Source organism: Microvirga sesbaniae (assembly GCF_025460805.1).
In the GTDB taxonomy this organism is placed as follows: domain Bacteria; phylum Pseudomonadota; class Alphaproteobacteria; order Rhizobiales; family Beijerinckiaceae; genus Microvirga; species Microvirga sesbaniae.
Genome location: NZ_JAMXFJ010000028.1, coordinates 1 through 53,739, shown reverse-complemented (window position 1 = coordinate 53,739; position 53,739 = coordinate 1). Strand labels below are relative to the sequence as shown.

Annotated in this window: 52 protein-coding genes; 25 read left to right on the top strand and 27 right to left on the bottom strand. The window is 60.3% G+C overall.

The window, feature by feature from the left end; all coding sequences use genetic code 11:
* The 3 genes from OCW50_RS25635 to OCW50_RS25625 all read right to left on the bottom strand — a co-directional run.
* The coding region (locus OCW50_RS25635) for an ATP-dependent metallopeptidase FtsH/Yme1/Tma family protein (protein WP_262299498.1) at nucleotides 1-548 on the bottom strand (548 nt) is incomplete at its 3' end.
* Between the two features lie 69 nt (nucleotides 549-617).
* Nucleotides 618-1,025 carry a DUF4112 domain-containing protein gene (locus OCW50_RS25630; protein ID WP_262299497.1) on the bottom strand — a complete coding sequence of 136 codons (408 nt, stop codon included), beginning with the start codon at nucleotides 1,023-1,025 and terminating at the stop codon, nucleotides 618-620.
* Between the two features lie 141 nt (nucleotides 1,026-1,166).
* Nucleotides 1,167-1,460 carry a hypothetical protein gene (locus OCW50_RS25625; protein ID WP_262299496.1) on the bottom strand — a complete coding sequence of 98 codons (294 nt, stop codon included), beginning with the start codon at nucleotides 1,458-1,460 and terminating at the stop codon, nucleotides 1,167-1,169.
* A 482-nt stretch (nucleotides 1,461-1,942) separates the two neighbouring features.
* Between OCW50_RS25625 and OCW50_RS25620 the strand changes: the two genes are divergently transcribed.
* Nucleotides 1,943-2,089: a hypothetical protein gene (locus OCW50_RS25620; RefSeq protein WP_262299495.1), complete on the top strand. Its 147-nt coding sequence runs from the start codon at nucleotides 1,943-1,945 to the stop codon at nucleotides 2,087-2,089.
* Between the two features lie 399 nt (nucleotides 2,090-2,488).
* Here OCW50_RS25620 and OCW50_RS25615 read toward each other — a convergent pair whose 3' ends face one another.
* Both OCW50_RS25615 and OCW50_RS25610 read right to left on the bottom strand, forming a co-directional pair.
* Nucleotides 2,489-2,785 (bottom strand): GAS domain-containing protein, encoded by a 297-nt coding sequence (locus tag OCW50_RS25615; protein WP_262299494.1) that lies wholly within the window; start codon nucleotides 2,783-2,785, stop codon nucleotides 2,489-2,491.
* A 216-nt stretch (nucleotides 2,786-3,001) separates the two neighbouring features.
* Nucleotides 3,002-3,460: a translation initiation factor 2 gene (locus OCW50_RS25610; RefSeq protein WP_262299493.1), complete on the bottom strand. Its 459-nt coding sequence runs from the start codon at nucleotides 3,458-3,460 to the stop codon at nucleotides 3,002-3,004.
* A gap of 461 nt (nucleotides 3,461-3,921) precedes the next feature.
* On the opposite strand from OCW50_RS25610, the gene OCW50_RS25605 reads away from it, so the two are divergent.
* The gene (locus OCW50_RS25605) at nucleotides 3,922-4,566 is read left to right on the top strand and encodes a hypothetical protein (RefSeq protein ID WP_262299492.1); all 645 of its coding nucleotides are present in this window, start codon (nucleotides 3,922-3,924) and stop codon (nucleotides 4,564-4,566) included.
* A gap of 540 nt (nucleotides 4,567-5,106) precedes the next feature.
* Here the strand turns inward: OCW50_RS25605 and OCW50_RS25600 are convergent.
* On the bottom strand, nucleotides 5,107-6,333 hold the full coding sequence (locus OCW50_RS25600) for a replication-associated recombination protein A (protein ID WP_262299502.1): 1,227 nt from the start codon (nucleotides 6,331-6,333) through the stop codon (nucleotides 5,107-5,109).
* 3 nt (nucleotides 6,334-6,336) lie between these two features.
* On the opposite strand from OCW50_RS25600, the gene OCW50_RS25595 reads away from it, so the two are divergent.
* Nucleotides 6,337-6,462, top strand: a complete 126-nt coding sequence (locus tag OCW50_RS25595; protein ID WP_262299503.1) for a hypothetical protein — start codon at nucleotides 6,337-6,339, stop codon at nucleotides 6,460-6,462.
* A gap of 244 nt (nucleotides 6,463-6,706) precedes the next feature.
* Here OCW50_RS25595 and OCW50_RS25590 read toward each other — a convergent pair whose 3' ends face one another.
* Both OCW50_RS25590 and OCW50_RS25585 read right to left on the bottom strand, forming a co-directional pair.
* Entirely contained in the window at nucleotides 6,707-6,865 is a 159-nt protein-coding gene (locus OCW50_RS25590) for a DUF1127 domain-containing protein (RefSeq protein ID WP_262299491.1), read from the bottom strand.
* A 623-nt stretch (nucleotides 6,866-7,488) separates the two neighbouring features.
* On the bottom strand, nucleotides 7,489-8,484 hold the full coding sequence (locus OCW50_RS25585; protein ID WP_262299490.1) for a tyrosine recombinase: 996 nt from the start codon (nucleotides 8,482-8,484) through the stop codon (nucleotides 7,489-7,491).
* A gap of 182 nt (nucleotides 8,485-8,666) precedes the next feature.
* Between OCW50_RS25585 and OCW50_RS25580 the strand changes: the two genes are divergently transcribed.
* The gene (locus OCW50_RS25580; RefSeq protein WP_373371510.1) at nucleotides 8,667-10,043 is read left to right on the top strand and encodes an ISNCY family transposase; all 1,377 of its coding nucleotides are present in this window, start codon (nucleotides 8,667-8,669) and stop codon (nucleotides 10,041-10,043) included.
* Between the two features lie 184 nt (nucleotides 10,044-10,227).
* Here OCW50_RS25580 and OCW50_RS25575 read toward each other — a convergent pair whose 3' ends face one another.
* The gene (locus OCW50_RS25575) at nucleotides 10,228-11,226 is read right to left on the bottom strand and encodes a LacI family DNA-binding transcriptional regulator (RefSeq protein WP_262299489.1); all 999 of its coding nucleotides are present in this window, start codon (nucleotides 11,224-11,226) and stop codon (nucleotides 10,228-10,230) included.
* A 281-nt stretch (nucleotides 11,227-11,507) separates the two neighbouring features.
* Here OCW50_RS25575 and OCW50_RS25570 point away from each other — a divergent pair, with 281 nt between their 5' ends.
* The 9 genes from OCW50_RS25570 (at nucleotide 11,508) to OCW50_RS25530 (ending at nucleotide 21,467) form a co-directional block, all read left to right on the top strand.
* A complete protein-coding gene (locus tag OCW50_RS25570) occupies nucleotides 11,508-12,212 on the top strand; it encodes a 6-phosphogluconolactonase (RefSeq protein ID WP_262299501.1) in 705 nt (234 codons plus the stop codon).
* Nucleotides 12,199-12,978 carry a sugar isomerase domain-containing protein gene (locus tag OCW50_RS25565; protein WP_262299488.1) on the top strand — a complete coding sequence of 260 codons (780 nt, stop codon included), beginning with the start codon at nucleotides 12,199-12,201 and terminating at the stop codon, nucleotides 12,976-12,978. Before OCW50_RS25570 ends, OCW50_RS25565 begins: the two co-directional genes overlap by 14 nt.
* The gene (locus OCW50_RS25560) at nucleotides 12,975-14,126 is read left to right on the top strand and encodes an N-acetylglucosamine-6-phosphate deacetylase (RefSeq protein ID WP_262299487.1); all 1,152 of its coding nucleotides are present in this window, start codon (nucleotides 12,975-12,977) and stop codon (nucleotides 14,124-14,126) included. Before OCW50_RS25565 ends, OCW50_RS25560 begins: the two co-directional genes overlap by 4 nt.
* Before the next feature lie 20 nt (nucleotides 14,127-14,146).
* The gene (locus OCW50_RS25555) at nucleotides 14,147-15,376 is read left to right on the top strand and encodes an alkaline ceramidase (protein ID WP_262299486.1); all 1,230 of its coding nucleotides are present in this window, start codon (nucleotides 14,147-14,149) and stop codon (nucleotides 15,374-15,376) included.
* 118 nt (nucleotides 15,377-15,494) lie between these two features.
* Entirely contained in the window at nucleotides 15,495-16,811 is a 1,317-nt protein-coding gene (locus OCW50_RS25550; protein WP_262299485.1) for an ABC transporter substrate-binding protein, read from the top strand.
* Between the two features lie 86 nt (nucleotides 16,812-16,897).
* Entirely contained in the window at nucleotides 16,898-17,764 is an 867-nt protein-coding gene (locus OCW50_RS25545; RefSeq protein ID WP_210806176.1) for a carbohydrate ABC transporter permease, read from the top strand.
* A gap of 32 nt (nucleotides 17,765-17,796) precedes the next feature.
* Nucleotides 17,797-18,633 carry a carbohydrate ABC transporter permease gene (locus OCW50_RS25540; RefSeq protein ID WP_210806178.1) on the top strand — a complete coding sequence of 279 codons (837 nt, stop codon included), beginning with the start codon at nucleotides 17,797-17,799 and terminating at the stop codon, nucleotides 18,631-18,633.
* On the top strand, nucleotides 18,630-19,853 hold the full coding sequence (locus OCW50_RS25535) for an AGE family epimerase/isomerase (protein WP_262299484.1): 1,224 nt from the start codon (nucleotides 18,630-18,632) through the stop codon (nucleotides 19,851-19,853). The genes OCW50_RS25540 and OCW50_RS25535 overlap by 4 nt, the downstream gene beginning before the upstream one ends.
* Before the next feature lie 180 nt (nucleotides 19,854-20,033).
* Nucleotides 20,034-21,467 (top strand): DUF6880 family protein, encoded by a 1,434-nt coding sequence (locus OCW50_RS25530; RefSeq protein WP_262299483.1) that lies wholly within the window; start codon nucleotides 20,034-20,036, stop codon nucleotides 21,465-21,467.
* A 43-nt stretch (nucleotides 21,468-21,510) separates the two neighbouring features.
* Here OCW50_RS25530 and OCW50_RS25525 read toward each other — a convergent pair whose 3' ends face one another.
* Nucleotides 21,511-22,191: an RES family NAD+ phosphorylase gene (locus OCW50_RS25525; RefSeq protein ID WP_262299482.1), complete on the bottom strand. Its 681-nt coding sequence runs from the start codon at nucleotides 22,189-22,191 to the stop codon at nucleotides 21,511-21,513.
* Between the two features lie 2 nt (nucleotides 22,192-22,193).
* Nucleotides 22,194-22,586, bottom strand: coding sequence for an MbcA/ParS/Xre antitoxin family protein (locus OCW50_RS25520; protein ID WP_262299481.1), 393 nt, complete (start codon nucleotides 22,584-22,586; stop codon nucleotides 22,194-22,196).
* Nucleotides 22,587-22,803: 217 nt separating this feature from the next.
* Here OCW50_RS25520 and OCW50_RS25515 point away from each other — a divergent pair, with 217 nt between their 5' ends.
* Together OCW50_RS25515 and OCW50_RS25510 are read left to right on the top strand one after the other, a co-directional pair.
* Nucleotides 22,804-22,950 carry a hypothetical protein gene (locus tag OCW50_RS25515; RefSeq protein WP_262299480.1) on the top strand — a complete coding sequence of 49 codons (147 nt, stop codon included), beginning with the start codon at nucleotides 22,804-22,806 and terminating at the stop codon, nucleotides 22,948-22,950.
* A gap of 29 nt (nucleotides 22,951-22,979) precedes the next feature.
* Nucleotides 22,980-23,444 (top strand): hypothetical protein, encoded by a 465-nt coding sequence (locus OCW50_RS25510; protein WP_262299479.1) that lies wholly within the window; start codon nucleotides 22,980-22,982, stop codon nucleotides 23,442-23,444.
* A 40-nt stretch (nucleotides 23,445-23,484) separates the two neighbouring features.
* On the opposite strand, the gene OCW50_RS25505 is transcribed toward OCW50_RS25510, so the two are convergent.
* Nucleotides 23,485-26,340, bottom strand: coding sequence for a DNA translocase FtsK (locus OCW50_RS25505; protein WP_262299478.1), 2,856 nt, complete (start codon nucleotides 26,338-26,340; stop codon nucleotides 23,485-23,487).
* Nucleotides 26,341-27,002: 662 nt separating this feature from the next.
* Here OCW50_RS25505 and OCW50_RS25500 point away from each other — a divergent pair.
* Entirely contained in the window at nucleotides 27,003-27,617 is a 615-nt protein-coding gene (locus tag OCW50_RS25500; RefSeq protein WP_262299477.1) for a peptidoglycan-binding domain-containing protein, read from the top strand.
* Between the two features lie 140 nt (nucleotides 27,618-27,757).
* Here the strand turns inward: OCW50_RS25500 and OCW50_RS25495 are convergent, their stop codons facing one another.
* Nucleotides 27,758-28,117, bottom strand: a complete 360-nt coding sequence (locus OCW50_RS25495) for a hypothetical protein (protein WP_262299476.1) — start codon at nucleotides 28,115-28,117, stop codon at nucleotides 27,758-27,760.
* 300 nt (nucleotides 28,118-28,417) lie between these two features.
* On the opposite strand from OCW50_RS25495, the gene OCW50_RS25490 reads away from it, so the two are divergent.
* Entirely contained in the window at nucleotides 28,418-29,626 is a 1,209-nt protein-coding gene (locus tag OCW50_RS25490; RefSeq protein ID WP_262299475.1) for a hypothetical protein, read from the top strand.
* 2,297 nt (nucleotides 29,627-31,923) lie between these two features.
* The gene (locus OCW50_RS25485; RefSeq protein ID WP_262299474.1) at nucleotides 31,924-33,270 is read left to right on the top strand and encodes a hypothetical protein; all 1,347 of its coding nucleotides are present in this window, start codon (nucleotides 31,924-31,926) and stop codon (nucleotides 33,268-33,270) included.
* A gap of 135 nt (nucleotides 33,271-33,405) precedes the next feature.
* Here OCW50_RS25485 and OCW50_RS25480 read toward each other — a convergent pair whose 3' ends face one another.
* The 7 genes from OCW50_RS25480 to OCW50_RS25455 form a co-directional block, all read right to left on the bottom strand.
* Nucleotides 33,406-33,873: a hypothetical protein gene (locus OCW50_RS25480; protein WP_262299473.1), complete on the bottom strand. Its 468-nt coding sequence runs from the start codon at nucleotides 33,871-33,873 to the stop codon at nucleotides 33,406-33,408.
* A gap of 39 nt (nucleotides 33,874-33,912) precedes the next feature.
* Nucleotides 33,913-34,425 carry a hypothetical protein gene (locus OCW50_RS25475; protein ID WP_262299472.1) on the bottom strand — a complete coding sequence of 171 codons (513 nt, stop codon included), beginning with the start codon at nucleotides 34,423-34,425 and terminating at the stop codon, nucleotides 33,913-33,915.
* On the bottom strand, nucleotides 34,418-35,386 hold the full coding sequence (locus OCW50_RS25470) for a P-loop NTPase family protein (RefSeq protein WP_262299471.1): 969 nt from the start codon (nucleotides 35,384-35,386) through the stop codon (nucleotides 34,418-34,420). Before OCW50_RS25470 ends, OCW50_RS25475 begins: the two co-directional genes overlap by 8 nt.
* A gap of 864 nt (nucleotides 35,387-36,250) precedes the next feature.
* Entirely contained in the window at nucleotides 36,251-36,466 is a 216-nt protein-coding gene (locus tag OCW50_RS25465) for a phage tail protein (RefSeq protein WP_262299470.1), read from the bottom strand.
* Nucleotides 36,466-36,780 (bottom strand): DUF433 domain-containing protein, encoded by a 315-nt coding sequence (locus OCW50_RS33465; protein ID WP_373371509.1) that lies wholly within the window; start codon nucleotides 36,778-36,780, stop codon nucleotides 36,466-36,468. Before OCW50_RS33465 ends, OCW50_RS25465 begins: the two co-directional genes overlap by 1 nt.
* Before the next feature lies 1 nt (nucleotide 36,781).
* Entirely contained in the window at nucleotides 36,782-37,738 is a 957-nt protein-coding gene (locus OCW50_RS25460) for an antitoxin Xre/MbcA/ParS-like domain-containing protein (protein ID WP_262299469.1), read from the bottom strand.
* Nucleotides 37,739-37,875: 137 nt separating this feature from the next.
* Complete coding sequence (locus tag OCW50_RS25455; RefSeq protein ID WP_262299468.1) at nucleotides 37,876-38,181, bottom strand: hypothetical protein; 306 nt, start codon at nucleotides 38,179-38,181, stop codon at nucleotides 37,876-37,878.
* Between the two features lie 204 nt (nucleotides 38,182-38,385).
* On the opposite strand from OCW50_RS25455, the gene OCW50_RS25450 reads away from it, so the two are divergent.
* The 5 genes from OCW50_RS25450 to OCW50_RS25430 all read left to right on the top strand — a co-directional run bounded on the left by OCW50_RS25450 (nucleotide 38,386) and on the right by OCW50_RS25430 (nucleotide 41,232).
* Nucleotides 38,386-38,733 (top strand): hypothetical protein, encoded by a 348-nt coding sequence (locus OCW50_RS25450; protein ID WP_262299467.1) that lies wholly within the window; start codon nucleotides 38,386-38,388, stop codon nucleotides 38,731-38,733.
* Nucleotides 38,734-38,831: 98 nt separating this feature from the next.
* A complete protein-coding gene (locus OCW50_RS25445) occupies nucleotides 38,832-39,800 on the top strand; it encodes a tyrosine recombinase (RefSeq protein ID WP_262299466.1) in 969 nt (322 codons plus the stop codon).
* An 81-nt stretch (nucleotides 39,801-39,881) separates the two neighbouring features.
* Nucleotides 39,882-40,400 (top strand): flavodoxin family protein, encoded by a 519-nt coding sequence (locus OCW50_RS25440; RefSeq protein WP_262299465.1) that lies wholly within the window; start codon nucleotides 39,882-39,884, stop codon nucleotides 40,398-40,400.
* A 215-nt stretch (nucleotides 40,401-40,615) separates the two neighbouring features.
* A complete protein-coding gene (locus tag OCW50_RS25435; RefSeq protein ID WP_262299500.1) occupies nucleotides 40,616-40,891 on the top strand; it encodes a type II toxin-antitoxin system Phd/YefM family antitoxin in 276 nt (91 codons plus the stop codon).
* Complete coding sequence (locus OCW50_RS25430; RefSeq protein WP_262299464.1) at nucleotides 40,891-41,232, top strand: type II toxin-antitoxin system RelE/ParE family toxin; 342 nt, start codon at nucleotides 40,891-40,893, stop codon at nucleotides 41,230-41,232. Before OCW50_RS25435 ends, OCW50_RS25430 begins: the two co-directional genes overlap by 1 nt.
* A gap of 226 nt (nucleotides 41,233-41,458) precedes the next feature.
* Here the strand turns inward: OCW50_RS25430 and OCW50_RS25425 are convergent, their stop codons facing one another.
* The 3 genes from OCW50_RS25425 to dinB form a co-directional block, all read right to left on the bottom strand.
* Complete coding sequence (locus OCW50_RS25425) at nucleotides 41,459-41,791, bottom strand: HU family DNA-binding protein (protein WP_315974478.1); 333 nt, start codon at nucleotides 41,789-41,791, stop codon at nucleotides 41,459-41,461.
* 520 nt (nucleotides 41,792-42,311) lie between these two features.
* A complete protein-coding gene (gene ligD / locus OCW50_RS25420; protein ID WP_262299463.1) occupies nucleotides 42,312-43,250 on the bottom strand; it encodes a non-homologous end-joining DNA ligase in 939 nt (312 codons plus the stop codon).
* 144 nt (nucleotides 43,251-43,394) lie between these two features.
* Nucleotides 43,395-44,498: a DNA polymerase IV gene (dinB, locus tag OCW50_RS25415; protein WP_373371511.1), complete on the bottom strand. Its 1,104-nt coding sequence runs from the start codon at nucleotides 44,496-44,498 to the stop codon at nucleotides 43,395-43,397.
* Nucleotides 44,499-44,866: 368 nt separating this feature from the next.
* Between dinB and OCW50_RS25410 the strand changes: the two genes are divergently transcribed.
* Nucleotides 44,867-46,648: a Rieske (2Fe-2S) protein gene (locus OCW50_RS25410; RefSeq protein ID WP_262299461.1), complete on the top strand. Its 1,782-nt coding sequence runs from the start codon at nucleotides 44,867-44,869 to the stop codon at nucleotides 46,646-46,648.
* Between the two features lie 40 nt (nucleotides 46,649-46,688).
* Here the strand turns inward: OCW50_RS25410 and OCW50_RS25405 are convergent, their stop codons facing one another.
* The 4 genes from OCW50_RS25405 to OCW50_RS25390 form a co-directional block, all read right to left on the bottom strand.
* Nucleotides 46,689-48,422 carry a DNA polymerase/3'-5' exonuclease PolX gene (locus OCW50_RS25405; protein ID WP_262299460.1) on the bottom strand — a complete coding sequence of 578 codons (1,734 nt, stop codon included), beginning with the start codon at nucleotides 48,420-48,422 and terminating at the stop codon, nucleotides 46,689-46,691.
* 839 nt (nucleotides 48,423-49,261) lie between these two features.
* Nucleotides 49,262-49,513: a WGR domain-containing protein gene (locus OCW50_RS25400; RefSeq protein ID WP_262299459.1), complete on the bottom strand. Its 252-nt coding sequence runs from the start codon at nucleotides 49,511-49,513 to the stop codon at nucleotides 49,262-49,264.
* 311 nt (nucleotides 49,514-49,824) lie between these two features.
* Nucleotides 49,825-50,979 (bottom strand): plasmid replication protein RepC, encoded by a 1,155-nt coding sequence (gene repC, locus OCW50_RS25395; protein WP_262299458.1) that lies wholly within the window; start codon nucleotides 50,977-50,979, stop codon nucleotides 49,825-49,827.
* A 177-nt stretch (nucleotides 50,980-51,156) separates the two neighbouring features.
* Nucleotides 51,157-51,369, bottom strand: a complete 213-nt coding sequence (locus tag OCW50_RS25390; RefSeq protein ID WP_247654099.1) for a ribbon-helix-helix domain-containing protein — start codon at nucleotides 51,367-51,369, stop codon at nucleotides 51,157-51,159.
* 488 nt (nucleotides 51,370-51,857) lie between these two features.
* On the opposite strand from OCW50_RS25390, the gene OCW50_RS25385 reads away from it, so the two are divergent.
* Complete coding sequence (locus OCW50_RS25385) at nucleotides 51,858-53,303, top strand: NAD-dependent succinate-semialdehyde dehydrogenase (RefSeq protein WP_262299457.1); 1,446 nt, start codon at nucleotides 51,858-51,860, stop codon at nucleotides 53,301-53,303.
* Nucleotides 53,304-53,739: the final 436 nt, after the last annotated feature.

Below are 53,739 nucleotides of genomic sequence, written 5' to 3'. Positions count from 1 at the left end.
TTCTGCGGGTCGCGCAGGAACTCCACCACCTCCTGCAGGTCTTCCTTGGCCTCGTCGATGCCCGCCACGTCGTCGAAGGTGACGCGGCCATGCGCCTCGGTCAGGAGCTTCGCCTTGGACTTGCCGATTGACATCATGCCGCCCCCGCCTTGCTGACCCATGGCCTTGCGCGACATCCAGACCACGATGCCGATCATCAACGCGAATGGCAGCAGCGACAGCAGCAGACTGCCAAGAAGGCTTGGTTGACGCGGCGGCTCGGCTTTGATGACAACACCCTTCAACTGGAGCTGGGCGATCAGATCGGCACCCTGCGGAACGTAGGTTGTGACACGGCTGCCTGCCGAGCGCTCGGCGATCACCTCCTGACCCTGGATGGTGGCCGAACGGATTTCACCCTGGTCGACGGCTGTAACGAAGGCAGAGTAGGGAAGTTGCTCAGACTGAGGTGCCGACGGGTTCTGGAAGTAGAACAGCGACAGCAGCGCCATGACCACGGCCACAATCACGAGAGTGCGAAAGTTGGGTGCGGTGTTCGGATTGTTCATCTCTAAGCTCTCTCAACAATAATGAACCAGGCGGCGAACCGCCGGACATGTTTCGCTTGGCGAGCGTTATCAGCGCTGGAAGCGGGTGGGCGCTGGATGTGCCTTGTCCAAGTGTGTGCGGAGAAGGTCCACGTTGCGCAGGTTCGAGCGGTAGAACACGTCGCCTACCCAGCCCACGAGCGGAATGGCGCTGATCATGAAGTCGACACCGACATTGCCCATCATGCGCAGGAGCGTCGACATGGGCACGCCCAGGCGGCCCGCCTCCCAGATCAGGTAAGCCGACATGCCCTTGGATGTCAGGGTACCCACGCCGGGAATGAGGTTCAGGAGCGCGTCTGCGCCGAAGCGGATGTTGGTTCCCGGCACACGAACTGCGCTGTCGAGAAGCCGCGCCAGCGCGTCGAGCCGCGCGCGTGTTTCTGCCGCATGGAGCGAGGTGTCGGTGAAGGGGGAGGTATATGAGTAAGACGTCACAGTCGTCTCCCAGATGCGGAGCAGCGTCAAGTGCTCCTCAGGTGAGAGAGTCCGACATCGCAGCCTGGGAAAGACTGCCAGAGGGGCCCGGACCCCGGTAAACATGAGGTGGGGGTGGAAGGACCTGGATTCAAGATTGGGCTACCACCCTTTGGAGCCTGGGATAGAGCATCGTTCCTGGTGGACGATGAGCGTGTAATCGGCATCGATGACACTACCCTTCAACCGATGCTGCGCCTGGCGCAGCCTGCGGCGACGAAAAAAGGACAAGGCGATGGCGCTGGCGATCACCAGAGGCAGGACGACAAACAATCCAACGAGCGTGATGGCGAGAAGAGCCAGCGCAGCCGTAATCAACACGGCAAGTCGGAGCATCGCGCTCCATGTCCAGCGCGTGCCAGCCCTGTCGGAGTGCGACGCGTAGACTATTCGCATGATTGTCCCCGTTACAACACAACGCTGCCCGAGCGGCTTTCGATTGGTTTCACGTCTGGTATACGAAGTAACTCGGTAGTTTAATCCAGGTCATTGTTTAGAAAGGGAGCGTTCAGCCTGATGCAACTGGGAGTAGTAAGTTAAGCTGAAGCGTGTGACATCCGAGGGGTGCGGGCGAAACTGTCAGAGGGCGTCTAAGTGCTTTAGCAGACCGGCGGACATTTCAATCTGGCAGCCACACTTGTGTAGGTACTCCCGCAAGGGCCCTCACGGGACGAAGGTCCTGCTCATTCCCCATTCCGGGTGGTGAAGAGGCCTTCTTTATGTCCAAGGCGGTCACTAAGTATGGGCCCCACTCTCAAGATTATTAGGATTTTGTCTCACCCAAATGCCCCGAAGGTTACGCTGAAACTGATCGGGACTGGTCCAGTTAGTTTTTTAACATAGGACATCAACGGCTGAGCTCGAAGGATCGTCCACAGTTGCCGAGATCCCTGGCATCCTTCATCGGCCAGACGCTCGGTGGCCACTATCAGGACACTATTCTAGCCCCGCTGAACGACGAATTGAAAATGCTCGTTGATGCTCTCGATGAAGCAAAGGGGGATGAGAAGGCTGCTGATGCTTAGGGGGAGTCCGACGAGGAGCCCGGGAGGGCAGTACATCCGTGCGCATCCCGGGGCTCGCCGACAGCTGTCGCTGCAAGGCAGCTGGAATGACCTTGAGCTGATTTGCTTGAAGGGACAAGGGGCGCGAAGGAGGCATGACGCCTCGCCACAACCGGGCTTCGTCTAGGCTGTATCAGGTGCTCGCAGGCATTCACGCCGCGGTTGATGCTCTTCCCATTCTCGTCCTTCCACTCATTGAAGGAGACATCCTGCTCCTGCTTGGACATTGTTAGGACCATGCGACCCTTAGTCTCTGTCCACCACTCCTTCGATCCGGCGCTGAGGGGTTGGCCGTGTGAGCCCAGAGATAATGGTTGTCTCGCTCTGGGAACTGCGTGCTCTGAACATACTGCTCAACGGCTAAGGGCGTATTGCGTCGATCTCCCCGCTCACCCGGCCCCGAAGGTACTCCAAGTGCTTGAGCTCCTCGGTAGCGGAAGCGATCCGCCTTTCGACATGCTGCAGATCCTGATGTGCCGCTTTGAAGCGTCCCAGCTCCGCGGCAAGTGCATCATGGTCAGCCTCGGCCTGTTGGAGTGCTTGGGTCAGGCGAGCGATTCTGGTCTGAGTATCAGCCCCGAGAATACCGGAGTTTAGAATGAAGAGCCCGCAGAGCCCCCATCCTGCAACGGCCAAAACTGCCGGAAGCCGGTTCATCACAGTCCATCCTAGTCATAGTCCGTTCCTGATTATCTCCGATATGGGCTGCTGTGGGAGTGGCATGAAGAGGTAGAGGCGGTTCGCGCCGCCGTTGCAACCGCTTGGGTGCCGGTGAGCGCAGCGGGCGTACGAGGAAGGCCAAACGAGGGGTTGGCGGCAGACATAAAGAAAACCCCGGCCTTGGCCGAGGTTCTACATTCGTTCATCCGACAGTTATGAGGTCGGCGGGACAGCCTCTTTCACTGGCCCGCGGGGAGCAGGGCGCTTGTGACCACGGTACTTCGAGGAGACGGCGAGCGGAGCCAGGCTCGCGTTTACAGGATTCGGATAGTGCTCCAGTGTCGCGCCGGTTGCAGCATCGACGCCCATGCCAACGAGGCCGCCGATCAGGACGTTACCGGCAAATCCGGCCGCACCGCTGCCCGCCACGCGAGTTTGGACCATGATGTCTTGGCTCTCGTACCCATCCTTGGAGAAAGTTGCGACGAACTCGGCTTTTCTGTCCACTTGAAGCGTGCAGGGTGTTGTCGGGCAGGTCAGGCCCGTCGAAGTCCGCATGGCTGCGGGAGGTTCAGAGTCGAAAGTAATCTGTTCAGTCGTGCCACGAGTGACCGTTGCGCAGGCGCCCAACGAAAGGCTGCCCGCGAGGATCGCGAGTAGAGAAATACGCATTGTTGCCCCCAAAGAAGCGGCTTCCGCTCGGGCACGGTGGGCCCAACGGAAACTCGCCACCGACATTCGTATGTGGCTGCGCAATGCTCAGGCACTAACATAGATTAGTGGGCGAAGCTCCACGATCGGAGTGTGCTTTTGAGGAGACACCCGCTCGCACCTAGGAACGGTTAGAAGGGGCAGCCTGCGATGGTTAAGTAGGCCTATCTGGCGACGGGGTTGCATGAAGGCCGCTACAATCTGCAAGTCTAGCTCTATCAGACCGCCGGCTATGCCCGCTGGCTAGCTTGGTACGGGGTCATGCTCACGCGACGCCCGGAAGAAACAATAGCGCTGAAGCTGTTCTCAAGTCATTCGAAGGCACGACGATTCTAATGGAAGATGACGTGGTCTCCTGGTATTGACGCCGTACAAGTGAGATCTTAGGTCACTAGCTTTCCTCGTTTATAATCAGCAAAGAAATGAAGCGGAACACCAAGCCTTTTTCGATCGAGATCAAGAAGTCCCGCATTCCAGGTCAGCTCCATCACCTCCCGCCTAGGAGCCTGTTCGTGCCAATTCCGGTTGAGCCCTCCAAAATCGTCCAGAAAGAAGAGCCTCAGGCAGCTGCTGAGACCTCTCCTGTCCCACGCATCCTGCCGAGCATCGTCGAACATCCATGGGGCAACTCTGAGCCCGCTGACCCGGTCCGACGCGAGGACCCGGCAGCGGAGGCTCGTCGGGAACAGATGGAGTTTGATCTGACAACGAGCGCCTTCGAGGACGTGAAGGCAACACAATCCGATGTGCCGGTGATCACCGAAGCTGTGCCACAGGTTGACATGGCGACTGAACCAGAGGCTCTGTCGGCTCATGATGGTCAGCCAGTGCAGGTTGCAATAGCGAATGCCAGGGCAAGGAAGCCGACAAGGAAGGCTTCTGCAGTTGTTGAGCCACTGGAATATCCCCAGCGAGCGTTTGATCTTGAGCAACCACCAGAGGCCGAGTTGACTTTGCCATCAGCGCCGAAAGCGGTGAAGCGCAGGCTGACCAAGCGCCAGGCCGCCACCATTCAACTGCCACGGCATGAACGTTGGAAGCGGCGCCTTCATCCCGCAATCTGGTAAGTTCGTTACTCCTTCGGAGTTGTAGATCCATCTCGCAACGCCACCACGACGTCCGCCGGCGGTACGCCGCGATGCCACAGGACGTAGACAGTGCGATAACGCGGTGGTGCAAGGCCGCCGGCGCGGCACGCCGCGACAGCCTGATCATGCGCCCTGCGAATGCTACCAAACGGCGCCGCATCGCCCTGCCTCTAAGCGTCGGGGCGGCAGCTCAGGATAGCGCGCCAGATGATGACCAGTTTCAGGTGCGGGAAACTGCGGCCTTTCCGCGTGGTCTTTGGTCTGGAGGCCCGCTCTGGCCCATGCGTGGCGCGTTCTCGAGCCAAAGCGAAGCGACGCTGGAGGGCGCGATGGTAGAGATCTTGACCGTCATCATCTGGGTCTGCGCCACGCTGCTCCGCATCGCGCAAGGCCGTCCTCAACCGTGCGATCCGCCAAGCTGGAATGGTTTCGAAAGGTTCAGCGCTCATCGTGCTTCGCCACTGGATTGCGTCTCTCCTACCATGCGGGTGCGGGTGCGGCCCTATCCCAGGTTTCTCATCAACTGCTGCCGGACTCTTCCTGCCATTGCCGTGGTTGCGGCTGGCCGGTGACACGCTCCCACCAGGCATCGGCTCGCGCCTCGAACGTCTGACCGCCCCGACCATCGCTCTTATAGAACTGACCGGGTTGGATCCCAGGAGAGTAAGTCTGCTCAACCCAGCCACGCGGATCATCATGCGGGAACCGGTAGCCCACGTGGCCCAGTTTGGCCGCTCCGGCATAGTGCCCGTCCCGCAGGTGCGGAGGAACCGGGATCATCGGCTGGGATTTGACGTAAGCCATCGCCATACCGATGCCGCGGCAAGCTGAGTTTGACTTCGGGGCCCGGGCGATATGCAAGGCTGCATGGGCGAGCACGATCTGGGCTTCAGGGTAGCCAACGTGCTGGACGGCCGTGAGAGCCGCCGCCGCAGTCTGCAGGGCGGTATTATCGGCAAGGCCTACATCCTCCGAAGCGTGGATGAGAATGCGGCGGGCAATGAAGCGGGGATCCTCTCCGGAATGGATCAGGCGGGCCAGCCAATAGAGGGTGGCGTCCGGATCAGATCCGCGCATCGATTTGATGAAGGCCGAGATCGTGTCGTAGTGATAGTCGCCTTTACGATCGAAGGGCAGGGGAGAGGCTTGATAGACCTCGTTCACCATGGCTCCGGTGATTGGGACGGTTGAGCCGGGGGAAGATCCGAGCACCAAGGTCTCAAGGGCGTTCAACACGCGACGGGCGTCACCTCCGGCCCGGCCCGTGAGCTGCTTCATGGCATCCTCATCAAGGTGGACGTTCAGATCCTTGTGGCTCATGAGAAAGGCGACCCCGCGCTCCACGACTTGGCGTAGGTCCTCCAGCGAGTGCAGCTCCAGCTGGAAAATGGATGCGCGGGAGACAAGCGCCGGGGTGAGGACGTGATACGGATTGCCGGTGGTGGCAGCTATCAGGTCGAAGGTGCCGGTCTCGGTCAGATCGAGGAGATAATCCTGCTGCGCGCTGCTGAAGCGATGGATCTCGTCGATGAACACCAAGATGTCCTTGGCCTGAGCCTCTTGAGCCACAGCCTTGATGTCGGCAACGTTGCTGCTGGCGGGATGAAGAGAACGGAACTCCTTCTGCATCTCCTGGCCGATCGCGCGGGCGATCGTGGTCTTGCCAACGCCTGGCGGGCCGAAGAGGATAACCGTGCCTAGACGCCCGGCCTGGACACGCCGCCGCAAGGGCCCGCCTGGTCCCAGAACATGCTGCTGCCCGATGAGCTCATCGAGCGTTTGCGGGCGGATCTCGGCGGCAAGCGGTTTGGGGCGCTGCTCCTGAGCGTTGGAGAAGAGGTCAGCTTTCATCGTAAAATTCGAAGCTTTGAATGATCCGGGGCTTGGAGGCTTGAGCGGAGAGGGGCTCAGAGGAGCCCGAATGAGCGATTCTGGGCCTCTTTAGCACACGACGACCAGTGGACGACAAGCGAGAGTTGATCAAAGCGGAGTCCACGACGTGCTCAGAAATAATTTTGCAGGTGCAGGGCTTTAGGGCTTTAACCCCCCTCCGCGAGTTCTAGAACCGCCAAAGCCCGCCGGAGGGCGGGCTAAGCATTTTCTGCGACCCTGAAACGGGTTAGGCTGCAGCAGCCGAAGTGCGCGCAACGGCGTGAATGTCGTACCGGACGATGCCAAGATCGCTGAGCTCACGATCACCAAGCTGCGACAGTTCACGAACTGTCTCGCGATAACGTAGATACGCGCGGATTTGGGAGAGGATATAAGTTACGAACATGCCATGCCTTTAGGTGCTAACTGCCTCGACTGTCGAGGAATTTCTGATTGTCTGTGATAGAGCTTATATGGGTTCGGAATACCCAATCTGGGAGTGATGATAGGGTAAGTAGGTTATGCTTTATGAGCATGCCGACCATAGCCGTATTCCTATGGGCCAGCTGCCAAACAACCTCGCTCTGGCCAACAGTCAGAGTGACCGCAGAGGCGCACAGATCTGCTTGGATGCGATGAATTACCAAGGCTTGTGTTGGTCTTGGATCATTGCCGCGATCTCCGGTCTATTGTCGGCCAGCCAGTGCATCGCGTCAGACTGGTTGATGCTGCAATCGAGCGCTGCCCAGGTGGGATCCTCGAGCGATTCCTCCCGCAGCCGGGTAGCGGCATAGCTGACGAGTTGATGGAGACCCTCATAGCCCGGACGGGTCTCAAGGGCGTCGGCAACCCAGGTGCTGGACCAGCCCTGCCCGGCCAGGTGCAGAAGGCTCTGCCAGTCAGCCTCGACAAACCATTGCGTCGCGTCAAACTCGAGGGCTAGGCATTGTCGGCGGTATGGCAGGAAGCTCGGATCATCGCGCGCCTCTCAGATTGCCGGTCCCGCACCTATTCTACCACACGCCGGCGTCAGGACTGTACTGGCACAGCTGTGTTCCCAAGCAGAGTTGGATGCTCATCCTGCTCCTGCCCCTCATTGAGCGGGTGGAGGTCTCGGACCATGTGGTGGAGGCGGGAGGTGTCGAGGTGAGTGTAGATCTGGGTGGTCTCGATGCCGGCATGTCCCAGCAGCTCCTGCAGCACGCGCAGGTCGGTACCGCCGGCATGCATGTGGGTGGCAAAGGCATGGCGCAGCACGTGCGGGGAGACCCGCTCGGGGCTCGACAGCCCTGCCGCCAGCGCCGCCTCCTTGATCTCCAGCAGGGCCGCCTGGCGCGTGAGCGCCTTAGCGCCATGGCGCACCGGGTGGAACAGCCAGGGGGAGGGCGCTCCGCCGGCATAGGCCGCAGCCAGCCGCTGCCAGAGGGCGATGGCCTCAATCGCCCGCCCATGCAGCGGCACCAGGCGCTGCTTGTCGCCCTTGCCGCGCACCAGCAGCATGCGGGTGCCCGCGGGCGCGGCATCGGCGGGCAGGGACAAAGCTTCACTGATGCGCATGCCCGAGGCATAGAGCGTCTCGAACAGGGCCGCGCGTCGGGCATAGCCGGCCTGCCGGTAGAGCCCCACCGAGGGATCCGCCGCAAGGGCATGGGCAGTCTTGAGCAGGGCCTCCGTCTCGGCGATGGAGAGGACGAACGGCAGCTTGCGCGACCGCTTCATGGCAGTGAGATGGGCGGTGGGATCGCGCGAGCCGAGCTCCTCGGCGATCAGGAACTTGTGCAAGCCGCGCGCCACGGTGATCCTGCGGGCGATGGTCGAGCCGGCGTAGCCGCGCCCACCGAGACCGGCGATGTAGTCCCGGATCTGCTCCAGGCCGACCTCGTCCAGGCCGAGGTGGTGTTCCTCCAGCCAGGTGAGATAGCAGGTGAGATCATCGGTGTAGGTGGCGATGGTGCCGGCCGAGGCCCCGAGTTCGGTGGCCAGGGCGTCGAGCCAGAGCTGGGCCAGCCGCTGGTTGGTGCGCATAGGATCCTCCTGCGGGAGCACCCTGCCACGGCACCGGTTACCGACTTCTTGTCAAAATGCTTATTATGCGAATTTCGTGTGTAGCTGCCATATACAGATGTCAGTGCCCTGCCATTTAGAGATGTCAGCCTTGGGATCGTTCCCACGATCCACGAGGCGGCTGGGCGATGACGGTCATTTGTATGAGCCAAGCAGAATTGAACCGGTTAACGGTGGTCATGGATTTCGCTGAAGGCCGCCTCACCGCTCGTCAGGCCGCGCAGATGCTGCGTCTGACCGAGCGCCAGGCATGGCGGCTCCTGAGGCGGTTCCGACAGCACGGAGCGCCGGGTCTTGTCTCGCGCAAGCGTGGTCGCCCCAGCAACCGGCGCCATCATCCGGCCCTGCAAGAGACGGTCGTGGCTTTGGTGCGGACGCACTATCAGGATTTCGGCCCGACCCTTGCTTGTGAGAAGCTGGCCGAGCGCCACGATCTGCATGTCGGGCGTGAGACCCTGCGCAAATGGATGATGGCGGCCGGGCTCTGGAAGGATCGCAAGCAGCGCTACAAGCCCATTCATCAGCCTCGCACCCGGCGCGAATGCCTGGGCGAACTGATCCAGATCGACGGCTCCGATCACCACTGGTTTGAGAACCGCGGCCCTCGCTGCACCTTGCTGGTCTTTATCGACGATGCCACGAGCCGGCTGATGCACCTCCGGTTTGTCGCCAGCGAGTCGACCTTTGACTACTTCCATGCCACGCGCCAGTACCTTGAGAGGCATGGCAAACCCGTCGCCTTCTATTCGGACAAGCATGCGGTCTTCCGGGTCAGTCACACGGACGCTCGTGGGGGTGACGGCATGACCCAGTTCGGACGGGCCCTGCATGAGCTCAACATTGATATTCTGTGCGCCAACACGAGCCAGGCGAAGGGCCGGGTGGAGCGGGCCAACCAGACGCTGCAGGATCGTCTGATCAAGGAGATGCGCCTGGAGGGGATTTCAACGATTGACGCCGCCAACGCGTTTGTGCCGAGGTTTATGGAGGATCACAACGCGCGCTTTGCCTGCGCACCCTCTGATCCGAGGAACCTCCATCGGCCGCTGGCGCCCCATGACAATCTCGATGATGCCTTTGCCTGGAAGGAGGAGCGCAAGGTCACCCACAACCTGACGCTCCAGTACGACAAGGTGCTGTTCATACTCGAGCCGAACGAGATCACCCGTCCCCTCGCCCGCCAGCGGGTTACAGTGTTCGATTACCCTGATGGACGACTGGCCATCCGCCACAAAGGCCTTGATCTGCCCTACCGCACCTACGACAAGCTGCGGCGGGTCACCCAGGCGGCCATTGTGGAGAACAAACGCTTGAGTACGGCGCTGGCCTATGTGGCGCAAATCCAGCAGGAGCGAGATGAGAAGCGTTCCGCCAAGGCCCCCCGGCGGCGTGGCCAAGGTGATCGGCACATGTTTAAGGCTCATGAGCGGACGGCTGATGCGGCTCCGCCCGGCCAGAATTCAATGGTCTTTTCCAGCTCCACCCATCGGGTTCATTGTAATATCTGGAATGGGATCTGATCCTTGCCCAGCAACCCTGGCCAGCTGGGCAAGGATCAGATCCCAGCTTGTACCCCATAGCTCCAGCTAGACTTCACTGACATTTCTATTTGGCACAAACAACGACATTTCTACCTTGCAATCACAGTTGTTACGTTATAATCGAGACCTTCCCTCGCACCTGTCGAGTAGCAGAGCCTTTCCGTCACTCTTTGTGGCCAACAGTTGTGTTACGGACCACCAAGTGAGTATCCAGCACATAGCGAATGTCACGGGGTGATTGGCTTTGCAGCAACTCGAGGAGGAGGGACAGCGCTGCCTTTCCAGCCTCCACGGACCGGTTCGAAACGGTTGTCAGAGACGGATAGGTGGCGGCGCCGAGTACATCGTCACACCCGACAACGCCGAACTGGCCAGGGACACTGATATTTCGATCCGCCAGTCCAGCGAGAATTCCCTGCGCCGTCAGATCATCGAATGCAATCGCAGCCGTAGCTCCTGTAGCTGTGATCGCCGCTACAGCCTCACGCCCAGCATCGTAGCTTGGTACGATGGCGGCTACTATGTCGACTTTCAGCCCTAGGCGCTCAGCCGACTTACGCGCGGCGAACCGGCGCTGCTTGTTCGACCATGATGTTGCCGGTCCCGCGACATAGACGATATGCTGATGGCCGAGTTCCGCCAGATGGGCCACCGCCTCGCGCACACCAGAGCCGCTATCGATCAGAACACGAGGAATACCATCGACATCCCTATTGATCAGAACTAAGGGCCGCTGAGCAGCATGGGCTCGGATGCGTTCGTCTGACAAGCGCGATGAGGCGAGGATGAGCCCCTCGACTTGGCCTACGAAGCGGCCCACGAGTTTGTCCTCCTGCTTTGGATCTTCATCCGAATTGCCGAGGAACACACAAAAATTCGACCGATCAGCCTCCATTTGGGCCGCCCGGATCAGTGGCGGGAAGAACGGATTGGCAATGTCAGGAACAATCAGCGCAACGTTCCCATGGCGCCCTGTACTCAGGGCGCGGGCCGTCTGGTTGGGCACATAGCCAAGCTGTTCGGCAGCATCCAGGACGCGCCTGACCGTTTCAGGGCTGAGCATCTCTGGGCGGGTAAAGGCACGCGAGACGCTGGAGCGAGCAACGCCCGCTGCCTCCGCGACCTGTTTGATGGTTAGCTTCTGTTTCTGCTCACTCACCATGGCCCCTCTATCACCAACCGCCAGTACCGGCCGCCTTCTTCGAGCACAATTCTTACATCTGCCCTAAGGATGTGGTGGCCTAATCGGCCCATTGACATGCAACCGGTTGCAGGCTTTAGTTCATGCCATTGTCGGAGTCAGAGTACAAGAGCCCACCTCATAAACTGGCACGCCGCATTCAAGAGGCTACCGTGACGGACACTGATACCCAGTCCCCTGCGCCAGCGAGCCATCGCACCGTTGACCGGCTTCGTATCGAGAGCTACTGCACGCGGGTAGAGATGGGAGCCGCCAGCGCCAGCGCGATTGCGACCGAACTCCGAGAGCGGCTAAGCCGCCAATCGGAAGTGAGAATGATTTTTGCCGCCGCACCGAGCCAAGCTGAAGCCCTCTGCCGCCTTCGGGAGGAGCCGGAGATTGATTGGGACCGAGTAACGGCCTTCCACATGGATGAATACATCGGTCTTGCAGCCGATGCGCCACAGCGTTTCGCGCGTTGGCTTGACGACGCCCTCTTTGCTCATCTCCCTTTCGCGGCGGTGAATCACATCGTCCCCGAACCGGATCCTGCTGCGGCGGCCGAGGCTTACGCGGCTCGCCTCGCCGAGGCACCAATCGACATCGTCTGCCTCGGCATTGGCGTAAACGGCCATATTGCTTTCAATGACCCTCCCGTAGCCGACTTCCATGACCAGCTTGACGTCAAGATTGTCGCTCTTGATGAGACCTGCCGCCAGCAGCAGGTCGATGATCAATGCTTCGCGCGTTACGACGAAGTTCCTGAACAAGCATTGACGCTAACGATACCGCGCCTCTTGCAAGCTGATCGCCTGTTCTGCATCGTCCCGGGATCTGCCAAGCGGGATGCCGTTCGTCGGAGCCTCTATGGGCCCGTAGCGACTAGCTGCCCGGCCAGCATCCTGCGTCAGCAGGCCCACTGCACGCTTTATCTTGATGCGGAGTCCGACCCCGATGCTGAACGGTGAGCTCATCGACGCCGATGCCCTCTGTGCCTCCTATCTCGGGCTCACAACGGATCTGATGCAGCGCATCTTGACGGAGGAGCGCACCACGACAGACATGGCCGCCGCTCGTCTCGCGGATCAGATTGCATCTGATCGCCTGATTCATATCTTCGGCCCGGGTGGACATTCGAACCTCGCTGCGCAGGAAGTGTTCTTCCGCGCGGGAGGCCTGATGCATGTCAGCGCCGTTCTTGACGAAGGAACACTACTCTCCAATGGGGCTTTGCGCTCCATGGCGATCGAGCGTACGCCCGGATACGGCAAGATCGTGATTGCGAACCAGCGTCTCGGCCAAGGTGATCTTCTCATTTTGGTCAACGCTTATGGGATCAACGCGGCTCTCATCGATGCCGCCATGGAAGCCAAGGCGCGCGGCGTGTTTCTCATTGGCATCAGTTCCCGCGAGCACGCCAGCAACACCTCACCCGAGCATCCAGCCCGGCATCCCACCCGTCAGAACTTGCACGACCTGGTGGACATCGCCGTTGATACCAAGATCCCCATTGGTGATGCAGTCGTGCGCGTTCCCGGCATGAGCCAGGACATTGCGGCAATTTCGACCTTTGCCAATGCTTTCGCACTCAACTGCTTGGTAATTCGCACCGTATCGAAGCTCATCGAGCGCGGTATCGAACCGCCTGTGTGGCGCAGCGGCAACGCCCCAGGCGGCGATGAAGCCAATGCGCGCTTCATCGCAAACTTCCACAATCGGGTCAGAGCTCTGTGAACTCGTCCTGCAACATTGTCGGGCGAGATCCCGCAAATGGTAAGGCCATTGCTATTGCGATCGAGGATGGCGTCATCGCTGCGATTGAGACTGTGGATGGCGCAAATCATGAATATGTTGCACCAGGCCTGATCGATCTGCAGGTGAACGGCTTTGCGGGCCTTGATCTGAATGACGGCCACCTAACGCCAGAGCGGGTAAGGGCGCTGGCAGACCATATGCTCACGGTAGGCGTCACGACCTTTCTGCCAACCCTGATCACCGCGCCGGAGGCCGACCTCATCCATGCGCTGACAGTCATCGCAGAGGCCCGCCGCCGCTTTCCAATTGTGGCCAGGATGGTTCCTTTCGTTCATGTCGAGGGTCCTTCGATCTCGGCGCTTGACGGGCCACGCGGCGCTCATCCCGCCACCTATGTGAGAGCGCCCTCCCTTGACGAGTTCGAGCGCTGGCAGGCGGCGAGCTCGAATCTCGTCGGGCTTGTGACGCTGGCCCCTGAACTGCCCGGAGCGATCACTTATATCTCGGCTCTCGTGCAGCGCGGCGTCCACGTTGCTCTCGGCCACACGGCCGCCTCGCCTGAGGAGATCCATGAGGCGGCCGCCGCGGGAGCGAGCTTGTCCACACATCTTGGCAACGGCGCCGCGGCCACCCTGCCCCGCCACCCCAACTTTTTATGGAGCCAGCTTGCGGACGATCGGCTGACGGCAACCTTCATCGCGGACGGTCATCATCTCCCGGCTGACACATTCAAGGCAATGGTTCGCGCAAAGGGCCTTGAGAAAGCCATCCTGGTTTCGGACGCGGTCGCACTCGCTGGCATGCCACCTGGCCTTTACGAGCAGCCTGTTGGCGGCACTGTCGAGGTCAAAGCTGATGGTCGTGTTGGCATCGCGGGCACGCCATATCTCGCCGGCGCTGGGCTGCCGCTCTGCGCCAATGTAGCCCTAGCCGCTTACATGGCTGGGCTGACCCTCAACGAAAGCCTAAGGCTCGCAACGGAGAACCCTGGTCGTCTCATCGACAACCGAGGCCGTCTCGCCGTTGGTGCTCCGGCCGATCTGATGCAGTTCTCTTGGCAGGAGGGACAACGCTGCCTCGCGGTCTCGGGCGTCTGGCTGCGAGGTGAAAAGGTGTTCTCGCGATGATCCGCGCTGGAACAGCCCTGATGGACATCACGCCGCTCGCAGGCCTCGCTCTCTCCGGGTTCGCAGCCCGCAGTGAGCCTGCGCTCGGCGCGCATGATCCTCTGACCGTTCGCGCCGTCGCTGTCGAGAACACCGCCCTCGTGGTAGCCGACGTGATCGGCTTTCATGGCGACATGGTGCGTCGCATTCGCGAACGGTGCGTGTTGCCCGCCGACAATGTGGTCGTGGCGGCGTTGCATACGCATGGTGGCCCTGTCTCCATGGTGGGCCGCCTAAGTCAGCGGGCCGATATGGCCTATCTCGATCGGCTGGAAACTGCATGTGTCCACGCAATCGACAAGGCAGTGTCCTGCGCGCGGCCCGCCCATATGGTGGCGGGATGGGGCGCAGATCCTGGAGTGGCCAGAAATCGCCGGCATGCCGACGGCTTGGTCGATACTGCCTTGCCGGTCCTGCACGTCCGAGACGCGGTTGGTGATCTTATGGCGGTCATTGCATCCTATGCCTGCCACCCGGTGGTGCTCGGCGCCGACAATCGGCTGTGGACGGCCGATTACCCGCACTATGCGCGCGAGCGCCTTGAGGCCGCCAATCCAGGTGCCATGGCATTGTTTCTCACCGGATGCGCGGGAGACGCCAATACAGGTCACTCGGCACACGCTTCCATCAGCCTCTCATCCAGCGCCTATCGCAGCTTCGAGTCTGCACAGGCTTATGGCGAGCGGATTGCAGACGCGGCTTGCCAAGCCAACGAGATTCCCCTGGAAGAACACGTCTCGGTGGCGAACCGTATCCTGCACCTTGGTTTCGATCGACGCGAAACGGGGACCCCAGAGGCCTTGGCGGATCGTTGGTATCGCGAGCGGAAGACCGCTGATCCTGCCCGTGCAGCGCTGCTCAGCCACTGGATTGCCTGGGCGACAGAAATAGCACGGCACCCTCTCGAACCAGTTGAGGCGCGCGTCTCGGTGTTGAACTGGGGAGGTGTACCGATCGTTGCCCTTCCGGGAGAGATCTTTGCAGAGACGGCGCTGCAGATCCGCCAGAGCATATCTCGGACTCCGAGTTTCATCATTGGCTTTGCAGAAGACAATCCCGGCTATATCCCCCCAGCATCCGAGTATGCGTTCGGTGGATATGAAATCGACGAGGCACATCGCTACTATGGCCAGCCAGCAACCTTCGCCTCCGGATCGGCCGAGGCTCTGGCCAACGCGGCGGTTGCTCTTTTGACTGCGGGAACTGTCTGATCGGAGCGGGGTAAGCGGCTGTCGGCCCGCAGGTTGGCTGCTTGACCCGCAACCGGTTGCATGACAACCTGCCCGCTGCCAGCTTCGACACCATCAAAACCAGAGGAACGGGATCGACATGCTGAAATCTGCCACGACGACTTCACTCAAGCAGCACTTTGCCCGCGCCGCTCTTCTCGGCTCAGCCTTGGGAGCCTCCATGCTGGCCGGGCTTTCTGCGACCTCAGCCCAGACTGTCACCGTCTGGAGCGGCTATCCAGAAATGGCGCCGTTCTACGAGCATGTGGCCCAGGGCCTCAAAGCCAAAAATCCGAACCTCAACGTCAAGGTCGAGGCCATCGCTCTCCGCGAACATGAGAAGCGCATCGCGCTGGGCCTCACATCCGGTGTTGCCGGTGCGACCGTGATTGAGCTTCAAGGCTCGACGGTTCGCCGTTATCTCGAGAATGACCTCTTGCCCAAGGCGCCTGATGCGGTGGCCAGCTTCGTCAAGGACAAGGCCAATTTCGACGAGTTCTTCACATCGAACGCGAGCTACGAAGGTGCGGTCTATGGAGTGCCCCTGTTCCGCGGGCAGGCTGCACTTTATTACAACACTGACATGTTCAAGGCGGCCGGGCTCACGACGCCGCCCAAGACGATGGAAGAGTACACCCAGTATGCCGAGAAACTGACGAAGCGAGGTCCAGACGGCAATCCAACTGTATCCGGCTGGAGTCTGCGCCTCACCGGCGGTGGGCAGGGCATCGCTGAGAAATTCTGGATCAATCTTTTCCAGTATGGCGGCTCTGTCCTTGAGCCGACGACCGATGGAAAGTGGCGCGCCAACTACGCCAACGAGGCGGGTCGCGCGACGCTCAAACAGTACCTGCAGAACGTGCACGTGCTTAGAACGGTCACGCCCGAAATGCCGGCCGATGCAGAGGCTTTTGAACGCGGCCAAACCGCCATGTTCATCCGTGAATCCTGGGTTATCGGCGATATCGCTTCCAAGGCGCCTAATCTCACCTATGCAACCGCTCCGCTGCCCCGTGGCTCCATTGCTCTGCCGACCAATCTCTATGTGAAGGCCGAGGGTGCGGATAGCAAGGCGGCTTGGGACTTCGTCATGGCCACCAACGAGCCCGAGAACCTGACGTGGCTTCTCAAAAACGTCGGTTGGCTGCCGAACCGCTCCGGAGTTGACTATTCCAGCGTGACCAGCGCAACTCCGGCATTCGGCGCCTTTGTGAACTACCCGAAGGACTACAAGTTCTTTACTTTGCCCTCGATCGGACCAATCGAGGAGGTGCTGACGCGTTTGGCCGCCCAGCTCACCAACGCCTTCCGCAATGCGTCCCTCGCCAAAGATGATACGGCTATCGATGCCTTTCTCAAATCGGCTTCGGACGAAACCAACCAGATCCTTCGCCGCGAAGGTCTTCTTGGGAAGTAGCCTCAGCTCCGTTGGGCCTTGCGTCCGGTGCGTCCTCACGCACCGGACGGAGTCTAAAGAGGGATCCGGTGCAGCATAAAAGATGGATGTTCGCGCTCCTCGCGCTCCTGCCGACATTGGCAATCTTCGCCTATGTCCGGATCTATCCCATTGGCGACACCCTGCGCCTGAGCCTGCACAAATGGGACATTCTATCGAAGAACAAGCCCTTCATCGGCTTTGCGAACTTCGAGGAACTCGTCGGCGATCCATTGTTCAGGGAAGCGCTCCTCAATACAACGATCATCGCGTTTGGCGTCCTGCTCATCACCATTCCCCTGGCATTGGTTCTGGCTGCTCTCATTTATCATCGTACCCGCTCGCGCCTTGCTGGTTTTTATGAGGCAGCGATCTTCATTCCGCATGTCGTGTCGCTCGTGCCTGCTGCCATGGCGTGGAAATGGATCTTCGACGCCCGTCTCGGCCCACTGAATGCGTTGCTGACCAGCGCTGGATTCGCGCCCAAGTCCTGGCTTTTCGATCCAGTCCTCTCAGTGTTATGTGTCATTGTTCTCTGTTCGTGGCAGGCTCTTGGTTATGCGGTCATTATCTACCTTGTCGGTTTCAAAAGCCTCCCGACATCGCTCTACGAGGCGGCCGAGCTCGACGGCGCGTCGGCCCCTCAGCGCTTCTGGCATCTTTCTGTCCCTCTGCTCAAACCGATCACGCTATACGTTTCGGTCGTCACCCTCGTGTCAGGCTTCAACGTCTACGCCCAAGCCTTCGTGCTGGCCTCTGACGCTCAAGGCGCGCCGGGACGGCAGGTGCGCGTCCTGGTGCTCGACATGCTTGAGAACAGCTTTCGAAACTACCGCGTTGGCTACGCTGCGTCCGAGGCAGTGGTGTTATTGGCGATCGTTCTGGTCCTAACTGTGATTCAGTTCCGGCTGCTTCGGGAGAAAGGCCGCTCATGAGACCTCTCCTCGAGAACACCACGAGCCGCGGCATGTCCCGGCATACGAAAGAGCGCGTGATCAACATCGCCATCGATGTGGTACTGACGGCCGTCTGCCTGTTGATGATCCTGCCCTTGGTCTTCCTCGTCTCCAATGCGTTCAAGACACCACAAGAGATGCTGGCTTGGCCTCCGACAGTCATTCCAGACGATCCAACCGTTGCGAACTTCAGAGCAGTATTGGCCGACACTCCACTGCTGCGTTGGATCGGGAACAGCATCCTGTTCTCAGTCCTGTCCACTGTCTGCATTCTCGCGACGTCGGCGATTACCGGCTACATTCTGGGGAAGTTTCGCTATCGCGTGCTCAATGTGTTCTTCGCCATCATCCTCGCTACGGCCATCGTGCCGTTCGAGGTTTACATGATCCCGCTTTACTTCCAGGCGAAAGCGCTCGGCATCCTCAACTCCACCTGGGGATTGCTGCTAGGCTACCTGGTGATGAGCTTCGGTATCTTCCTCATCCGGCAGAATGTGATCCACTCTATCCCAGACGAATTGCTGGAGGCTGCCAGGATCGATGGTGCCGGAGAACTCTGGATCTTCTTGCGCATTGTTCTTCCGCTCCTGCGTGGCGCTCTCGGAGCCCTTGGAGTCCTGGCCTTCTTTCAGGCATGGACTGCCTTCGCTTGGCCTTTGATCGTAGCAACGACCCGAGACAGCTACACGATCGAGGTAGGGCTTGCTCTGTTTCAGACCGGCTTCACGGTTGATCTCGGACGGCTGAGCGCGGCCTCCGCGTTGGTCCTCATTCCAAGTATAACATTGTTCGTCCTGCTGCGCCGGAACTTCGTACAGGGCGTGGCGAGCACGGGGCTGAAGGAATGAACAACTTCGACTTCTCGCTGGTGGATGCGCGTGCCCGCTACGTGCAGGCTAATGCGGCGACCTTGCGTTGGATGCTCGCGCGCCCACGCCTTGCCGGCGCTTTCCTCAACACCAAGGTCAATAGTCTGAACCTCGCGGACTATGGAGATGCAGACGGAGTTCGCGGACCGGCCTACCTCTATGGTTGGATCCAAGGCCGGGGGCTTGAGGCGGTTGCGACGCATGCGGAGTTTTTCGAGAGGGAAGAACCCGATCTTGCTGCAGAACTCGATGCGGCAGGTGTCGCACTCTATCATTCGCTCCGCGACCTGCAGCGCCGCGATGGACACGGCTACTTCTGCTATGACCGCGATCTGAACCCAGTCTATGTAGGTGCCGACGGCGCACTCCACCAGCAGTCTGCTGCTGGTGGAGTGTTTACCTATTCCGATGCTTTCTTTGCTAAAGGCCTTATCGCCGGGGCTGCACGCTATGCTCCGGCGGATGTTCCGCAGCATCTCACCTACTTGGCCGAGGTGATTGATGCGATTGAAAACCGGCGGTTCCAGATGGACGAGCGCCGTCACCTCTCGCCCCATGCGGCTTCAGATGAGCCGGAAGATTTCGGGCCGAGGATGATCCTTCTCGGTGCGGCGGGCCTCCTTCACCGCATTGGGCGAAGCGAGCATTCAGCCTTCGCAGATCGCTTCATCGCACATGTTCTCGAACGTCACTTCGATCCAGAAAGCGGTCTGTTGCGCAACGTCCCGGGAACGGATGTCTGCAATGTCGGTCATGCTATCGAGTTCGTGGGTTTCGCGCTGGACCATCTGCAAGGCAGCGCCGAACCCGCTTTGGTGCAGCGGCTTCAGTCTGTTCTGAGTTCGTCCTTCATACGCGGCTTCGTTGGACCCGGCCTTTGCCTATCGGTTTCAGCCGCAACAGGCGCTCCCCTAAGTCCCTACTACCCCTGGTGGTCCCTGCCCGAAACCATTCGATCTGCCGCCCTGTGCTTCGCAGCAACGGGGAACGGCGAGATCCTAAGCATTTGGGAGCAAGCGGACCGTGCATTCTTCACACACTACTGGCGGGGTTCCGTCGCCTACCAGACTTTGACTAGCAACGGACCGTTTGATTTCGTCCCGGCAACGCCGGACCTCGATCCTGGCTACCACACGGGACTGAGCCTTCTGGCCGCTATCAACATGATCGACCAGCCTAAAGAGCCATCGATGCACTGAGTACAAACATCTTGGAACAGCGTGCCGTATAGCTTGCTCGTCAAAATACCTATTATGATTAATGTTATACTATATTAATCGCCCTTGTTGTAGGGCCCTGCCCCACGATCAATCCACTATGGATTGATCATGATCCGTCTGCTCCATAAATGGGAGCCCTAAACGCACCCGGGATGCGACATGGCCTCACGGAAAACGCTGAACGCAAAGAACCTCGAGTCTCTTGGAGCTGAGCGCCTCGCCGAATTGTTGATTGAGATCAGCCGGGGCAATGCGGCAGCTCAGCGCCGGCTGCGGCTGGAACTGGCCGGCGCCGCAAGCCCAGCCGACATGGCACAGGAGATCCGCAAGCGTCTGACCGCGATTGCTCGATCCCGCTCCTTCGTCGACTGGCACCAACGCAGGGCCCTTGTTGCGGATCTCGAGACCCAGAGACGGGCCATCGGTCAGATCGCCAGATCCGACGCAGCTGAAGCCCTGGATCTCCTCTGGCGCTTCATGGCGATGGCCAACTCAGTCCTCGGTCGATGTGACGACAGCAGTGGAAGCGTCATGGCCGTCTTTCAGACCGCCTGCCATGATCTGGGGCAGATTGCCACCACAGCAAATGCCGCTCCCAACGTGCTCGCTGAGCAGACCTACCGTGCATTGATCGAGAACGAGTATAGTCAATATGACAGCCTAATTGAGGTTCTGGCCCCGGCACTCGGCACGACAGGCCTCGACCACCTCAAGTTGCTCATCCTCAAGCTGTCACAGGAGCCGCAACAAAAGCCCCGTGCGGAAGACCGGAAGGTCGTCGGCTGGGGTGTGGGGGGCCCCTTGTACGCCGATGACCTGGCTGAGCGCCATTGCAGCAGCGTTGTTCGGATGGCGCTGGAGGCGATTGCGGATGCGCAGGGCGATGTGGACGCCTTCATCGCGCAGCAAAGTGAGAAGTCTCGGGGCGTTCCAAGTGTTGCTGTGGAGATTGCGTACCGGCTCTTGGCTGCGGGCCGTGCGGAGGAAGCATGGGCAGCCCTCAATGCCATCGACCAGGATAGACCTGGCTGGATCCCGTTTGAATGGGAGCAAACCCGGATTGAGGTTCTCGAGGCCCTTGGACGTGTGGATGAGGCGCAGGCGTTCCGCTGGGCCTGCTTTGAGCGCTCGCTCAGCCCGGAGCATCTGCGCTCCTATCTCAAGCGCCTGCCCGACTTTGAGGATCTTGAGACTGAGGAGCGCGCCCTCGCGCATGCACTGGGCCATCCGAGCGTGCATCATGCATTGGGGTTTCTGGTGAGCTGGCCGGCGCTGGACCAAGCCGCGCACCTGGTGCTCACCCGCGCAGACGAAATCAATGGCGATTTCTATGAGATCCTGGCGCCGGCCGCGGCTGCACTGGAGGCAAAGCACCCTCTTGCAGCGACCATTCTCCGCCGGACCTTGATCGACTTTGCTTTGGAGCAGAACCGGACCAAGCGATACCAGCATGCCGCTCGTCACCTCGAGGAGTGCCAAAGCCTTGCTGATCGGATCGAGGATTTCGGCAGGTTCGAGGCTCACGAGGCCTATCTGAGACGCCTCAAAACCGACCATGCCCGCAAAAGCTCATTCTGGAGCTTCGTTGCTTGAGGACCTCACCGCCACTGTAGCCCTCCCCGTATAATGGCAGAGGCTAGAGGCTAAGATCTCGCTTCTCATAAATGGTGCTGATCGAACTGCCATCCCAGACATAGGTCAGGTGCCGTTCCTGGCGGCAGTTCGACAGAACCCGCGGCTTGAAGATGGCCACGCATTCACCACCCGGTTTGCGTACGCTGTCATATGCAAGGCCAGAGGAGCCGGTGTTGCGGATTTCAATTGCGAGAGCCTGTGACGCAGCATAGCTGTCCGGGTCATAGATCCCCGGCATGGTTTCCCTCATTCCCCGGGCGTCATGCAGCACCGCATCGAGATCGACGGCATACACCCCCATGTCGAGTTCGATCCTGGGCTCCCCGGTTGCACGCAAAAATGCCTCCCGGTGGTGCTTGGTTTCGGCAATCGCTGTGTCGAGTGTCCGCCCTGCGTAGAACACGCCAAAGCTGCCATCCGTGAAGCGGCTGCCGTAAGGTGGCAGGTGAGTAAATGCCGCCATGATCGGGCTGGTGCCGGGGCCACTGATCCGATCTTCCGGAGGGACAAGGTTGAGAGCGCCCACTTCATCCCGCAACCTGTCGTTGGTCATGCTCTCGATGTCGAGGACCGTTTCGAGATCGGCTGGATCGGTGACCCGCTCGAACAGGTTAATCGGCGGAAAGCTGCTTGGGATGATCCGGTAGCAGGGCAGCCACCGGACATCAGACTGAGAGATCAACCTTAGCCTCGCTGGGCGTCGATGTAGCGGCGAACGAGATGAAGATCGGCAACATTCCCGCCAAGCATCACGTCAAGCGCCGAGCGGCCATTGAAAGGTTGGGCGGCGTTCGGCTTTTTCACCCAAGCATCTGCAGCCTGCTCACTTGGTAGAAGGATCTGGAGACCACGATAGATGCCAAAGATGTAGGACAGGCGCTCGAAGGTATCCCTCGACAGAGAAACCTCGTCAGGCCGGTCACGCCATTTATAGAAGGTTGATCGAGGCGGCTGCCCAAGAACAACCATCTGCTCGGCCGGGGTCAGGTTCCACGCCTCGGCAATGCGGAAGAAGGTCCGAAGCCCGGGGCCGGCCTTGTTAGCGCGCGGCGTGCTTTCAGCTCTCAAGGCAACCATGTATCTCGTCCAATTGTGGACATCTAGCTCTACAATGCTACAAATAGACAACTTTTCAAGAGGAAAGCGGTTCCTGGCAGCTTCACATCATCGTCCCCTGCCCGTCCCAGCATGTACCTGAACCAGACATTGGGTCTCAAGAAGGCCATATTGTCTGCGGCTCCGCTTGATGGGTATACCGTCGCTGTCAGGACCCGCCAGGGAAAGGAGGCATTCGGTGGCACTCACAAGCAAGGACATCGAAGGCGACCTCCTCATGCTCCGGATCATGTTCCCGGATGGCACGACCGTGACGATGACAGCAGACGGGAACAGCAAGAGCGTCAGCGTGGCTCCCGATGACAGGAAATCGCCGCGAGGCTGACATCTCTTCTGCACTGGAGTTCCGACAGGGTGGGCGAACCGGGCTATCCATTCACCAGCCTCAATCAGGTCATCTATGGAATCGAGACGCTGGCCCGCTCCGCGATGAGCGTGGAACAGTTCATTGAGGGGCTGAGGGAAGTGCTGGATGTGTCCAATAAGCATCCGATGCCCGAGGTCAGCGTCAGAGCTCCATCACTCACCGTCGTCGACCTGAGCCCGAGTAGGAACGGGTGGTTTATCGATGCCCGCTTCCAAAGTGGGGAGCGTTTCAAGCTCGCCATCAACAAGGCGAGCATTGGCTGGGTCGCAGTCCCTCGGGACCCTACGCGCGATCAAGAGGTCATGAAGGTCCTATCAGGAGTGAAGGGTGACCGGGTTGCGTCGGATGAAGACCTTGCGCTGCTCGTCATGGAAGTGGCGCATTATTCGACTGACATCGCCGGGCGGCTCCATGACCTGCACTCCGCCATCTCTGAGACGTTGAAGCCCTAGAGGGAAGCTCCCGTTTGCTGCATGCCGGGTAGAAGACCGCTCAATCGTCCAAGTCCTCGAACTCGCCGCGCAGGATCTCCCGCTTGCCGGCATGATTGGCCGGGCCGACAACCCCCTCCTTCTCCATGCGTTCCATGATGGACGCCGCCCGGTTGTAGCCGATCTGCAGCCGCCGCTGGATGTAAGAGGTCGATGCCTTTCTGTGCCGCAGGACGATGCCCACGGCCTGCTCGTAGACATCCGCTGATGCGAGACCGGGATCGTCCTCTTCGATCGGAAGCTCCAGGACCTCGAGCTCCTCAGGGACCTCATCGTCGGCCGTGACGGCATCGAGATAGACCGGTTCGCCCTGGCGCTTGAGGTGCGCCACCACCTTCTCCACCTCCTCGTCCGAGCAGAACGGCCCGTGCACGCGCGTGATCCGCCCGCCGCCGGCCATGTACAGCATGTCGCCCTGGCCCAAGAGCTGCTCGGCCCCCATCTCGCCCAGGATCGTGCGGCTGTCGATCTTCGAGGTCACCTGGAACGAGATCCGGGTCGGGAAGTTCGCCTTGATCGTGCCGGTGATCACGTCCACCGACGGGCGCTGGGTGGCGAGGATCACGTGGATGCCGGCCGCGCGCGCCATCTGGGCCAGGCGCTGGATCGCGCCCTCGATCTCCTTGCCGGCCACCATCATCAGGTCGGCCATCTCGTCGACGATCACCACGATGTAGGGCAAGGACGTGAGGTCCATGACCTCTTCCGTATAGGTCAGCTCCCCCGTGGTCTTGTCGAAGCCTGTTTGGACCGTTCGCGTGATGACTTCCCCCTTCTCGCGTGCTTCCGAGACACGGGCATTGAAGCCATCGATGTTGCGCACACCGAGCTTCGCCATCTTCTTATAGCGATCCTCCATCTCTCTCACTGCCCACCGCAAGGCGATGATCGCCTTCTTCGGGTCGGTGACCACGGGCGTGAGCAGATGCGGGATGCCGTCATAGACAGAGAGCTCAAGCATCTTGGGATCGACCATGATCAGCCGGCACTGCTCTGGCGTGAAGCGATACAGCAAGGACAGGATCATGGTGTTGATCGCCACCGACTTGCCCGACCCGGTGGTGCCGGCCACCAGCAGGTGCGGCATGCGGGCCAGATCAGCGATGACGGGCTCGCCGCCGATCGTCTTGCCAAGGCAGATCGGCAGCTTTTGGACCGATGCCGTGAAATCCGTCGCTTCCAGGATTTCGCGCAGATAAACCGTCTCACGGGTTGTATTTGGCAGCTCGATGCCAATGGCATTGCGGCCTGGGATCACCGCGACGCGCGCCGAGATCGCGCTCATGGACCGGGCAATATCTTCCGAGAGCGCAATGACACGGGAAGATTTGACACCTGGAGCCGGCTCGAGCTCGTAGAGCGTGACCACCGGTCCCGGATGCACGTGGATGACCTCGCCCTTCACGCCGAAGTCGCGGATGACCTTTTCCACACGTCCGGCTCTTTCCTCGAGAATATCTTCGGTCAGGACCTCCCCCTCCGGCTGCGGCGTCTGGGCAAGAAGCTCAATGGAAGGAAGCTGATAAGAGGTGTACCCAGAACGTTGGGGCAGCGCAGGAAGGGGCAGCATAACGAACTCCGGCCCGACGGCAGCCTCCTTTATGGAGGCGTCGATCTCCGCGTCCTGCCCCGGGATCATCACTGCCTCAGGTAGGACTTCGTGCGCAGCCTCTATTACCTCGACAGCAGCGGCAGCATCCAATTCAAGATGCTCCTCCAGCACCTGCTCCGACAACTCACCTGCGACGGCAAGTTCACTCTTGATTGAGGCACTCTCCGGAATGGAAGTGGCCTCCTCGACGATGGCGGCTTCCTCAATCGCTGGAGCGTCCAACGCGTGTCGCAAGGCGACCTTCCCCTTGGCTCCCAACGCGGTCTGGATGCCAGCAATATCCTCTCCGCACAGGGTGAGGTATCCAAGGTCGACTTCCCCTGCCTGATCCTCCACCACGTCGGAGCTCATGTCCTCGAGGACTTGCGTGACTTCTCCAATACCATCCTCACCAAGCGCGAAGGTCGCGACCTCTTGATCCATGGCATCCAGAACCCCATTCTTGGTTCCGGCGGTTTCAGCTATCTCACAAGCGTCATTGATGCTGATGCGGGTTTGATCACTGATCTCCCCAGATTGCTGACTGAGTTCCTGCCGCGCCGCCATGCACCCGTCTAGGGATTGCGGCTGCAAGAGATCGGCGGCACCCTCGCCTACTTCCCGTTCCGAATGCTCGTCGAAAACGATGACCTCGTGCTCCAGCACCTGGGAGACTTCCCGTTCGCCCGCGACTGCGTCAACTGGAGGGACTAGCAAGTGTTTCAGCGAGACGTCGATGCGGTACAGCGCCGACTGGAAGGCCGACGGAACGAACATAGTGGACGGCAAGGTGAGAACAGTGATCTGGGGCTCTGCGACGGGTTGGGAAACACTTTCGACAGCCCTAGAGACGGGTCTCTGAACATCATGCGCCTTAGATGTCGAGGGCGGTTCAACTTGTCTCGGGACGTCCGCCATCTCGCGCTGCTCCGCAGAGGGAGCAACTAGCGGCTGCATGGTCCCTTGCTCCTTCTGGGCGAAGGTCTTGACCAGGGGAGCCTCCATGGCGGCGCGAAGTCTTTCAATGCGCTTGTGGATCTCGTCCTCGGGCCTGTTCAGTACAACTTCGGCCAACCGATCCGCGTTCATCAGCTCGCCCGTCGGAAGGTCGAACACGTTCGTTTCCGGTGACTTCCTGATGAACTTGTCGGGGGTGCGCGTGGACCGCACGCCTTGGTCGATCGCGAACGCCTGCCACCAACCAGGCTCGGCTTGGCCCATGGCCAGCCACGGCTCATCCCAGTTGGTGCTGGAGCCGTTGTTCATACGTTGGAATGGCAGGGTATCACTCTGATGCGATCTCCTTGGAACTCCATCCTCGGTCCGGATTGCGGACGGGAGATAATCGTTCGGCATGGGGATCTTACGCATGGATACTAATAAAGCTCGCAAATGCTGCAGTGGGTCGGCCTGTCACACCCACACTCTGGATGAGGCAGGTAAATACCCAGTTATTGGGACGAGCACCCATGCGTTCCCACGATGGTGCCTTAAGGAGGAACGCTTTAGTGCTGCACAGACGGAGAGGCGGATGATGGCGGTGAAAATGAGCACTCAAAACAAAATGCATGGTGCTGGAGCACTCTGCTTCTTGGGCTCACAGTTGACGATGTCTTATTCTCCGTACCGAAACGGCAAATCGTCTGCCGACACTGACTTAAACCTTGGACCTTGATCGCTGGAATGCGAATAGCTGGGCATACCTGCTCCGGGTGGTAGAATAGCGCACAGCGATACAGTCCTCTCGAGCACATTCTGCATCAAGCAGTCTGCCGATAGCAATTAACGGCTCAAGTTTGCGTTTGATTAACCCTGTGAAGTCAAAGGTCCAATACGGTCCCAATTGCGTCACAAGCTAGACCCAATGCGGAGCTGATCTGAGCACACAACGCTGTCCGAAAATCAGCTAACAGTCCGCGGGTAAGCACATGCGCCATGTACGAAATTACGCTTGGTTACAGCTCAGTACAGCAGGAGTAGCTCTCCTGACTGCTATGGCGACCGGCTCTGGCTTATTCGTATACTCAGTCCTGTCCAAGAGTTCTGAGGACCACGCGCTCCATAGTGAGATTTCGCAGCTGCGACAGCAGATTGAGACCGTCACCGCAGAGCGCGACCAGTTGGCGAAAGACAATGAACGGAGAATTCTGGCAGGCCAAGATCTAAACACGACACTGAAGCGGATTGAGGCAGCCACCGAGGAACTCCAGCAGTTGGACACCCTGCGGGCAACCGTGAGTCAAGCGATTGAGCAGGCCCGCCTTCAGCTCACTGGACCGTCAGATCATCCTGTTGCGACAACGGAAAGCTTGGCGGCCAGCATGACATCGTCAGTTCGCCTTTCTAAGAAGGAGATCCGTACGGCGCAGGAAGCGCTCGTTGATTTTGGGTACGGAAAACTTAAAGCTGATGGGTCACTTGGCCCCTCTACTCGCAAAGCCATTGAAGCATTTGAGCGAGACAAAGGTCTTCCTGTCACAGGCAAATTGGGAATTGCGACTCTGCAGGCTTTGCGAACCCACACGGCCTCAGTAACGCAATAGCCGCTCTGCGGGTATTCTTTCACCTCTTACAAGTGGTAAGTAGCTTGCTCCAGGAAATTTAGGCCACCGCTTTCACTCCGGATAAGTCCCAGTTATCAGGATTGTGGAGCATTGCTATTGTCTGCACGTAGTCAGTTGCCTTAGGCTGCTTGGCGGATCGGAGAGTCTGGAACAACCAGGTACTCGTATGGTCCGACGCGATCCGCCGCCGCTTCGAGCCGGCTATAAAAGCGGAGATGAGCATCTTTGAGGAGGCGCCGCCCTCTTGCACTGGGCTGCGAGAGCTTCGTGTTCTCCCCAACCACCACCATCGCTGCTGTGTACAAGTCATCGGCAGCAGCCTCGATGCCAGGGTTGCGCTCGAATAGGCGTAGAGCACGGACGAGATAGTAACGCAGATCACGTAGGTCAGCAGTCTGACCGCCCTCCTCAATCCGTCGTAAGACAGGTGAAATCAATGCGAGCTTCTCATCGACTGCATCCGTGAGGATCTTGAACATCGTCTGCCTGCCTCGTGGAAAAAGCTCTGCGACCGACTCACGGCGCAAGAGAAGAATGTGCAGGTATGGTTAATGAGTTGTTACCTGCCCTGAACATTGGACCCCCCACAACTCACCCGATCGGAAGCGGCTTAAAGGCCCTCGGAAGCCAATTGCTCATGTCCAGTACCTTGGAAATTCTCCGGCAAGGGTTTATGTGCTCCTGCACTCTCTCGATTGATTTCCGGTCAAATGCTGCCCCCGGGGCGTGAGACCCATTCCCGGCCGGGAAGCTGTTACGACTAGCATAGGACAAGATACATGCCCGGCATCGCGCGTCAGTTCGAGCCGAAGATCACCCGTACCGGTGGCGCTCCCTCCAAATACCGCTTTACCGCCCGCTGCTCGGGATGCCACAAGACGGACACCTACGAGTCGAGCACGTCTGTCGGTGACGATGTCGTCAAGGGCTACTTCAAGGACCGAGGCTGGCTTCTGGCCCGCAATCGTACCCATGACCTGTGTTCGGCTTGTCTGGCAAAACCCCACCGGGCTCAGCCGACGCGCCAGCGCGACGAGGCTCGGCATCACCGATCGCCAGACGCCGCGAACCATCCAGATCGCCTGACACCGCCTGCGGACAAGCGGTCCAGGGACACCGCCGATATTCTGGCCCGCCATTTGGGCAAGCCGGACGCGCTCGTAGAAGAGGTCTTTCGCCCCAAGCCCGTGCTGGCCCTCCGTCCGCCAATTGTGGACGCACCCCAGCAGGTGGCATCTGCCCCTGCCCGGTCGCGCGAGATCGAACAGGCGCTGACAGGAATAGCCGAGGAACTGAAAAGCCTTCGCGCTACGATGGACCTCATGACGGAGCAGATGGGCAAGCTGGTCTCTCTGGGCACGCACCAGATTGAGGCCATGGCGCGTCTGACGCCGCTGGTGGTGCAGTCAGCAGAGGGGATCTCCGGAAGCCTGCGGGAGGTTGCAAACGCGGTGCAACTGATCCCGAGCGTTCCCACCCCTGCTGGGGAGACCATGAAGCTGTCCACCAAAACGACGGGTGTTGAGGATCCGCCGACCCTGCAGCTTAATCTTTTGCAAGATGTGGACCGGGAGGTTGGTCCGGAAGCAGAGCCTGCACCAATCGCCCCGGAGACAAAGAAGCCATCCGATCAGAGCCGAGGCCCCAAGAGGAACGCGGCACCAGCGCCTCAGGCGGGCTCTGGGCCTGTCGTGGTCAAGTCGATCCCCGATGCCAAGCGTTCGGATCGATTCTACACCAGCATCCGACTGCCACGAGAATTGTGGAACCAAGCTGGCTTCGGTCCGGAAGATCGATTCCTGCTCGACTGGAGCGGCAAGGCCCTCACCATCGAACGTGCGACCGAAGGCGGGGTAAAGCCAAAAGCAATTGGGGAGACCTCGGTAGTGCTGCAGTCGTGGAAGCTGGGCAACCTGAACTTTGATCAGACGAAAGCGACAGAAACTGACAGGGGCCTACGCCTGACAGGAAGACGTCGGCCAGCCTAAGGCTGCGTCACAGCGTGGCGAGCGCGCGGTACGAAGTTATATCACTGCGAAACAGATCATCGGTAACGTGCGACGGCCGTTCCGTTGAACGGCACTGCATGACGAGTTTGGATGAAGCTATCCAAGATCTCCCCGCCTGCTCTGCCTCACGTGAACTGGCACAACCACATCGCCTGCCGGACGCATCTGGCAGGCCAGTGCTTGCCTGTCTGTAGCATCGACATTCGAGGTTCGCCCCGTTCTCGCCAAAGGGAGGTGGCTGCTTGAGGAACAGTCGCTGACCACCGACCAGCCGAGTGCCAATCGGCATCGTCACGTTGGCTTCGATCCAAAGCGGGCTTGGGGAGACATGGCAATGGCGTGCAAAATACTAGTGCAAAAATTGATCGGGATCACCACTCCTGATCACCTCTGTGAGGCCAGTCAACGACCACGTTGCAACAGGATCAACCCGGCCTTGAGCGGGAACGTGCAACCCTATTTGTGAGGCCCGAAAAATATGGGACGAGAGGGTCACAAAAGCGGTCAAGATTTGCTCGTTACTATCTGCAGGCAGCGAACGCAGGGAGCTGCGTTGCGCCGATTTTTTGCGCCTCATTGTCCGTCCGTCGCTACGGATTGGATCTGATCAGGCGATCGGTAGGGAGCCTTTAATCGCTCCGGTAAGACAGGCTCTCGCCGCAATGGGCGAAGTCCCAGCGTGCGTCAAATTCGGAGTCAATCCAGCGCTCTGATCGCTGCTGCATAAAAACTGAGGTATTGAGCCCCAGGATGGACCTAGAGGTGTGAGGATGAAATTCCTGCATAAAGTTTACGGTATTGAGCCCGGGCCATCCGTGCACAAAAACTGTGGTATTGAGCCCTAATTGCGCTGATAGAACGTTGCTGCGCCAAGGCTACGGTATTGAGCCCCAACCCAGTGCACAAAAACTACGGTATTGAGCCCTAGAGATATGCCATAATGTTGCTGCGCCAGAACTGTGGTATTGAGCCTTCGGACCCGACCCACAAATTTTACAGTATTGAGCCTCCTGCGGCCCGTACGGCTTCCGGCTTCCGACCGCCGCCCCAGATGGGTCCAAAGCCGCTCCTTGACCTCCGCACGGGCCTTGCTGAGACGTTCTGCGGAGGGTTTGCGGTATTGAGCCTCGCTGGTTGGAAGCATCCAAGTGTCGCCCGGATGGTCTCCACTGATGAAGTCTATCGCGAGTTCGGGCGAGAGAAGTCTCTCAGGGAACGCCCTCTGGCCGAGATTACTGGCGCCGCAACAGCAATCGCCAGAACCAGAAATGCGAATATCCAGCGCACCATTTTTTCTGTGGCTCAGCGAGCGAATCCACAGTTTGCGAGTGAGAAAATTGTACGCCAATTTTCTGCGGCATCTCGGCCCCTCAGGCGCTGCGCTGCGCAGTACAGCTCCGGTGGCCCCCACCCGCGTCACGATTATTAACCGGTCTGCGCGAGCCCGGCGCTTGTCGCCCAGACACCCCAGCGATGCAGACCATCATGCACCAGGCTCCTCCTCATTGTCGTTCTTTTCCATAACTTTCCGAGCTAGATCGCAAATACGTGCACCGCTGCTTTCTCATTGGTCAGCCACTGACGTTATCGCGCAGTGAGAATATCTGGTTACCTACCGTTTCCAGTCCCCTCGACGCTCCTGTGAAGTCTAACCTAGGCCACCCACTGAGACGCAACCCGCGGATCAAGTGCGAACATACCTGAGCCCGCGAGTGACAGCAGTTCCCCGCAGGATCAGATCAAGACCGGCAAGCGCAGCTCAGCCAGTCTCATTGGGGCCTCGGATTTCGGGCCCAGAAATGTGAATCCATAGGGCCGAAAAATCCGCAGTTCAGCGGGGCCGTTGGTTGCGCCAGGGAGCGTTCTCGACCATGTGCGAATTTCCGGGAGTGCCTTTTCTCACCAAGCCCTGGGACTGGGATTGGGGAACTGGCGAAAGCGGCAAAGCAATCGGATCAATGACCACGGAGCGAATGAGAACACAGCGGCACCATTTTTAGCATAATCTACATTCATAGGACTTGGGCCTCATCGACCTTGTGCGAATTTTTGTTACACTGTGTTCCCACATTCTGAGGCGCGGGAGGTGTCGGAAATCGGGCGCGAATAAACTCTGGCGTTTATTCTCACCCCTGATCTCGGCCGCTCGCGGTCTGCACAATCCATATGCAAAAATTGACGCGGAATTTGCCGGTACGGTATAATATGAGGGACTAAAATGTCACGTGCCCACAGGGCACCTTTGCTCCGCAGGAGCATGAATCGGGTGGGGGCTGATGGTAAAGTATATATGGGGTAAGGAGCGTCCCACGGACCGACAGCATCGTTTTGAGACGACGGTTATCAAGAACTGCAAGGCCGCCATCGAGGAGATCGAGCGCAGCTATCAGGCGGCAATCGACAAAGCGAAGGAAGAACTGCGGCGGGCCGAGTTGGAGATCAAGAGGATCGACTACCTGACCCCTCACGGCCGCTACATCCGCAGCCGTGAGGCGGATCTGGCTGCCATGGGCCTTGCCAACACATTCGAGGAAGCTCCCGTCAAACGTGGTCGGGGCCGGCCGCGCAAACACCCCCCAGGCCAGCGCGCCCCCCGTCGGTCTCGGGCGAAGGTGAAGCTGGCAGCACAGGGGCAGCCACCCGCGCGCGCTTCTGGTGGGCGCAAGGCAAGCCGCGCCTCCTCGCGTACGACGTCCGGCACGGTTTCTCCCGTGACGGCGGCGCCGGCGCGTGTGCCGACTCCGGCTCCTAAGGCTGCGCCGAAGGTTGCGGCCGCTCTGCTGGAGTCGACTCTGGCTGCTGGCCTCGGTGTGGACACCATTCAGATCGAGACGACGGAGACGGCGTTCGAGATCAAGCCGGTCGAGACCCGGACGGTGCAGATCACCGTGGTCGAGAACGATCCTGAGTATGAGGCGGAGTTGGCCGAGCGGGCTGCTCTGTTGCAGGCGCGTCTCGATGCCGAGAACGAGCCGGGCGAGGAAGTGCCGGATCCAAGCGTCCGTCGGACGAAATTCACCCGTCGTTATGACTTCTCGGATGCCATGGATCGGTCCAAAGTTGACGCCGCTGTTCTTTCGCTGTTTCCATATTTCGGACTTTCGACGAGTCCAAGTGAGGAAATGGCTGACGAGGATATGACGAAATGGATCTTGGCAGCCTCCTACCACGATGAGGAGAACGAGGAAGATAGACAGGAGCGTTTCGAGAACGATCTCCGGATCTATCGTTCTGTTGCCGGTGTTTATCGGGCAAAAAAATTTCGCCTTGAGCGAGAGATTCAGCGTGAACGCGATCGCGTCGCGGTTTGGCGTGTGATCGATGCCCGCGTCACCGACGCCGAGCAGTTTAGCGAGCGCGCTGCAAAGGGTGAGATGAGCGACGATCTGGCCCGGATGTGGGTTGCCCATTTCGATTATATCGCTCTCGGCAACCTGGAAGACAGCGAGCATCTCGTCTGGCGTGAGATCGTCGACGCAATGGAATGGCCGAAGGGCTTCTCGCGGATCGATCTCGCCCTTTGGGCCGAACAGGACCCGAACGTTGTTCCGGACGTCCGGTCCTGGGCGGGTGAACCGAAGAACTTTCCTGAGCGCCTTCGGTTCGTGCCCTTCCCTCCATAGGATTTGAGGGGATGCCCATAAAGAAAGGCGGCCGTCGTATGACGTGCCGCCTTTTGGTGTTTCTGTTCGGATGAGAGCCTCGCCGAGTCTGCGACCTTAGGTTCTATAGCCTTCTCTGAATGGCAGGGGCGGACCTTACGCCGCGGCCTTCAGCGCCTCCGGGTGGTTATGGAGGAGGCGGTAGGCGTACTGCCACATGTGCGCTGGCACGTGCAGGAACGCGATCGCGACTTCCAGCGGCAGGGCATGGAGGCGACAGCTGATTTCCCGGCGCTGGTCGTAGGACTCGCTCTTCGGCCGATCGGCTTCGTCGAAGGTCCAATCCATCGTCTCCATGAGGCGGACCAGATCGGCGTCCCACTCGCGGGGCTGATACTGGGCCACGGCCTCCTTGATGCCGCCGTTGCGGATCACGTCGGCAAGGTGCGCCAGGCGCTTGAACGCCGGGTGCTGCAGGGCTGGGCCGGACATGGACAGTGCCCAGGAGTACCGGGTCAGGGACTCGCCCTTATAGGGAGAGGCGAAGACGAGGCCGGTATAGGCGGCGTCACGCTCCGGGTTCGGAGAGTACCAGCCGTCGTTATGCTGAACGCCAGATCCCACCCCACTGGAACCATCCGCAAGTCTGCAACCGACTATAGATCAGCCGTCCCTTGTGCGTCCGACCTCCGGCGTCTTCCAAGGCACGTAGGAAATGTATGCCAAGCGGATGACCAACAACGTCAGCGTCCGCTGAACCGAGATCTCCATGGCTCGTGGCTCGCCGGTCTCAGTATCGTAGACGAGCTGACAGCTCTGCCCGGACAAGTCTTCCCGCGTCGCAATCCACATCAAATCGATGAGGATCTGCCCAGGCGTATGCGTAACCACGTAACCCCCGATCCTGTAAGACATCGGGGTGTTCCAGGATACCCGCCTTTCCTTGCTTTCTCCATCGAGTTCGACATCGCCGACCCCGGCAGCCCGCCCGCGAAAGCCAAGCCCGCGACCCTGGAACAGACCGGTGAAGGAGAACCGCCGCCGGGGCGTGACCGGGATCAGGGCGATCAGCCGCCTTGCATCCTCACGGGAAAAAGTCGCTCCATCTATCGTCAGACGGTCGAGCAGCGCATGGGCCTCGAGCCGCGCCGAGGTCTCGAGATCCTGACTACTCATTGCCCCGGACCTCCTGATCGTCGGTACCCGACTTTGAGGCTGCGTCCTCCTCAAGCGCACGATCGATTGGGAGAACCAGAATGCTCTCCTCTCCAAGAACAAGCCGAACCTTCTCAGCGCCCTTGTCCTTCGCGAGGGCAAGGTCCACGTCGAGGCGATCAAGCAAGGCCTGAACGCCGTTTGCATAGGCACCGAGTACGGGATGCAGGCCGTAGGTCACAAGGCGTGCATCCAGACCGCCCTCCTCAAGCACCAAACCATGTGCGTGGACTTGGTCCTCAAGTCCCTGGCAGTGATGCCGCGTCAGCTCGCCCGTCGTCAGCCTCTTCAGGCAGATCACGGCGTCGACGCTTCTGAGTACAGGGATCGGAAACCCGGCATCGGCCAGCAGCTTGACGGCTGACACATGGAGTCGGTCGGGATCGCTCTCCTGGCGGGCAAGTTCACCAATCTCGCCCTCTGCCAGCTCGGTCTTGAGGATGAAGACAGCCTCGCGCGTCGAGACCTCCCTCCCTGAGGGGTCCTGCAGGACATTGGCGGTCCAGGCTGACATGAGGCGACTGACGATGGTCGGATGCGCCCGTTCAATGGCATTGAGAACGATCACCGATTTCGGGTTGCCCCGCAGGAACTGCGGCAACGACATACTCTGAGGAAAGCCCCGATTCAGCCCGAGGATTATGGCGTCCTCGCCGCCCCACGGCGGAGACAAATCGTAGAAGTGTCCTGCGGCCCCCAAGGCCGCTGTAAAGGGATGGAAGATGCCGGCTTTGGTGTCATTGGCATCAGGGCCAGCCAGCACGAAGACGCCCAGAGGACGATCGTCGGAGCGGTTTGCAAAGCAGAGGGCAAGTTCGGCCGCGAGGGCATCGATGGCAGCATCTTGCCCAAAGATGTCCTCCTTGGCCTTGACCCGAAACTCCTCCAGGATCGCTTGGGTGGTATTCACATCAGTCGTCATAGGTCTCATTTCGTAGATGGGTTGATCGGAGGTGAGCCCGTGCTCTTTCAGCTGCTAACACCCGGGCTCATGCAATGAGGTCGGACGGCCGCATGCTGCGCCGGTTCACGGCACAGCAGCCTGGAATGTCCTTCTTGGGATTTTCTTGGTCCCACCCTCACCCATCTGACGTCTCAAATGTCTCTTGCTGGGAACGGCAAGGAAGGGTTCAGCAAAGCGAACACTGTCCACTTTCGGGAATTTTGAGCATTGGCTCTCACCCATCCGGACATCGTCCCGTTCGTCAGCTCTTGGAACCAAGGCCTCCTGGGTCGCCGCTCCCCTCCTCCCATAGGAACCATCCGCGCCAGTGTTGATGCTCCGCTTGGCTGAAACAATTCGGACGGTTCCTGATTGCTGACCTTGCCCGCTCGTCATCCCACTATCGGGCGAGTGGCGTATCAGCCCATGTTGTGAATGTAATGATGCAACCGGCATCTGAGGCTCCCCGTCTGAGACGTCTCTTGGTCGGGGCATGCCAGTCCATCGATGATAAGATGATCGCCCTCGCCTCGCCGATCACAGAACATAAGCTAGCGAATGGCTCACGGTTGATGTGTTCCGCTCTTAGGAACCACGACACGACTGGCAGTGAAGTAAGCTTGTCAGGGCCTCGATTGCCTTGCCCGCCAAGAGTTGGATGTCAATGATCTGCAGGTCCTGATGACCGCCTACATCGCCCTGCTAAAAACTGGGAATCTGATAACGCCCCTTTTGACAAGAAGTCCGCCGATGGCTGAGAGCGTAGCCCCTCGCATTCAATATGGCCGAAGTTGCAACAATCCTTTCGGCTTCCCTGATGCGTAAGTGGTCCTAGGCAAACGGTTATCGCGTGAAAGCCTCGATCTCGTCATCGGTCAGCCGGCGCTCATGTCCGTTGGGCATCATCACACACAAGCAACCCGCATCGTCTGCGAAGTACACAGGATTCCCTTTTCTCTGATGCTCCGCGACAGCCTCGGCAATGGCCTCCCGGATTGCACACCTGAGCTGCTCGGACCAGTCAGGTCCTGCGTACTCAAGATCCTGGGGCTCGGCCATCATCTCTTCCTCCGCGGTATCCGCCCCGACTTTACCAAAGTTGCTCCCGGCCATGAAGGAAGCCTATGACGGGTCTGCCGCGGCGATGGATTAGCGTCAACGTAAGCGACAGCCAGATCCAGATGGTGCTCTTTGATGGTGGGATAGACTGCTAATATACGATCCCGCGGGATACCTGCCTTGACGGACGCCGCCAAGTCATAGGCTAAGACCCGTGTGCCTTTGGTGACCGGCATGCCACCCAGGGTTTCGGGATCCGAGACAGTCGTGTCGTCTCGGCTTGCGTTCGTATCCTCACTGGAAGTCAAGCGCACCTTACGCAGCCCGAACGACCTCTTCGATATGCCCTGATCGCAGCCGGTCGATCGGCGCCGTGCTCTCGGTGTACGGATTGGGCGTCACCAGCCACTCCCACGCTTCCTCAGGGGCCGGGAAGTACCCGCCAACCTGATCGAGTCCTCCGATCGGTCGGGAGTGCTCAAACTGCCGCGCCGGATAGACAAATCCTTGGGCTTCTTTGCAGAAGGCAATGACCTTGCCGCTCTCTCGCCAACTTTCGAGCGTCGCGGCGGAGATACCAAGCTTCTCCACCGTGCGGTCAGCAGCCAGGAGTCCGGATGCTGCCCAGTCTGTCGAGTCGTCATCGACTATGATTTCGTCCAGCAGCGCTTTACCCTCTTCCAGGCTGACCAGGGGCCCGAGGCCGGATCCCTTCATGACGAGGACACCCTTCCCGGGATCGCTAAGCGGCCGATCCGAAGGTCTAGGACCGTGTTCCCCTTTCCGAGGAATCTCATGGTCAAGATCGGCAAGATCGTCTGCAAGGAGGGCCGTGATGTCGTCGGGTGGCTCCTCTGTTGACAGAACCCGTCGCGGATCCTGTCGTTCATGGTCCCGAGCGATGTTGAGCACGTCCTCAAGGCGCCCTGCTCTGAGAGCCTCGAGCGGGGAAAGCCCTTCCAGCGCCTCATCCGGGACCAGGAGCCATTCAAGCTGCATCCAGTCATGCCGGATTGGCATCACGGCCAAGACCTCGGAGAGCCCCGCCACGATCCCGTCTGGCGTGAACTGACAGGCTGGATAGCGGTAGCCTTCTTGTGCCTCGACAGCGATCAGCTCCCCCGCCTTGCGCCGCTCCTCGACTAATTGTTGGGGTATGTTGAGGATCGCGGCGACATACGAGGGCATGTAGAGCCCGCCAGCCAACTCGACCAGCTCGGCTTTCCGCACCTCACCCGCCGCTATCAGCTCGGCGATCATTGAATCGGTCATGTCCGGACGCCTCCTCGTTGATATCTCAGGTTCGCGAACAATGTCGATGCCACGGGCGCCTCCAATGACTTTCCGGCTGCTCACGGGCCGTCCGCCAGCGGATTTCAGTACACTTCGCGATAGTCATTCCTCCGCGCTCATACGTACACTCCATACTTGATCTGGCCCAGCAGCGTGAGGACACGCTCAGCCTTACCCTGGAGTACGAGATCCAAAGGGGTCGTCTGCAGGACCTGATTATACTCAAGGAGCCACAGCGGGCCTTCATCGCCATAAACCTCCCGTGCTTTTCCAATGACCGCGGCAATCGCCGGCCCAGATCCTTTGACGGACCTGAGCTGCTCGATTTGGTCCTCAAGCCGGGTGATCGCCTGATCGATGCAGTCGTCGGCGTTTGCCGTTGTGTAGGGTTTGAAGTCTGGATCCGTTTCAATGGGTGGCATGTGCTCTCTCCCGCGAAGAAGTTTCAGGGCAGGAACTGGCCCGCCTCGGTCGTCATGAGTTCGTTCGGCGAGCGCCTTCCCAACCACAGACAGAGTCTAGCATCACGGCTGATGACGGCCAATTCTGTCGGAGATTGCGATTGCAATCGCGCTGACGTGAAACATAATCCTGATCATGGGTACGAGGTTCTCTGTCGAACGGTCATGACCTCCACCGAGCCTGATCAAGCCATCATGGCGGCGATTGAACGCCACTGGACGATCCATGCACTCCGGCGCTTCCGCGAGCGCTACAATCTCGACGATTATGACCCTGCCTCTCTGATCGACCTCGTCGATCGAATCGAGCTCAAGTATCGGGCTGCCTTTGCGAGCCCGTATTGGGACCCCTACCCTAGGGTCATGGTCATCGCCAAGCTGACACGCCGCAATCTCTCAGCATCCTCGAAGGTAAGGATCGTCTACCAGCCACGCGAACAGATGATTGTGACGGTACTCCCGCTGAAGCTAGACCCGAACCGCCGAAACAAGCTCAAGACCCTGAGAGTATGAAACCAGTCGGGTTGGAAGAGCTCTGCCGGGAATTTAAATCGTGGCGGGCGGGTTCTTCGGAGTTTTGACAAGAAGTCGGTAACCGGTGCCGTGGCAGGGTGCTCCCGCAGGAGGATCCTATCCGCACCAACCAGCGGCTGGCCCAGCTCTGGCTCGACGCCCTGGCCACCGAGCTCGGGGCCTCGGCGGGCACCATCGCCACCTACACCGATGATCTGAACTGTTACCTCACCTGGCTGGAGGAAAACCACCTCGGCCTGGACGAGGTCGGCCTGGAGCAGATCCGGGACTACATCGCCGGTCTCGATGGGCGCGGCTACGCCGGCTCGACCATCGCCCGCAGGATCACCGTGGCGCGCGGCTTGCACAAGTTCCTGATCGCCGAAGACCTCGGCTCGCGCGATCCCACCGCCCATCTCACTGCCATGAAGCGGTCGCGCAAGCTGCCGTTCGTCCTCTCCATCGCCGAGACCGAAGCCCTCCTGGAGACCGCCCACCGGCTCGCCGCCGATCCCTCGGTGGGGCTCTACCGGCAGGCCGGCTATGCCCGGCGGGCGGCCCTGTTCGAGACGCTCTATGCCTCGGGCATGCGCATCAGCGAAGCCCTGGCCCTGCCCGCCGATGCCGCGCCCGCGGACACCCGCATGCTGCTGGTGCGCGGCAAGGGCGACAAGCAGCGCCTCGTGCCGCTGCACGAACGGGCGATTGAGGCCATCGCCCTCTGGCAGCGGCTGGCTGCGGCCTATGCCGGCGGAGCGCCCTCCCCCTGGCTGTTCCACCCGGTGCGCCACGGGGCCAAGGCGCTCACGCGCCAGGCGGCCCTGCTGGAGATCAAGGAGGCGGCGCTGGCGGCAGGGCTGTCGAGCCCCGAGCGGGTCTCCCCGCACGTGCTGCGCCATGCCTTCGCCACCCACATGCATGCCGGCGGCACCGACCTGCGCGTGCTGCAGGAGCTGCTGGGACATGCCGGCATCGAGACCACCCAGATCTACACTCACCTCGACACCTCCCGCCTCCACCACATGGTCCGAGACCTCCACCCCCTGAATGCAAATATTGATACCTGATGGATCGGTGGTCGATTTCGCAAGCAGCTGGAACTTGGTAGATCGTACGGATGTGACCTGTCGGGTCTGGGATTTCAGCCAATGGACGACCTATCGCACCCAGGCACGACCAAGACTTTGCTGATCGTGTATCATTCGATGACCGGTGGCACCCGTCAGATGGTCGAGGCGGCTGCCCGTGGGGCAGCTTCGGAGCCGACTGTTCGCGTTCACCTGCTTCCGGCACCGGTGGCCCACGCGGCAGATCTCCTCGAGGCGGACGGCTATATCTTCGGCACTCCCGAGAATTTGGCAGCGATTGCCGGGCTGATGAAGGACTTCTTCGACCGGACCTACTATCCGGCGCTTGACCGGATCAGCGGGCGTCCCTACGCGACGCTGATCTGCGCCGGCAGTGACGGTCACAACGCAGCCCGTCAGGTTGAGCGCATTGCAACCGGCTGGCGGCTCAAGGCCATAGCTGATCCACTGATCGTCTGCACCCATGCGCAGACGCCGGAGGCAATCCTAGCCTCTAAGATCATCAGTGCAGACGATCTGAAGCGCTGCGAAGAACTCGGGGCTGCACTCGCGACAGGAATGGGTATCGGGATGTTCTAATGATCTTTACGAAAGCTCTGTAACGAAGTAGCGTGCGTGCCGGAAAAGAGCTGTCGACCGGTTCAGGTCGGCGTTGCAGGCGAGCAAGCTCGCGCCGTGCCGGGCGATCTCCGCCGGACCGACGCAAGATGGCAAGGGAGATTGGCTCAACGCTGCTTGCTATAAGACCTTTAAAAGTCTATATTCGGTCTTATCTAATTGCCGGGGGCACACCATTGCGCTACTCATCTCAAGTCAAGCCTATCAGCTACCTCAAAGCCAACGCCGCCGAGGTTTTGACCAACCTAGCCGAACGGCGGGAGCCGCTGGTCATCACACAGAACGGCGAAGCTAAAGCCGTCCTGCAGGACGTTGCCTCGTTTGAGGAAACCCAGGAAACACTGGCGCTTCTGAAAATCCTGGCTCTGGGCAACCAGGACGTGGCCGCAGGCAAGACCAAGCCGGCAGCTGAGATCGTCGCTCGCTTGCGTGCCAAACGGGCAAGAGCCTGATGGCAAAACCGCCCGCGGGGTACAATGTCCTGCTCACCGAGGGCGCTGAACAGGACTTGGAGTCGATTTACGACTACATCGCGGAGTATGACACCGTCGCTAGCGCCAACCACGTATTAGATCAGCTGATGGCGATGGTGGAGAACTTGTCACACTTTCCAGAGCGCGGGAGTTATCCGAAAGAATTGGTCGCATTGGGCATCAAAGAGTATCGGCAGGCTTTGTTCAAACCGTACCGTGCGATCTACCGCATAACAGGTGAACAGGTCATCATCTACCTGATCGCAGATGGCCGACGCGACATGCAGTCGGTGTTGGCGCGAAGGCTACTCGGGGCCTGACCGCAGGGGCGCGCGATTGATGGCGGCGACATCCCCATGACACTGCACAACCCCCTTCCAAGGCTCGGCGCCGTCCGGTTATTTCGGCTCGCTCCTTCAATTCTTTAACTGCACCTGCCATCCTATGTTACACGCTCTCCGTGAAGATCATTAGACCTACCATACGACTGCAGACTCGCCCCGCCAGGAACTTGGCGGGGCGTGCTCTTGGCCCTTCAGGTTTCGGTCAGACTGCTTCCTTTAGCTCCTTAGCGGGCCGGAAGGCGATCTTCTTTGACGCCTTGATCTTGATCGGCTCGCCGGTCTGCGGATTGCGGCCTGTACGGGCGGCACGCTTGCGTACCTGCAGAATACCGAGACCGGTCAGGCGGATCTTGTCGCCCTTCTTCAGGCTCTTGGCGATCATCTCGACCACCTGGGTCAGCATCTCGTTGGCTAGGCGCTTAGGCAGTTCATGTGATTCCGACAGCTGCTCGGCAATGTGGCGCAGGGTCAGGATCGGGTTGGCCGACTTGCTGATAGACTTCTTCGCTGCCTTTGGGGCTGCTTTGCTGGCCACATTCGGTGCCGCCACCTTCGTTGGCTTCTTGGCTGCTGCGCTAGCAGTTTCTGGCGCTTTGGCCGATACTGTCTTCGATGCGGCCGCTTTGCGGGCCGGCGCCTTCTTCGTTGTGGTCTTGGTTGCAGTTTTTGCCACGGGTGAGAACCTCCCAATAAGGTTAAATCTCGCGGCCACCTGATGGGCAAAAGGTTTGCCGCCTGACATTGAAATCACCAGAAGGCGGCCTCCTCAACATCCATGCTGGAATGAGTTCACAGGATCTTGTCGCGCAAGGTCAATTACCGATCGCTCGCCAAGGTCTGGAGCATCATGGGCATACGAAGCTCCCCTCTGGAGTTGGTCCCGATCTGAGGGCTCCTGCGGATTGTCATCTCGGTCTTTGCACGATGTATTCTAGGACGCCGTTGTTACCAACCTCGGCATGAATCCAAGCAAACACAGTGCTGCTCCTGCCATGAGGCATTCGCAAAGGATACCTATCAGAAATCTGCTCGTCGCCCTTTCTGAACATTGAATCTCAAGAGCGCCGGCCCGCCTTCACCGGCTCCACTCGCCGGCGATCAACTATGATCTCACGCGGATGCTTGTCTTCGCGCAGGCCAAGGAAGCTCGGATGGCGTAAAATGTTGTCTCGCGTCCACTCCGTGAATTCGACCTGTGCCAAGTAACGCGGCTTGACCCAATGCACCCGCGCCCGCATGTAGGTTCCCTTCGGCAGGACAGCTGTCGGCTTCTCTTGCTCGATCCGCTGCAGCTTTGATTGAAAGGCTTCCAGGAACTCGCGCGAGTATCCCGTTCCAACCTTGCCGGCGTATTTCAGCTCTCCGGAGGGCGTGTAATAGCCGACGAGGAGAGCGCCGAACCCGACCCGCGATCGCTGCGGCTCGGTGTAGCCGATGATGACGAACTCTTCGGTGTTGAGGCACTTCACCTTGATCCAGTCGGGGTTCCGGGTCCCGGAATAGAGGGAATGACGCCGCTTCGAGATGATCCCTTCAAGCTTCAGGCCACAGGCTTGTGAGAAGAAGCCCTTTCCGCCGCCGACCCGGTGCTCGCTCAAACGTATGTTGGCGGGAGCATCGCCTAGGGCCTTAGCGAGAAGCTGCTTTCGGCTCTCCAGCGCCGATCCGCGGAGATCGACGCCGTCGAGGAACAGGAGATCGAAGGCGTAGTAGACCAAGTCTGCCGTCTCTTCGTTCGAGAGCGCCTCCTGCAGGGCTGCAAACGAGCTGATGCCGTCCTGCTTGAGCCTGACGATCTCCCCATCGAAGACGGTTCCGGACCGATCGAAGGATGCGAAGGCTTCTGTCAGCTCGGGAAAGCGAGCCGTCCAATCCTGGTCGTTGCGGGTCACCAGCCGGGCTCGCCCGTTCTCAATCCGGGCCAGCATGCGGTATCCGTCGAACTTGATCTCGTGCAGCCAGTCGTCTCCGTCCGGCGCCTGCTTTTCGAGCACGGCCAAGTCCACGGGGATGTGTTTGGGGAGCGCGGCTTGGCGTATTCCGGCGACCCGCCTGAGCTTGGGTTGTACCTTGACCATAGTCAGGAACAAACAATCGCAGTGAGCCAGGGTTCCGAGTGAGTTTCTGCTGGAGATCGTTTACAGCTCGAAGGATAGCTGCGGGCTTTCGGTCTCGTCGTCCGTGTTCAGAGTTGACAGGGACACGCCCAGCAGGCGGACGCTCTTGTCCAAAGGAAACAACATCTTCAGAAGATCGACGCTGGTTTGCTCAAGACTTGATCGGCTTTCGATGAAGCCCGTCAGCGTACGGCTGCGAGTGATCTGCTGAAAGTCGGAAAACTTCACCTTAAGCGTCACCGTTCGGCCCCGAACGCCTGTCTGATCGCAGTATCGCCAGACCTTGTCGATGACCGGCTGGAGCGCTGCCTGCATCTCGTCGACGCCCAGCAGGTCCTTCTCGAAGGTGTTCTCAGCACCGACTGACTTTCGGATGCGGTCGGGCTTGACAGGGCGATGGTCGACGGCTCGGGCGATCCAGTAATAGTGGGTTCCAGCCTTGCCGAAGCGCTCCTGCAGGAAGCTCAGCGACTGGGCCTTCAGATCCAGGCCGGTGAAGATCCCGAGCTCATTCATCTTCCTGGCTGTGGCCGGACCGATGCCATGAAACTTGCCGACCGGAAGGCTCTCGACGAAGGCTGGCCCCATCTCCGGCGTGATCACGAACTGACCGTTCGGCTTGTTTTGGTCGGACGCCATCTTGGCCAGGAACTTGTTGAAGCTAATCCCGGCCGAGGACGTCAGCTGCGTCTCCTGCCAGATCCTAGCCCGGATCTCCCGGGCCACCTGAGTGGCATAAGGAATGCCCTTCAGGTTCTCGGTTACATCAAGGTAAGCCTCGTCGAGCGACAGCGGCTCAACCAGCGGGGTGTACCCGTAAAAGATCTCCCGGATCTGGCGCGAGACCTCACGGTAGACATCGAACCGTGGCTTCACGAAGATCAAATCGGGGCACTTCCGGCGGGCCGTGACTGAGGGCATAGCTGAATGCACGCCGAAGCGCCGGGCCTCGTAACTGGCAGCGGCCACCACGCCCCTCTCGCGGGAGCCGCCGACGGCGACCGGCTTGCCCCGCAGCTCCGGATTGTCCCGCTGCTCCACGCTGGCGTAGAAGGCATCAAGATCCACATGCACGATCCGGCGCTGCGGCTCCGGCCCGCGGGATGGTTCACCGGAGCCTGAGATCGGGTCGGCGCTGGAATGATCGTGATCGGGATCTAACATGGTCCGGCGGTTGCCCATGATCCTGTAAGTCTGACACGCCTGTGTGGCCCCAGTATGCCGTCAGGCCCAGTGGCGTGCCATGCTTCCGGAGATCGGAAAAACAGTTCAGCACAGGTATGTAACGGACCCCGGTCCGACCGTGAACCGAGCCGACCGTCTATTCGGCTTGGTGAGCATTGGATCACCAGGTGGTGGGCTCGCCCGCCTGAGTACGGCGGTGCCTGATGGTCCTGACGGCCCGCCTAACGAAGATGCTGCTGGTCTGGTATAGTCCGCAGTGGGAGCTCACCAAGCCCCACAAAGCGAGCGGCTGATGAACGGAGGCCGCAATGGATACGCTGACCTCGGAGTTTGTGCGGGCCTGCAGCCTCGACGAGCTGAAGGACAAGGGTCGGCTCGTCGTGCACGGCCGGCATCCGCCGATCCTTCTCGTCTACGATCAAGGACAGGTCTTCGCGCTCGACAACCGATGCCCGCACATGGGTTTCCCGCTGGAGCGTGGCAGCATCGCGGATGGGATCCTGACCTGTCACTGGCATCACGCCCGGTTCGATCTGGCGAGCGGCTGCACGTTCGACCTCTGGGCCGACGATGTGCCGACCTGCCCGGTCGAGGTCCGCGAGCCCGGCGAAGTGTGGGTAAGGGCTGTCTTCGGCCACGCCGACCCCGCCGGACATTGGCGGCGCCGGTTGCAGGAGGGCTTGGCCCACAATCTCGACTTGGTCATCGCCAAGGCCGTGCGGGGCCAACTCGCGGCTGGCGTGCCAGCTTCCGAGATCATCCGGCAGGTGGCGCTCTTCGGGCTCCAGAACCGGGACGGCTGGGGCGTCGGCCTGACCATGCTCACAGCCTTTGGCAATCTGCTGCCGGTGCTGCCGGAGGAGGAAGCCTACCTGGCCCTGTTTCATGGCGCCCGCCGGGTCGCCGCGGACTGTGCGGGCCAGCCGCCGCGGCGGGATCGAGCTCCCCTCGCCAGTCGGCCTGATCCGGCTGTGCTCAAGCGGTGGCTGCGGCACTGGACCAAGGTCCGGCACCGGGAGGCGGCGGAGCGCACCCTGCTCACGGCAATTGCCGCCGGGGTGTCGCCCGCGAACCTGGCCAACCTGCTGGTCTCGGCCGCGATGGATCGCGTCTATGCCGATGGCGGGCATCTGCTCGACTTCATCAACAAGGCTTTCGAATGCCTGGACCTGATCGGATGGGAGCACGCGGCCGTGGTCCTGCCGAGCGTGGTCGGTCAGCTGGTCTCGGCGCACGGAGCCGAGGAAGCAACGGCCTGGCGTCACCCGATCGACCTGGTTGCTCTCTGCGAGCAGGCTACCCAGGAGATCCGGGACCTGCCTGTGGGTGTGGACGGCGGGGAGCCCTGGTCAGAGCATGCCGCCTTGGCCGAGGCCCTCCTCGGCGACGACCCTAACGCAATTCTGAAGGCTCTCAAGACGGCCATCCGGGCTGGAGCCTCTCCTTTGGACCTGTCGCATTCCCTGGCCTATGCGGCGGCGCTCCGGGTAGCGCAGTTCGGGACAGCCAACGAACACCCCGACTGGGAGACGGCCCATCACGTCTTCACTTACAGCAATGCCGTTCACCAGTCCCTGAAGCGGATCACGGCGGGCGACACGGTGCCGAACGATGCGGCTGAGGCCACCCGAGGCATTCTCCACGGCGCCATGGCGGTCTATCTATCCCGTTACCTGAACGTGCCACCCGCACGGCTGCTGGATGAGAGCGACCCTCGACTGAGTGACCTCCCGCAATTCTCCCAGGAGATCCGCACGGCATTGCTCGATGCCTTCGACCGGCAGCGGCAGGTGGATCCAGTGGGATCCCTCGTGGCACGGCATCTTGCTCTGGGGCACCCGCCCGATGAACTGGTAACGACGCTGGCGCACGCGCTCCTTCGGGAGGATGCGGGGTTTCATGTCTGCCAGATGCTGGAAGCCGGGGTGCGCCAGTTTGGGACATGGGCCGATACCCGCCAAGGCGGGCACATCCTGATCGGGGTCGGCCGCTACTTGGCGGCGCATTCGCCAACCGAGCGGGCGGCCTTTCAGACCGCTGACATTGCCCGCCGGCTTCTGCACGGAAGCGAACTGCATCAGGTGCCTTAGATCACCCGTACGCGGGAGCAACCCTGCGCTCGAACTCAGCCTACTCTCGCCGAAGTGGCACAGCCCGCCTGGTGAGATATCCCACGAGCTCATCACGCCCCAGGCAATTCAGCACTCGGTCCGGTGGAATGCCTCCCTTGCGGGCCATCAACACCCCCCAGGCGGTGAGATCAAGCTCGTCAACACTGTGCGCGTCCGGGTTGATGCTGAACATGCACCCGAGTTCGAGCGCTCGCTGGTGCCAGCGCCAATCCAGATCCAGACGGGAAGGATGAGCGTTGATCTCAACAGCTACCCCGTGATTTGCGCACGCCTCCAGGACCTGCTCGATGTCAATCTGATAGCCTTCCCGGCGGCGGAGCAGCCGACCCGTCATGTGGCCGAGGATGGTCGTGAACGGGTTGGATGCCGCCCGAATGATGCGCTCGGTTTGGGTCTTGGCATCGAGCCTGAAGCGGCTGTGCACACTTGCCACGACGAAGTCGAAACGAGCCAGGACCTCGTCCGGATAGTCGAGCGAGCCGTCTTCGAGGATGTCGGACTCGATGCCCTTCAGGATCCGGAAGCGGCCTTGATAGCGGGAGTTCAACTCGTCCGTGAGTTCGTGCTGGATCGCGACCCTCTCGATTGAGAGCCCGCCGGCATAGCTGGCCGTCTTCGAATGATCCGCAACCCCGAAGTATTCATAGCCTCTGGCCCGCGTTGCCTCGGCCATTTCCTCCAGCGTGTTGCTGCCGTCCGAGAAGTCAGTGTGGCAGTGCAGAAGACCGCGAATGTCCTGGTCGGCCACGAGTTGGGGCAATCGTCGCGCCACGGCGAGGGCGATCTCTCCCCTGCCCTCCCGCAGTTCGGGCTCGATGAAGGGGAGATCCAGCGCGGCATAGACGTCCTCCTCGTCCACACAGTCGACGAGGTGCTGGCCGCGGTACAGCCCTCGCTCATCGAGCCGCAAGCCGCGGCCCTCGGCAACAGATCGGAGCTCGTCAATGTGCTTGGATGAGCCTGTCGCCAGAACCAGGGCAACCCCATAGTGCCGCCGGTCCGCCAGCCACACCTTGGCCCCCTCAGAGAGATCAATCACCTCAATCCCTTCGTGAGCCGGGTTCTCGGCCACAAGAGCGAGATCCAACACCAGCTCGGAGCCACGCCGGAAGTCGCCGGCGGGAACGATGCGGGTGAGCTCGGGATGCGACCGCCGGAGGTTTGCTTCCAGGGTGCTGAGGTGCTCGCCGGCGCGATGGATGAGCCGTTGCCCGTGCGAACGCCGCATGAACTCGATGCTTGCGAGGACCTTGTCCTGAAAGGCAGGACCGAAGCCCTTCGTCGCCTTCAGTCGGCCCTGCCAGCCAGCCGCTTCAAGCTCATCGACGCTTGTGATCCCGAGCTTGCGGTAGAGGTCGAGGACTTTTTGCGGGCGCAGACCCGGGATCGCCAGCAGCTCCAGCACGCCCGCTGGCACCTCGGTCCGCAAGGCCTCCAGGCGCGGCGTGGTGCTGTCCCGGTGCAATCGCTGGATCGTCTCTGAGAGGGCGGAGCCCACGCCTGGGATCTCTTGGAGCCGCCCTGCCGCAATGATCTCCTCGAGGGGCTCACTGAGCAGCAGGAGGCTCTCGGCCGCTCGGGTGTAGGAGCGTGCCTTGTACGAGTTCTCACCCGCGAGCACGAGCCGCTGCCCGATCTCGACCAGCAGTCTGGCGACGGCGGGTGCATCCAGGCCCTTGGAGGCCGGTGCCGCCATCTCTGAAGGCGGCGATGAGGCTGGTTCTCGGTCCATTCGCAGTTCTGACGGGTAGCGGCTCTCAGCCATGAGTAACGTCTGGCAGAAGCTGACAGTTTCCGAAGCCAAGCTGGCCCTAGGGCGGTGGTCTCATGCACCTCGTGGGACGCTCCTATCCTGGTCAGAGGTCCAGGCCGGAGACCACACTGTGGCGAGAGACAAGGACGATCCGGATCCCGGCCCGCCGGACCAGCGGACGCTTCCGCCATACCCCTGCGAGCCTACGGAAGGCTGGCGTGTCCGGAACGACTGCGATCACGATGTCGGACACGTCGAATAGGAGCGCCTACCCAAACGGTGTGGTGAGGAGCGGATACTCTGGACTTCTGGGCCCATCGATCGCGACGCTAGCGATCGCTCCCGAATTGGGAAGCGACAGGATGAACGCAGCCAGCCGCAGGGCCACTTCGGCCTCCGGCCTGCGGTCGGTTAGGCAATCTGAGGTCCGGCAGCCCTTGGACGTTCACGAACCCCCGACATCACGGTAGTCGGCTTGTCCACCGGCTTGTTCTCTCAGGAGCAAGAGAATTCACGATTTGCATCATGCGGGTTTCACGACGCGGCCTAGGAGATTAACGTGAGGATTGGTCACGCCTCTCGTCTGATCATGCGTGTACCGGCACGGACCTGCAGGAGCTGCTCGGCATGACGGCATCGACACCTCCCGCCTCCACCACGTGGTCCGCGACCTCCACCCGCTCAACGAAGAATTAGAAATCTGAGGAACTGGGCAAGCGAACAGACTCAACATAGCCACGGCACTATTGGTCAGCCTCCGCACCTTCGACTTCAGCGGATAAGATCGTGCCCTCCCCGCATCTGTCACGGCGATCCTCTTACCCATCTCTGAGCGCGTAGCCACGTCGGCACTTCCGCTTGAGCCAAGTCTCAAGAGCTTCCACAGCCTTCGATTGGGTTTCGTAAAGCTCAATCCGCGTCTGACCAGGCCGGCCGATGCGGCCCCATACACGGATCAGGGAGGTATCACCGAACAAGCTGGTCTCGATCGACAATACATAGTACCGAGCCATGTTGCAGGTGGGATCACACCTGTCGAGCACCAGGTACTGGATTGTGTCGTCGGACATGCCTCCATGTTGCGCAAGACCTGAGGCGAGGTCCAATCAAAGCTATGAATCCATTGCGCCGCAACGATTCACAGCAGTGATGTACCTGGCTGGGCCCCCTCTTCACGGCATACGAAAGTTCGTCTTATCTCACAGGGGCTCTACCCTCCCCCATCGCTTTCTCATGCATGACGAACCTTGCTGACGGCCGCCGGCATCACGGGCTGAACTCGACTTGTCCAGCCGCTCTGCAGTCGCAACCGGGAGCCAGCTTCCCTGATAGGTGAAGTACCCACACGATGATCATGGTGCCTCGAGGATTGCTTGCGATCCTACGCCATTCGTCGCCTCCTCATGGCCAGGAGCTCGACGGAAAGGTCGATCTTGCCGGATTTCACCATGCGGGCGAGCGCGCGGAAGTAGCCGCCCGGGTTCTTGATCCGGCTCTCCCCGCCGTTCTTGGCCACATCGTCCTCGTAGAGCTGCAGGGTGTAGATCACGGCGATCGCCGCCCTGACGGTGCCGATCTCCTCCACCGCCTCGGCCCAGGCGCTCTCATGCGCCCCGAGCGAAGCCCGCAGGTAGCGGCCGGCTGAGACGATATCCGCCAGATCCCGCACCGGCTGGCCGTAGTCCTCGAGAGTGGGGCAGGCCTCAAGGATCAATTCCGGTGATAGGTGCTCTGACGGTTGTTCGGTTGAACGAACCGCCTCAGCTTTCTTCGGAAAGCCCTTGTTACAAGGTTCACTAGGAGATCCGTTGTTGTTATTAGAGTGACGGACTCCGAGTCCGGCATTGCCCGCTTCATAGAAGGCCTCCTCAACCTGCGTTCTCAACAGCTGCCAGCCGTCCAGCAGGTCGGCCGGCAACGTCACCTTTGATCGGGCAGGCGTGCGGCCCTGCAAGGTCTTCAGCTCCCCTTCAAACGCGCTGCGGTCGAGCTCGGGGAAGTGCTCCGCCAGGGCCGCCAGGGCTTCTTCCGCAGCCCGCCGGCAGATCGTGACCTCGTCGAATGCCCGCTTCTGCACCTCTCTGAGCTGCTTCTGCTCGATGAGCATCGCCGCCCAGTCGCCTCGTCTGGCGTAGACCGGGGTGAGATCAAACCCAAAGGCGTCGACCACCTGCCCTGCTAGGTCCTTGACCGCATAGCGCTTGCCGTTGGGTGAGTCCTTAGGGGCCAGCAGCTGCAGGTCGATCAGCTGGCGCAGGATGCGCCGGATCGCCCGCTCGGTCAGGCCGGTGCGGCTCATGAGGTAGTCATTCGATGGCCAGACCAGCAGCCGGTCCCACTCCTGCTCGCCCCAGCAGGCGACGAGCTCGGACAGGACTGCCCGCTGGGCTGGCCTGAGGTCGAGCGCCTTGCCCGCGTCCCGGGCGGCGGCTGAGAGTTCTTTTCGCGTCACCGTGCGCTCGGCTTCGAGCGCAAGCTTCCTTGCGGCCAGAGTGGCATGTCTCAGCCGCCGGCCTCCTGACGATGCAAGCTGCATCGTACCCTCCATGTTGAGGGCAAAGCGGGAGCGTTCACCGAAACCGATGCTCTTGACACTCAGCTTGTCGGGATGGCATAAGAATGGTCGCCAAACGCATTCCATATGCCCACCCCTCGGTGGGTTTCCAAAGGCCCTCGAAGTTTCCAGCTTCGTGGGCCTTTTGCTTTGCCTGGGTTACGTCACCGTGTTTGGCTCCTTCCGAACAAAGGTGGTCTCAAGGGCATGGGTGATGGCTTCCTGGCGAGTTTTGAAGCGTCCGCGCTCGACTAAATCGTCGATCTCATCGCTGATGAGCTTCGGTATCCAGACGTTCGTCTCCCGGTCCCCCCGCTCGCGGCGGGATTGGCGAAAGCGCTGTACGCGCTGGATACCTTTCTGATCAGGCATGACATCCACCTATGTCACTCGTGACGTAACGAGGAATGCCCGATTCTGAGTTGGCTGTGGAGTCGCGCGTCAAGAATCCATTCACAATAGATCGATTCAGCGGTGGGAAACTTCTTTAGCTGGAATCATTTAGCCAAAAAGGCCGAGTCAATTCGCATGTAAATGCTTAGTTCCTGGTGATTCGAAGTTACACACTTGATTCGAGAACGCCGAGTATTCGGCCCAAAATTCAATTCGCAGCCTGAATTATGATTCGAGAATGGGGGCTGCATGTGATTAAGAACTGTTAACGGAACCATCCTGCTTCCTGGATATTTGAATTAGATTCTGGAGTCCGGCCCCGAAGATCGGCTTGCACTTTCCGGATTCATTCGATGCTCCAGTTCTTGAACTGCGCAGCGCTAGTGCGGAGAACCGGATCGACGGTCCGCTGACGCAGTCCTTCGGGTCCGCACGATAGGCTGGATCGCATTGAGGAGGTCCTTGTCATGAATGAGCAGACCCCTGCGCCTGAGCGTGACCAGTCCCAGAGCCGCGAGCCGGCCAATGCCCCTGACGAGAGGCCGCGCTTCGAGACCACCGATCCGGCCACGGGGCGAAACGGACGAGCTTATGAGGGACACACGCGGGATGAGGCCCTAGGGATCGCGCAGGAAACTCGACAGGCCTTCGGGGACTGGCGGCGCACGTCCTTCTCCCATCGGGCCGGGCTCATGAGGGCAGCCGCGGCGGTGCTGCGGCGCCGGCAGGCTGACTTCGCCGAGATCATGACGGTCGAGATGGGCAAGACCCGGAAGGAGGGCTTGGCCGAGATCGAGAAATGCGCCTTCAACTGTGACCACTTCGCCGAGAATGCCGAGCGTTATCTTGCCCGTGAGCCGGTGGACCTCGGCGGGCCCAAAACCTTCGTGACGTATAATCCGATCGGCGTGGTGCTTGCGGTCATGCCGTGGAATTTCCCGTTCTGGCAAGTGTTCCGCTTCGCCGCACCCGCGCTCATGGCCGGCAATGCGGCGGTGCTCAAGCATGCGAGCAACGTGCCGGGCTGCGCTTTTGCCATCGAGAGCGTGTTCCACGAGGCCGGCTTCCCTGACCACCTCTTCCGGACCCTTCTTATCCCGAGCCGGGACGTGCGCGCCCTCATCGAGGCGCCGACGATTGCCGCTGTGACGCTCACCGGCAGCGTCGCGGCCGGTCGGCAGGTGGCGGGCGCTGCCGGCGCGGTGCTCAAGAAGAGCGTGCTCGAACTCGGCGGCTCTGACGCCTATCTTGTGCTCGACGATGCCGATATAGCGAAGGCTGCACGCGTCTGTGCCGCGGCCCGTATGGTCAACGGTGGGCAAAGCTGCATCGCCGGCAAGCGCTTCATTGTGCAAAGAGGTGTGCGCGAGGCCTTCGAACATGCCTTCGTCGAAGCTATGACGTCCTATGCGATGGGTGATCCTCGCGACGAGGCGACGAAGCTTGGGCCGCTCCAGAGCGTAAAGGCTCGTGACGAGATCCACGATCAGGTGCGAAAGAGTATCGATAAGGGCGCGCACCTGCTGCTGGGAGGTGAGGTCCCAGATCGCCCGGGCGCGTGGTATCCGGCGACGGTGCTGACCGATGTACGCCCCGGCATGCCGGCCTATGACGAGGAGGTGTTCGGGCCGGTGGCAGCGATCATTGAAGCGGCCGATGAGGGGGAGGCGATCCGCATCGCCAATGCGTCGCCCTTCGGCTTAGGCTCGGGCGTTCTGACCGAGAACCTGGAACGGGGAGAGCGGATTGCGTCTGAGGAACTGGAGGCTGGAATGAGCTTTGTGAACGCCAATGTGCGTTCCGACCCACGGATCCCATTTGGCGGAGTGAAGGAGTCTGGCTATGGGCGCGAATGCTCCTATTTCGGCATCCGCGAGTTCACCAACATCAAAACCGTGCTGGTCGACAGCTAGCGCATCGTGTGGAAAAGTGAATCGGATTTTCTGCCTTGAGAGTACGGTGCGGTATCTTGGGATTCACGTCGACGATGCCCTTCTGATTGCTGAACAGGTTGAGATCTAAGCGCCTGAGGCGGCTTCCCGACGAGCCGCCTCAGAGCCTTATTACCGGTTAAGAAGCAAGGTCCGGACCTGAGGCTAAAGCAGCCACAAAGCAAACGACCGGCGCGTGCCAAAGAGAGACCTTCCCGAGCCACGGTTTAGAGGGTTGAAAGTCTCGGCGAGTTGAGCTCGCCTGTTGCGGACATGGTTCAGAGGCGATTTCCGGTCTGCTCGTCGAAGAGGTGGACGAGCCTGGGATCGGGGGTGACGCGGATCTGCTGGCCGGGCTGCGCGTCGACGCGCTCGCGGAACACGCCCACCACGTCGGCGCCGCCGAACTTGGCGAAGA

Bases quoted from the DNA above. Each gene is read 5' to 3' on its own strand.
- OCW50_RS25385 (WP_262299457.1), top strand. From the start codon at position 51,858: ATGAATGAGCAGACCCCTGCGCCTGAGCGTGACCAGTCCCAGAGCCGC.
- OCW50_RS25520 (WP_262299481.1), bottom strand. From the start codon at position 22,586: ATGGTTGCCTTGAGAGCTGAAAGCACGCCGCGCGCTAACAAGGCCGGC.
- OCW50_RS25615 (WP_262299494.1), bottom strand. From the start codon at position 2,785: ATGAACCGGCTTCCGGCAGTTTTGGCCGTTGCAGGATGGGGGCTCTGC.
- OCW50_RS25610 (WP_262299493.1), bottom strand. From the start codon at position 3,460: ATGCGTATTTCTCTACTCGCGATCCTCGCGGGCAGCCTTTCGTTGGGC.
- OCW50_RS25565 (WP_262299488.1), top strand. From the start codon at position 12,199: ATGCTGAACGGTGAGCTCATCGACGCCGATGCCCTCTGTGCCTCCTAT.
- OCW50_RS25505 (WP_262299478.1), bottom strand. From the start codon at position 26,340: ATGAACAACGGCTCCAGCACCAACTGGGATGAGCCGTGGCTGGCCATG.
- OCW50_RS25590 (WP_262299491.1), bottom strand. From the start codon at position 6,865: ATGTTCGTAACTTATATCCTCTCCCAAATCCGCGCGTATCTACGTTAT.
- OCW50_RS25575 (WP_262299489.1), bottom strand. From the start codon at position 11,226: ATGGTGAGTGAGCAGAAACAGAAGCTAACCATCAAACAGGTCGCGGAG.
- OCW50_RS25390 (WP_247654099.1), bottom strand. From the start codon at position 51,369: ATGCCTGATCAGAAAGGTATCCAGCGCGTACAGCGCTTTCGCCAATCC.
- OCW50_RS25485 (WP_262299474.1), top strand. From the start codon at position 31,924: ATGGTAAAGTATATATGGGGTAAGGAGCGTCCCACGGACCGACAGCAT.
- OCW50_RS25605 (WP_262299492.1), top strand. From the start codon at position 3,922: ATGAAGCGGAACACCAAGCCTTTTTCGATCGAGATCAAGAAGTCCCGC.
- OCW50_RS25465 (WP_262299470.1), bottom strand. From the start codon at position 36,466: ATGGCCGAGCCCCAGGATCTTGAGTACGCAGGACCTGACTGGTCCGAG.
- OCW50_RS25625 (WP_262299496.1), bottom strand. From the start codon at position 1,460: ATGCGAATAGTCTACGCGTCGCACTCCGACAGGGCTGGCACGCGCTGG.
- OCW50_RS25500 (WP_262299477.1), top strand. From the start codon at position 27,003: ATGCGCCATGTACGAAATTACGCTTGGTTACAGCTCAGTACAGCAGGA.
- OCW50_RS25490 (WP_262299475.1), top strand. From the start codon at position 28,418: ATGCCCGGCATCGCGCGTCAGTTCGAGCCGAAGATCACCCGTACCGGT.
- OCW50_RS25555 (WP_262299486.1), top strand. From the start codon at position 14,147: ATGGACATCACGCCGCTCGCAGGCCTCGCTCTCTCCGGGTTCGCAGCC.
- OCW50_RS25580 (WP_373371510.1), top strand. From the start codon at position 8,667: ATGAGCCAAGCAGAATTGAACCGGTTAACGGTGGTCATGGATTTCGCT.
- OCW50_RS25550 (WP_262299485.1), top strand. From the start codon at position 15,495: ATGCTGAAATCTGCCACGACGACTTCACTCAAGCAGCACTTTGCCCGC.
- OCW50_RS25495 (WP_262299476.1), bottom strand. From the start codon at position 28,117: ATGTTCAAGATCCTCACGGATGCAGTCGATGAGAAGCTCGCATTGATT.
- OCW50_RS25460 (WP_262299469.1), bottom strand. From the start codon at position 37,738: ATGACCGATTCAATGATCGCCGAGCTGATAGCGGCGGGTGAGGTGCGG.
- OCW50_RS25585 (WP_262299490.1), bottom strand. From the start codon at position 8,484: ATGCGCACCAACCAGCGGCTGGCCCAGCTCTGGCTCGACGCCCTGGCC.
- OCW50_RS25540 (WP_210806178.1), top strand. From the start codon at position 17,797: ATGTCCCGGCATACGAAAGAGCGCGTGATCAACATCGCCATCGATGTG.
- OCW50_RS25450 (WP_262299467.1), top strand. From the start codon at position 38,386: ATGACCTCCACCGAGCCTGATCAAGCCATCATGGCGGCGATTGAACGC.
- OCW50_RS25405 (WP_262299460.1), bottom strand. From the start codon at position 48,422: ATGGACCGAGAACCAGCCTCATCGCCGCCTTCAGAGATGGCGGCACCG.
- OCW50_RS25545 (WP_210806176.1), top strand. From the start codon at position 16,898: ATGTTCGCGCTCCTCGCGCTCCTGCCGACATTGGCAATCTTCGCCTAT.
- OCW50_RS25595 (WP_262299503.1), top strand. From the start codon at position 6,337: ATGCTGCTGCCCGATGAGCTCATCGAGCGTTTGCGGGCGGATCTCGGC.
- OCW50_RS25475 (WP_262299472.1), bottom strand. From the start codon at position 34,425: ATGAGTAGTCAGGATCTCGAGACCTCGGCGCGGCTCGAGGCCCATGCG.
- repC (WP_262299458.1), bottom strand. From the start codon at position 50,979: ATGCAGCTTGCATCGTCAGGAGGCCGGCGGCTGAGACATGCCACTCTG.
- OCW50_RS25400 (WP_262299459.1), bottom strand. From the start codon at position 49,513: ATGTCCGACGACACAATCCAGTACCTGGTGCTCGACAGGTGTGATCCC.
- OCW50_RS25530 (WP_262299483.1), top strand. From the start codon at position 20,034: ATGGCCTCACGGAAAACGCTGAACGCAAAGAACCTCGAGTCTCTTGGA.
- OCW50_RS25535 (WP_262299484.1), top strand. From the start codon at position 18,630: ATGAACAACTTCGACTTCTCGCTGGTGGATGCGCGTGCCCGCTACGTG.
- OCW50_RS25455 (WP_262299468.1), bottom strand. From the start codon at position 38,181: ATGCCACCCATTGAAACGGATCCAGACTTCAAACCCTACACAACGGCA.
- OCW50_RS25430 (WP_262299464.1), top strand. From the start codon at position 40,891: ATGGCAAAACCGCCCGCGGGGTACAATGTCCTGCTCACCGAGGGCGCT.
- OCW50_RS25410 (WP_262299461.1), top strand. From the start codon at position 44,867: ATGGATACGCTGACCTCGGAGTTTGTGCGGGCCTGCAGCCTCGACGAG.
- OCW50_RS25570 (WP_262299501.1), top strand. From the start codon at position 11,508: ATGGGAGCCGCCAGCGCCAGCGCGATTGCGACCGAACTCCGAGAGCGG.
- OCW50_RS25440 (WP_262299465.1), top strand. From the start codon at position 39,882: ATGGACGACCTATCGCACCCAGGCACGACCAAGACTTTGCTGATCGTG.
- OCW50_RS25470 (WP_262299471.1), bottom strand. From the start codon at position 35,386: ATGACGACTGATGTGAATACCACCCAAGCGATCCTGGAGGAGTTTCGG.